The organism is Phreatobacter sp., from assembly GCF_030691135.1.
GTDB lineage: Bacteria > Pseudomonadota > Alphaproteobacteria > Rhizobiales > Phreatobacteraceae > Phreatobacter.
The window spans coordinates 1-42,992 of the sequence record NZ_JAUYFA010000111.1 but is presented as its reverse complement, the minus strand read 5'-3'; the positions used below and the strand labels follow the sequence as shown (position 1 = coordinate 42,992).

Genomic DNA, 42,992 nt, shown 5'->3' with positions numbered 1-42,992 from the left:
AACGAGACGCTGCATTACCGCGCATTAAGGTTAACGAACCGTGCGCAGGGACGCGAAGATGACCCAGGGGCAGGCGAGGCCGCCGCCGGGCGGCCTCAGAGTGCCTGCGCCGCCGCCAGCACCTCGGCCGCGTGGTCCTTGACCTTCACCTTCGGCCAGATGCGGGCGATCTTGCCCTCCGCATCGATCAGGAAGGTGGCGCGCTCGATGCCCATGTAGGATTTGCCATACATGCTCTTCTCGACCCAGACGCCATAGGCTTCTACCACCCGGCCGTCCTCGTCGGAACCGAGCGCGACGCCGAGGCCGTGCTTGGCCTGGAACTTGTCGAGGGCCTTGGCGGGGTCGCGGGACATCCCGATGACGGTCGTGCCAGCAGCCTCGAACGCCGCCTTCAGGTCGGTGAAATCCTTCGCCTCCTGCGTGCAACCGGGCGTATCGGCCTTCGGATAGAAATACACCACCACCTTGCGGCCCTTCAGGGCGGCGAGATCGACGACGGCGCCGCGGTCCCCCGCCACCGAGAAATCCGGCGCCTTGTCCCCCACATTCAGCCCCATCACGCCATCCTTTCGTCGGTTTTGCCCAATAGGAACGTTCGATCATACGCTTGCTAAAGATCAATGGATTTTCGCTCGCCCCCGCCTTGAAAATGCGTGAATGGGGCGTGGATGGCAGCGCCGCCCCCATGGAACCGTGCCTAACATTCGGTTAAGCCGGATCGGACCACAGTGCCGGAACGCGCCGTGTCGCGTGCAGGTCCCGGGCCAACGAGGCCTGGAAGAGAGATGGAGAGGGAATGGATTGGCGCCCCGACCAGGGCCGGGCTCCGTGCGACACGACCTTGACCGCCACCCGCGCGCGCGGGTGGGGGCGGGGCTCGGCGCGGGCCTTTGCCGGCTGGTGGGCTAACCGCCGCGTGCCGGCCTTCCTGAGCCGCATTTTTGGTGGTGCGCCGTCCTGCTGGTCGACCCGCCGCCGGGTCTGCACGGGGGCGATCGCCGGCCTCTTCCTGCTGATCGTCTGTCCCTTGCTCTTCCTCGCCTGGCAGATCCAGCGCGGCGGAATGGGTCTCGACATGGTGACCCCGTGGATCGCGCGTTCACTCTCCGACCAGCTCGGCGACGGCCGCACCGTGACCATCGGCGCCGCGGTGATCGTGCGTGACGGCAGCGGCAACGTCGAGATCGAGGCCCGTGATGTGGTCGTCCACGACGGCGACGGCCGGCGCGTCGCCTCCATGCCGCGTGTCGCGCTCGGGCTCGATTCGCTGCCGCTTCTCGGCCGCCCCTCGATTCGCCGGATCGATCTCGTCGGCGCCTCGGTGGCCCTGAAGGTCGGCGAGGACGGCCAGATCGCCCTCGCCGCCGGGCGGTTCCGCACCCAGATTCCCGAAGAAGGCCGCGTCACCGAACCGTCCGCCGCCGGAGCGTCCCCGCCCGCCGAGCTCACCTCGACCCTGCCCGAGCCGGAAATGTCGCCGTTCCGACGCCTCGGCATCTGGCTCGACCTGATCGAGAAGTCCGGGCTCGACGGCCATCGCCTCGCCGGCTTCGGCCTGCGCAACGGCACGGTGATCGTCGACGATGTGCGCTCCGGCAGGCGCTTCGTCTTCGCCGGCATCGATCTCGATCTCACCGTGCCGGCCACTGGCGGATTGTCCGTCGAGCTGGACGCGTCTGGCTCCGGCGCCCGCTGGACCTCGACCGCCATCGTCACACCGCGCGATGCCACGGGTCGCCGGGTCATCGACCTGTCGATGCGTGACATGGCTCCGCGCGACCTTTCGCTAGCCCTCCAGGGGCCACAGGTCGTCTTCGCCGATACGCCGATATCCGGCACCCTCAGGGCCACGGTCGGCGAGGACGGCGACCCCGTCGCCTTCAACGGCCGCGTCACCATGGGCGCTGGCAAGGTCGGGGACGTCAACGACGAAGCCATGCGCATCGCCATCGACAGCGTTGCCGCCGACGTCCATTGGGACACCCGGGCGCCCGGGCTCGTCGTCGACCGGGTCGAGGTTGTGGCCGGCGACAACAGGGCCTCGCTCAACGGCGTGGTGACTCCCCCGGCGCGCAGCGGCGAGCCCTTCGTGGTCGAGTTGCGGGCCCTGCAGGCCGTGACCTCGGTGCTCAATCCGCACGAGCCGCCGGTGCCGATCAACGTCAGCGGCGCCCGGTTCGTCTTCGACCCCGCGACCCGCACGCTGGCCCTCGACGGCCTGACCGTCGACCAGGGCGCCGAGCCGCTGGCGAAGATTGCCGGCAAACTGACCTTTTCCGACGGGTCGCCCGCCATCGATCTCGACATCTCTGCCGGGCGGATGCCGCTGGCGACCGCTCTGTCGCTCTGGCCGCGCGCCTCCAACCCCCATGCGCGCGACTGGGTCGCCGACAACATGCACGGCGGGACCACCGAGGACACGAACATTCGCATGGCGATCCCGGCCGGCCTGCTCGCCACCAAGCAATGGGTGCTGGAGAAGGACGCGCTGTCAGTGCGCTCGAAACTCCGCGGCACGTCCCTGCGGGTCATGCCGGGCATGTCGCCGCTGAAGGAGGCCGATCTCGATCTCGACGTCGACGGCCAGATGGCCAGCCTCACCGTTCAGCGCGGCAGCATCGAGCCGGCGACGGGCCAGAAGCTGACACTCACCCAGGGCACGTTCGAAATCCTTGACCACCGGATCCAGCCGCCGCAATCCGTGACGAAGTTCCGCCTTCAGGGCGCGGCGTCCGCCGCCTTCGCGCTTCTCGGCGAGCAGGCCTTCAAGGGGGCCGCAACGGGTCCGACGCTCCCCACCGGCAAGGTCGAGGGCGCCGTGACGGCTCAGGTCACTGTCAACGTGCCGCTGACCGAGACCTTCCAGGCCAATCTGATCGACTATGTCGTCGATGCCGATTTCACCGGCTTTTCCGCCGACAATGCTTTCGGCGAGATGCGCGTCGAGCGCGCCGTCTTCAAGGTGCTGACGACGCCGCGCAGCCTCACCATGCGTGGGCAGGGCGTGCTGGGCGGTGCCCAGGCCAATTTTGAGTACCGCAAGCCCCGCCCCGACGCGAAGCCCGAGATCCGGCTGACGGCGACGCTGGACGATCGCGGACGCTCCCGGCTCGGCCTCAATATCGGCTCGCGCATCGTCGGCCCCACCCCCGTCAGGGTGGTGACGGTGGGCGAGGAGTCCGGCCGCTACAATGTCGAGGTCGATCTCGGGCCGGCGACCCTCTCCGATCTTCTTCCCGGATGGAGCAAACCGCGGGGACAGGCGGCCAAGGCCCGCTTCGTCGCCGTAGAGGGCGACGACGGCTGGAAGCTCGAGGACCTCGTCGTGGAAAGCCGCGGCGTTCTTGTTCGCGGCTCGGCCACCTTCGACGACAAGGGCGGCCTCGTCGGCGGGGTGTTCCCGGCCTATAACCTCTCCGACGGCGACCGGATGAACATTCGCGTCGAGCGCACCGGGGCCGGCCACCGCGTCACGGGTCGTGGCGAGATGATCGATGCCCGTCACCTGATCAAGTCCCTGTCCGAGCCGGTGCGTCCGGGAGCATTGGCCTCGAGCGGCACGCCGGCCACCGAACTCGACATCGACTTCAAGGCCAATGCCGTGGTCGGCGGCAACGGCGAGGTGATCCGGCAGTTTGAAATGCGCATGGTCCGCCAGGGCCAGACGATCCGCTCGCTGACCGCGTCGGGTCGTGTCGGCCGCGATGCGCCCTTCGCCATCGAGCAGCGCGGCCAGGGCAATGCGCAGCGGCTGGCGGTCAGTTCCGGCGATGCCGGCTCCCTCCTGCGCTTCCTCGACATCTACCGCGCGCTCCAGGGCGGCACGCTGGCCTTGATCATGACCCCGCCGCAGCCGAACGGGAACATCCGCGAGGGCAGCGTCGAGATCACCGATTTCCGCATCCGCGGCGATCAGGCGATTTCCGGCATGGTCGCGGCCGCCGGCACTGCGCCCAACGCCTCGCGCCAGCAACAGCAGCCGAACGACGCCTTCGCCTTCTCCAGGCTGCGCGCCAATTTCGCCCGCGCCGCCGGCAAGGTGTCGGTCTCCGACGGCCTGCTCTGGGGTGTGGCGATCGGCGCGACGGTGGAGGGCGAGTTCGATCCGGGTCGGGATCGTCTGCTGCTTCGCGGCACCTATGTGCCGGCCTATGCGCTGAACAACATCTTCGCGCGCATCCCGGTCCTCGGCTTCTTCCTCGGCGGTGCGCCCGACGAAGGTGTCTTCGGTATCACTTACCAGATCGCCGGAGCGGTCAGCGCACCGCGCCTGACCATCAATCCCCTGTCGGCGGTGACGCCGGGCTTCCTGCGCAAGATGTTCGAGTTCCGTGGCGCCGCCTCGGGCACACCGCCTCCGATGCAGGGCGACGCCGCCCAGCGCTGACCGGCCGGGCGTCCACGAGACAGGGCGCCCGATCAGCTGCGCGCGATGTCCTGCCCGTCCATCACCCAGCCCTTGATGCCGCCTTCCAGATGCGCGTCGTAGGGCTTGCCGGAACTCTGCGCGATCTCCGACGCCTGCAGCGACCGCATGCCGGCGGCGCACATGAACACGACGCGCTTGCCATCCGGCTCAGGTATGGCGCGCGGATCGAAGCTGGAGAGCGGCAGGTTCAGCGACCCCGGAATATGCGCCATCTGAAATTCATGCGGCTCGCGCACGTCAATCAGCAGGATCGAGCCGTCGGAGAGCCCGCGGGCGACGTCGTCGGTGGAGAGGTCATGGACAGGCATAGGAGGTCTCGGCTCGGTTGAGTCGGGGGTGCTGACAGTATGGCCTAGGCGAGGACGATCCCGCCAGTGACCGGCGCCTTCACTCCCGTCGTTGAGGGATAGGTCAGCGGCAGGCCCTTCAGGCTCCGGACCGCCAGATAGGCGAAGGCCTGGGCCTCGAGGAAATCCGACGACCAGCCGATATCCTCGCCGGTGCGCACTTCGGCGCCGGTGACATGGGCGAGGAGGCGCAGCAGTTCCGGGTTCCTGGCCCCGCCCCCGCAGACGATCCACAGCACCGGCGGCTTGCGCATGAAATCGGCGGCGCGGGCGATGGAGCGGGCGGTAAAGGCCGTCAGCGTCGCGGCCCCGTCCTCCGTCGCGACATTGCCGACGATGGAGAAGGCGAAGGCGTTGCGGTCGAGCGACTTCGGCGGCGGCTTGGCGAAGAAGGGATGGACCATGAGCCAGGCGACAAGGGCCTCGTCCGGCCGGCCGCGCGCCGCGGCGGTGCCGCCGGCATCCATGCGCGCGCCGGTGCGCTCGCCCATCCAGTCGTCGACCAGCGCATTGCCCGGCCCGGTGTCGAAGGCGAGCAGCGCCTCGTCCTCGCCGATCAAAGTGACATTGGCGACGCCGCCGATGTTGACGACGGCGAGCGGGCGGGGGAGGGCGGCCTGCGCCGCCAGCGCCCGGTGGAAGACCGGCACGAGTGGCGCGCCCTGGCCGCCGGCCGCGACATCGGCCTGGCGAAGATCATAGACGACGGGAATGCCCAGCCGCTGGCGCAGCGCCTCGCCGTCGCCGATCTGCACGGTCAGTCCGATCGCCGGGCGGTGCAGCACCGTCTGTCCGTGGAAGCCGACGACGCCGATATCGCCGCGGGCGAGGCCGTTCCGTTCGAGGAACAGCTCGACCGCCTCGGCATGGGCGCGGGTGACGAGGGCCTCGGCGCGGGCGAGGAGGGGCGTGCGCTGCGTCCGGTCGGTGAGCTGCGCCCCCTCCTTCAGCGCGGCGCGCAGCAGCGCCCGCTCGTCTTCGCTATAGGCGCGATAGCCGGTCGGGCCGAAGCCGCCGATGGTCTCGCCGTCGGTCTCGACCAGCGCCACATCGACGCCGTCCATGGAGGTTCCCGACATCAGGCCGATGGCGCGCATGAGTCCCGCCGATTCGAAGGGTGAAATGGGTGCCCGCTTCTGCTACACCGCGCCTCCTCCGGGGTTAAGTCCCGGCCTCAGCTCTCGTTGGAAAGATCATGACCGCCCCCAGCTCCGACTTCCTGCGCATTCTCACCGAGCGCGGGTTCATCCACCAGTGTTCCGACATGCAGGGTCTCGACGCCCTGGCGGCCAAGGGGGATGTCGTCGCCTACGTGGGCTATGACTGCACGGCGCCCTCGCTCCATGTCGGGCATCTCCTGTCGATCATGATGCTGCACTGGATGCAGGCCACCGGTGCCGGCAAGCCGATCACGCTCATGGGCGGCGGCACGACCCGCGTCGGCGACCCCTCGGGCCGCGACGAGACGCGCAAGATCCTCTCCATCGAGGACATCAACGCCAACAAGGACGCGCTGAAGGGCGTCTTCGCCAAGCTGCTCACCTTCGGCGACGGCAAGACCGATGCGATCATGCCCGACAACGCCGAGTGGCTGACCAGGCTCAACTACATCGAGATGCTGCGCGACATCGGCCGGCACTTCTCGATCAACCGCATGATGACCATGGATTCGGTACGGATGCGGCTGGAGCGTGAGCAGGAGCTCTCGTTCATCGAGTTCAACTACATGATCCTCCAGTCCTATGATTTCGTCGAACTGGCACGCCGCTACGGCACCAACCTGCAGATGGGCGGCTCCGACCAGTGGGGCAACATCGTCACCGGCGTCGATCTCGGCCGCCGCATGGGGACCCATCAGCTCTATGCCCTGACCTGCCCGCTGCTGACCACGACGTCCGGCGCCAAGATGGGCAAGACGGCGGCGGGCGCCGTCTGGCTCAACGCCGACATGCTGTCCAACTACGATTACTGGCAGTTCTGGCGGAACACCGAGGACAGCGACGTCGCCCGTTTCCTCAAGCTGTTCACGCTGCTGCCAATGGCGGAGATCGACCGCCTCGCCGCGCTTCAGGGCGCGGAGATCAACGAGGCGAAGAAGGTGCTGGCGACGGAAGCGACCGCCCTGGTGCGCGGCCGCGAGGTGGCCGAGGCCGCCGCCGAGACGGCGATGAAGACCTTTGAGCAGGGCGCGCTTGGCGACGACCTGCCGGTGGTGACCGTGCCTGTCACGGAGCTCGCCGCGGGCATCGGCATCCTCAGCCTGTTCGTTCGCGCCGGCCTCGTCGCCTCCAATGGCGAGGCCCGTCGTCAGGTCCAGGGCGGCGGACTCAAGCTCAACGACGAGACGGTGACCGACGCCCAGGCGATGGTGACCGGGGCAGCCCTGAAGGACGGTGTCGCCAAGCTGTCCTTCGGCCGCAAGAAACATGTGCTGGTGAAGGCAGGGTGAGACCATGACGATGAAGTTCTTCTACGGCCCGAAGACCTGCGCGCTGGCCTCGCGCATCGCGCTTGAGGAGGCGAACGCCCCCTATGAGCCCGTCCGTGTCGACTTCGCCTCGGGCGAGCAGACCAGGCCGGCCTTTCTCGCCGTCAATCCCAAGGGTCGCGTCCCGGCCCTGGTTACAGACCGCGGCGTGCTGACGGAGAATGTCGCGATTCTCGCCTTCGTCGCCCAGAGCCATCCTGACAGGAACATCGCGCCGCTCGGCGATCCCTTCGCCTTCGCGCAGATGCAGGCCTTCAACGCCTATCTCGCCTCCACCGTCCACGTGAACCACGCCCACAAGCACCGGGGCGCGCGCTGGGCGACGGAGGAGAGCTCCTTCCTCGACATGCGCCGCAAGGTGCCGGAGACCATGGCGGCGAGCTTTACCCTGATCGAGAACGAGTTCCTTCGCGGCCCCTGGGTCATGGGCGAGGCCTATTCGGTGGCCGACGCCTATCTCTTCACGGTGACGCGCTGGCTCGAGGGCGACGGCGTCGACGTGGCGCAGTTCCCGCGCGTCGCCGACCACCTGAAGCGCATGGGCGAGCGCCCGGCCGTCAAGGCGGCGCTGGCGGGGGAGTGACCGCTCAGTGGTGGTAGCGGCACTGGGCGATCTCGAGCACCTCGCCGCGCACGCGGTAGACGAGGCGGTGTTCCTGGTCGATCCGCCGCGACCACCAGCCCTGCAACTCGTTCTTCAGCGGCTCCGGCTTGCCGATGCCGCTGAAGGGCGTCCGGGTGCACTCGTCGATGAGGCTGTTGAGCTTCTTCAGGAACTTCCGATCCGTCTCCTGCCAGTAGCGGTAGTGAGCCCAACCGCGCGGGGAGAAAGCGATGATCATTCCTCCAGTTTCCTGACGACCCCGAGGCCCGCATCCAGTTCGGCGATCGAAGCCAGCAGGTCCTCGCGGTTGCGCGGACTCCTCAGGAGATAGGTCGTCTCCTCCATCGATGTGTAATCCTCCAGCGAGATCAGCACCGCGGGAGGCTTTCCGCCCTCACGGGTGATCAGCACCGGCGCATGGTCCGCCGTCACCTGGTCAAGCGTGGCGGCGAGTGTCTTGCGGAGTTCGGTCGAGGTCTTGACGCGCATGGCATGAGTGTACGCTAAAACGTACGCAATCTCAAACGCGCCGCGGCACAGCCCAGGGCCTTGCGCCGCCATCGCGTGCCGTGAAGGCGGCGATGGCATCGCCTTCGGCGAGCGTCAGGTCGATGTCGTCCCAGCCGTTGAGGAGCTGGGTGCGCCAGACCGGATCGATGGTGAAGGGCACCACGACATTGCCGCAGGCGATGGTCAGCGCCGCGAGGTCGACGGTGACCGGCAGGTTGGCCGTATCGAGCAGCCTCTCCGCGTCCTCCTCGCTCACCGTCGCCGGCACGACGCCGTTCTTGACGCAGTTGGACGCGAAGATGTCACCGAAGGTCGGGGCGATGACGGCGCGGAAGCCGAAATCCGCCAGCGCATAGACCGCGGCCTCGCGCGACGAACCGCAGCCGAAATTGCGCCGCGCGACGAGGACGGTCTGGCCGGCGCGAGGGGCGGGGGCCGTGCCCTTGGCGGCGAGGTCGTGCAGGAGGAAGCGGCCATAGCCCTCCGGCTGGCGCGGCTCCTTCATGAAGCGCGCGGGAATCAGTTGGTCGGTGTCGATATTGGCCACCGGCAGCTTCAGCATCGCGGCGGTATCGCTTGTGAAGGGCCTCATGCGAACCGCCTGACGTCGGTGAGCGTACCGGTGACCGCGGCTGCTGCTGCCATGGCCGGCGACATCAGGTGGGTGCGCGCGCCCGGCCCCTGGCGGCCCTTGAAATTGCGGTTGGTGGTCGAGGCGCAGCGCTCCCCCGGCTGGACGATGTCGCCATTCATGCCGACACACATGGAACAGCCCGAATCCACCCATTCCAGCCCGGCCTCCGTGAAGATGCGGGCGAGGCCCTCGTCCTCGGCCTGCCGCTTGACCAGCGAGGAGCCCGGCGAGACGAGCCCCGGCACCACCGCCTTGCGGCCCGCGAGGACCTGCGCCGCGGCGCGCAGATCCTCGATGCGCGCATTGGTGCAGGAGCCGATGAAGACCCGGTCGATGGCGATCGATTGCAGCGCCTGTCCAGGCGTCAGGGCCATGTAGTCGATGGCGTCGCGCGCCGCTGCCGCCTTGATCGGGTCGGCGATGCGGTCGGGATCTGGCACGTGGGCGTCGATCGGCAGGGCCTGTTCCGGGCTGATGCCCCAGGTGACGGTCGGTGCGATCTGTGCCGCGGCGAGGCTCACCTCGCGGTCGAAGTCGGCGTCGGCGTCGCTGACGAGCCCGGCCCAGTCCGCCACCGCCATGTCCCACAGCGCCCCTTCGGGTGCGAAGGGCCGGCCCTTGAGATAGGCGATGGTGGTGGCGTCGGGCGCCACCATCCCGCAGCGCCCGCCGGCCTCGATGGACATGTTGCAGAGGGTCATCCTGCCCTCCATCGACAGCGCACGGATGGCCGAGCCGGCATATTCGATGGCATGGCCGGCTGCCCCGTCGGCGCCGATGGCGGCAATGACGGTGAGCATGATGTCCTTGGCGGTGATGCCGGGCGCGGTCTCGCCCTCGACGCTGATCCGCATCCGCTTCGGCTTCTTCTGCCACAGCGTCTGTGTCGCCAGCACATGGGCGACCTCGGAGGCGCCGATCCCGAAGGCATAGGCGCCGAAGGCCCCGTGGGTGGAGGTGTGGCTGTCGCCGCAGACGACGGTCAGGCCCGGCAGGGTCAGGCCCTGCTCGGTTCCCGTCACATGGACGATGCCCTGCCGCCTGTCGTCGAGCCCGAACAGCGTGATGTGATGGGCGGCGGTATTGGCGCCGAGTTGCGCGACCATCCGCGCGATGGAGGCGTCCGGCACGGGGCCGCCGCGGCCGCGCGTCGGGACATAGTGATCGGCCACACCGAAGGTGAGGTCCGGCCGCGCCACCGGCGCACCCCGTGCCGCGATCTGTCCGAAGGCGTGATGCGAGCCTTCATGGACGAAATGGCGGTCGATCCACAACAGCGACAGGCCGTCGGCCCGGCGTGCCACCACGTGACGATCCCAGAGCCTGTCGAACAGGGTGGCGGGCAATTGCACTCTTCGCTCCACGACGACGCTTGACGTGACAACATTGTATCATAGGATAGACAAATCTTGAAAACTCTCTATCTCTATCCATCGAACAGGCCGGCAGACAAATGCAAACCGTCGCACTGCCGAAAAAGGGGTCTGCGCCAATGCGCCCCGGTGTGACAACCGGCCTGCGAGGGAGCGAGCTCATGGCTGAAGCCATCGAAACATCCAAGACGCGGCGGGTCTACCTGACATTGCGTGACCGAATATCGTCAGGGGAACTGACGCCGGGCACCCGCCTGCCGTCCGAACCGGACCTCGCGGATCTCCACGACGTCTCGCGCGTGACAATTCGCCGGGCGCTGGCGGAGCTCGAGCGTGAAGGGCTGATATCGCGCCGGCCGGGCGCCGGAACCTTCATCACGGCGCGGATGATCAAGCGGCCGATCGTCGCAGACCTCTCGAACGCGCTGGCCCATCTGGTCGAAATGGGCCGGTCCACCGATGTACGGCTTCTGCAGTTCGGCTATGTCGAAGCCACACCGGAAGTCGCCGAGGCGCTGAAGCTCGACAATGGCGAGCGGGTACAACGCTCGGTCCGCGTGCGCATCATCGACGGCGAGCCCTTCTCCTATCTCGTCACCTACGTGCCGCTGCGGATCGGCACGACCTTCACCGAGGCGGAGCTCGGCGTGCAGCCGCTGCTGACCCTCATCGAGCGCTCCGGCGTCAAGGTCGATCGCGCCACTCAGACGATTTCCGCCGCTCTCGCCGGTCCGGACATCGCCGAGGCGCTCGGCGTCGACATCGGCGCGCCGCTGCTTTCGTTGCACCGCGTCGTCTTCGACGTGAAGCGTCGCGGCATCGAGCATCTGACGGCCTTCTACCGGCCCGACCGCTACTCCTTCCAGATGGATCTGGTCCGCATCGATTCCGGCGGCGACAGGCTGTGGTCCCCGGTGGAACGGCTGCGCATGGGCGTCGGCATCAACGGCGCCGGCGCCAACGACTGACAGGATCCCGCCAGCCTCACGGCTGGCGGCTTCGGCAGAACGACAAGAACCGGCCCAAGCCGGTCGTCTTTCAGAGTGTAACAGACGGAGAACAGCGACCATGACCGCCTGGAATGAAACGACGCGACGCAGCCTCCTGAAGTCCGGCGCCGCTGGCGCCGCAATCCTCTCGGCACCGGGCCTCGTGCGGGCGCAGGCCGCCCCCGTGAAGCTCGGCATCCTCCAGCCGGTGACCGGTGCGCTCGCCCAGGACGGCGAGTATGGCCGCCTCGGCGCCCAGCTCGCCATCGACGACATCAACAAGTCCGGCGGCATCAAGTCGCTCGGCGGCGCCATGATCGAGATGGTCTTCGGCGATGCCCGCTCCAGCCCTGAGGCGGGCTCGCAGGAGGTCGAGAAGATGCATGCCGAGGGCGTTTCCGCCATCGTCGGCGGCTTCGCCTCGCCGATCTGCCTCGCCGCCTCGCAGGCCGCATCCCGTTATGACATCGCCTATGCGGTCGATGTCGGCGTCTCCGACCAGATCGTCTCGCGCGGCCTGAAGAACACCTTCCGCTTCGGCCCCGGCTTCGGCGCCGTGACCCGCGCCGCCATCGACAACCTGGTGAAGCTCAACGATGCCGCCGGCAAGCCGGCACGGACGGTGGTGCTGGTCCACGAGGACGGCCTGTTCGGCTCGGGCCTCGCCAAGCTGATGAACGACCGCCTCTCGGCGCTCGGCTTCCAGATCCTCGAGACCATCCCGCATCCGACGCCGGCCCGCGACATGTCCAATGTCGCGCTGCGCATCCGGGCGCTCAACCCGGATATCGTCATCCCGTCGAGCTACTACAGCGAATTCGTGCTGCTCGCCCGGACGATGCAGCAGCAGCGCATCCGCCCCAAGGGCATCTATGCGGTGCTCAACGGTGCGGCCTCGAACTTCCGCTTCGTCCGGGAGTTCCCCGACGCTGCCAACAACGTCATGGATTGCAACCACTGGGCCGATCCGCGCAAGCCGAAGACGGCCGAACTGCGCCGGCAGGTCGAGGCGACGGGCCGCTTCTGGCTCTACAACGTGCCGCTGAACTATTCATCGGTGCGTCTGGTCGCCGATGCCATCGAGCGTTCGGGTTCGCGCGATCGCATCAAGATCATCGAAGCCATGGCCACCTCCACCTTCGCGGACCACATCATGCCCTACGGTCCGACGAAGTTCGAGAACGGCCAGAACACCGCCGCCGCCCCGGTCAACACCCAGGTCCAGAACGGCGACATCAAGGTGATCTTCCCAGACACCTTTGCCGACGCCAAGGCCGTCTTCCCCGTCACGGGCTGACCGTCGCAGCCTGCACCCCTTCCGCTCCGCGGCCGTATCGCCGGCCGCGGAGTCCGTCATGCCGGTGAGGTTTCGTCTCCCGTGTTCAGATCTTATCCGCCGCAGATCGTGCTTGAGGCCGTGCTCAACGGTCTCCTCACCGGCGCCGTCTACGCCCTCGTCGCGTTCGGCCTGACGCTCGTCTACGGCGTGCTCCACATCATCAATTTCGCGCATGGCGCCATGCTGACGCTGGCGATGTTTGCCGTCCTGGTGGCCCATATCGGCTTCGGGATCGATCCCTACCTCGCCATCCTGCCGCTGACGCCGCTGTTCTTCGCCTTCGGCTACGGCCTGCAGCGCTTCGTCATCTCGCCGGCGAGCCGCAACGACGACGGTGCCATCCTCCTGGTGACGCTCGGCCTGTCGATCGTGCTGGAGAACCTGCTCCTCGCCATCTTCCGCTCCGACACGCGGACGCTGACCCTCGACTATTCCTTCTCGGTGGTGGATACCGGCTTCGCGCTCCTGTCGCTGCCGCGCGTCATCGGCTTCGGCGTCGCGCTGATCGTCGCGGCCGCGCTCTGGGCGATCCTCGCGCTCACCGACACCGGCAAGGCGATCCGCGCGGTGGCGAAGGAAAAGCTCGGCGCCTCCCTCGTCGGCATCGACGTCAACCACATCTATGCCGTCACCTTCGGCCTCGGTGCGGCGACGCTGGCGGTGGCCGCCTGCCTGCTCATGCCGTCCTTCTACGTCAATCCGCGCGTCGGCAACGCCTTTGTCCTCGTTGCCTTCACCGTCGTCGTGCTCGGCGGCATGGGATCGATCGCCGGGGCGCTGGTCGGCGGCCTCGTCATCGGCGTCGTCGAGAGCCTGTCAGGTCTCTATCTCGGCGAAAGCCTCGGCCAGATCGGCATCTTCCTCATCTTCATCCTGGTCCTGCTGTTCCGCCCGACCGGCCTGTTCGGGGCGAAGGCATGAGTTCCGGGACCTTCGCAGCCTATCGCCCGATCCTCATCGCCATAGCCGCCCTTGCGGCGCTGCCGCTCGCCGTGCCGCTCCTCGTCGGGGCGGGCCTCTTCGCCGGACCCAATACCTTCTACAACCTGATGATCTTCATCCTGATCATCACCCTGGCGGCACAGGGCTGGAACATCGCCGGCGGCTATGGCGGCCAGTTCTCCTTCGGGCACGCCGCCTTCTTCGGCACCGGCGCCTATGCCCAGGCCGTCCTGCAGACCCGCTACGGCGTCAATGCCTGGGTGGCCTTGCCGCTCGCCATGGCGCTCGGCGGTCTGGTCGGGGCGTTGATCGGCCTGCTCGCCTTCCGCGCCCGCCTGCGCGGTTCCTATTTCGCCCTGGTCACGCTCGCCTTCGCCGAGGTCTTCCGCATCCTCGCCAATGCCACCCCGATCACCGGCGGCGCCGCCGGCACGCTCGTTCCGCTTCGCATCGGCTTCGGCCAGATGCAGTTCGACGCTCCCGCCGCATTCTTCTACCTCGCACTGGCCTTCGTTGCTGTCGTGCTCATTCTCAACCGCTTGCTAGAGCGCTCGCGCTTCGGCGCCTGGCTCGTGGCTGTCAGGGAAAACGAGGACGCCGCCCGCGCTCTCGGCGTCGACACGCTGACCGTCAAGCTGAAGGCCATCACGCTCTCGGCCGCCGTCACGGCCGTGGCCGGTGCGCTCTATACCCAGAAGTTCCTCTATGTGGACGCCAACATCGCCTATGGCGCCTGGATCTCGGTGGAGGCGCTGCTGGCGCCCATCGTCGGCGGCATCGGCACGGTTTTCGGCCCGCTCATCGGCGCCGTTGCGCTGATCGGACTCGGCGAGGCGGCGAAGACCGTCATCCATGCGGCCTTCGGCTCCGCCGTTCCGGGCGTCGACCTCGTTGTCTACGGGCTGCTGCTGGTCGTCGTCATCGCCTTCGCGCCGCGCGGCCTGATCGGCCTCCTGCGGACCAGGGGAGGGCGCTGATGCTGGAAGTTCAGGGCCTCACCAAGCGGTTCGGCGGGCTCGTCGCCGTCAGCGACGTCAGCCTCACCGTGCCCGAGGGCTCGATCACCGGGCTCATCGGCCCGAACGGCGCCGGCAAGACCACGCTCTTCACGCTGATCTCCGGATTCCAGACACCGAGCGCCGGACGCGTGCTCTTCGCCGGCGCAGACATCACCGGCCGCACGCCGGAAAGCCTCGCGGTCCTCGGCATCGCCCGCACCTTCCAGATCGTCCAGCCTTTTGCCGGCCTGTCGGTGCTGGAGAACATCGCGGTCGGCGCCTATCTGCGCTGTCCCCACCGGGCCGAGGCCATGGCCCATGCCGAGGCGGTGGCGGACAGGGTCGGCCTCACCGATCTCGGGCGCCCGGCCTCCTCGCTGACGGTCGCCGGCCGCAAGCGGCTCGAACTCGCCCGGGCGCTGGCGACCGGGCCTCGCCTCCTTCTGCTCGACGAGGTGCTGGCCGGGCTCAACCCTTCCGAAATCCGCGACATCGTCCCGGTGATCCGGTCGATCCGTGAATCCGGGGTGACGATCCTGATGATCGAGCATGTCATGCAGGCGGTGATGAGCCTGTGCGAACATGTCCATGTCCTCGCCAACGGCCGCCTCATCGGCGCCGGCACGCCGGCCGAGGTGGTCGGCAATCCCGCCGTCGTCGAGGCCTATCTCGGCCACGGCGCGGCCGGCCGCCTGCAGAAGGGGGCGTCCCATGGCTGAGCCGATCCTGGCGGTCGAGGATATCGTCGCCGGCTATGGCGCGACGGAAATCCTGCGCGGCCTGTCGATGAGCGTCGCACCCGGCGAGATCGTCGCCGTCTTGGGCTCGAACGGCGTCGGCAAGACGACGCTGAACATGGTCCTCTCGGGGATCCTGCGCGCCACGTCCGGCACAGTCCGCTTCCTCGGCGAGGACATCACCCGGGCGACCCCGGGCGAGATCGTCGCGCGCGGTCTGATCCACGTTCCTGAAGGCCGTAAGATCTTCCCCAACATGACCGTGCGCGAGAACCTCGTGCTCGGCTCCTACCGGCGCGGCAAGGCGGCGCGCGCCGGTAATCTCGACCGGGTCTTCTCCACCTTCCCCCGCCTTCGCGAGCGCATCGGCCAGCTGGCCGGGACGCTGTCCGGCGGCGAGCAGCAGATGCTCGCCATCGGCCGCGGCATGATGGCCGAGCCGAAGCTCCTCATCCTCGACGAGCCCTCGCTCGGCCTCTCGCCGCTGCTGGTGGAGGAGATGTTCACCCTGGTGCGGCAGATCCATGCCGAGGGGCTCGCTGTCCTGCTTGTCGAGCAGAACGTCGTCCAGTCGCTGGAGGTTGCCTCCCGCGCCTTCATTCTGGAAAACGGCATCTTCGCACTGTCCGGAACGGCGACTGACCTCGCCGCCAGCGACGACCTGCGCCGCGCCTATCTGGGCCTGTAACGATGGTCCGGAACTTTCCTTCCATGTCTTTCATGACCAAGCGCCTTGCCGGAGACTGCCGATGACCAGCCCTGCCCAGATCCTGCGCGCCCGGCTCGACCGGCGCCCCGTGCTGGTCGCGCCCGGTGTCGTCGATCCGCTCACCGCCCAGATCGCCGTCGATGCCGGCTTCGAGGCGCTCTACCTGACCGGAGCCGGCATCGCCTACACGCAGCTCGGCATGCCGGATATCGGCCTCACCACCATGACCGAGGTGAGCAACGTCATTGCCCGCATCGCCGACAAGGTGAACGTGCCGCTGATCGTCGACGGCGACACCGGCTTCGGCAATGCCATCTCGGTCCAGCGCACCGTCCGCGTCTTCGAACGGGCCGGGGCATCGGCCATCCAGATCGAGGACCAGACCTTCCCCAAGCGCTGCGGCCATCTTCGCGGCAAGGACGTGATGCCGACGGAAGACATGGTTGGCAAGATCAAGGCGGCGGTGGACGCCCGTGCCAATGGCATGCTCGTCATCGGCCGCACCGATGCCGGCGCCATTGAGGGCTTCGAGCGGGCCTTCGAACGGGCCGAGCGCTATGCCGAGGCCGGAGCCGACATCATTTTCGTCGAGGCGCCGCGCACCCGCGAGGAGCTCTCTGCTGTCCCGACGCGGCTCGGTCATATCCGGCCCCTGATGGCCAATATGGTCGAGGGCGGCCGCACGCCGATGACGCCGGTGAGCGACCTCGAGGCCATGGGCTACAGCCTGGTGGTCTTTTCGGCCGGCGTGGTCCGGGCCATGGCGAAGACTGCCCGCCGGTTCTATGACACGCTCAGGGCCGACGGCACCTCCGATGCGGTGCGCGACGAGATGTATTCCTTCGACGAACTCGCCGACATGGTCGGCACCACCGCGCTGCTGGAGGCGGGCAAGCGCTATGACCCGGCCGGGGGCGGGGCATGACGCTCGATCCCGTCACGCTCGCGGTCCTCAAGGGGCGGCTGGAGCAGATCGCCGACGAGATGGACGCGACGCTCTACCGCTCCGCCTTCAACCCGATCATCGCCGAGGCGCGCGACGCCTGCCATGGCCTCTACCACCGCGAGACCGGCGACACGCTGGTCCAGGGCACCAAGGGCCTGCCGATCTTCGTCGGCGCCATGGCCTTTGCGGTGAAGGCGGTGATCGACAAGGTGAAGGCGCAGGGCGGGCTTTCCCCGGGCGACACCTTCATCTTCAACGACCCCTATGCCGGCGGCACCCATCTCAACGATTTCCGGCTTGTACGTCCGGTCTTCCGTGACGGGGCGCTGTTCTGTTGGCTCGCCTCGGCCGGTCACTGGCTGGACATCGGCGGCAACGTGCCCGGCGGCTACAATCCGGTGGCGACCGAGAGTTTCCAGGAAGGCGTGCTGATTCCTGTGGTGAAGCTCGTTTCGGCTGGCGAAACCCGGCAGGACATACTCGACATCCTCGCCGCCAATTCCCGCCTGCCGAATTCGAACTGGGGCGACCTCAACGGTCAGCTCAACGCGCTGGACCTCGGCGAGATCAGGCTCAACGCCCTCCTCGACCAGTATGGCGCCGCCACCATCGACCAGGCCTTCGTCGCCTTTTCCGCCCGCGCCGAGGCGCTGATGCGCGAGGCGATCGCCGCGCTGCCGGACGGCACCTATGCCTTTGAGGACTATCTCGACAATGACGGCATCGTCGACGCGCGGCTGACGGTAGCGCTTGACCTCACCATCGCCGGCGAGACCATGGTGCTCGACTTCTCGCGCTCCTCGCCGCCCTGCGCCGGCCCGATCAACATCTCCGTGCCGACGACGATCGCGGCCTGCTATGTCGCCCTCAAGCACGTCTTCACGGATGTGCCGGCCAATGCGGGCTGCCTCAAGCCCATCACCTTCGTGGTGCCGGGCACGACCCTGCTGGGCGCCGGGGCGCCCAAGCCGATGGCCGGCTATACGGAGACGATCCTCCGCCTCATCGGCGTCGTCTTCGGCGCCCTCGCGAAGGCCGTGCCCGATCGCGCCACCGCCGGCCCCTTCGGCACGATCAACGCCCTGTCCATGGCTGGCCACCGCGCCGACGGCAGCCGCTGGGTGATGTTCAACTTCTTCGGCGGCGGTCTCGGCGGCAATCCCGAAAGCGACGGGCTCAACCACGCCAACAACCCGATCTCGACCGCCACCATGCCGCCGGTGGAGATCCTCGAGGCCGCCTATCCCATCCTGTTCACGCAATGGGCGCTGCGGCCCGATTCTGCTGGCTTGGGCGCCCATCGCGGCGGCCTCGGTGCCATCTACGAGATCGAGGTGCTGGACCCGCGCGGGGCCGACGTCTTCCTGCTCGGCGAACGCGGCCGCTTTGCGCCCTTCGGCGTCAATGGCGGCGGGGAGGGGGCTCTCAACCGGTTCACGTGGACCGATGGCGGCGTCACCGGGACCCCGCCGATGGCCTCCAAGGTCACCGGGGTGAAGCTCGGCCAGGGCGGCCGTGTCAGGCTGGAGACGCCGGGCGGCGGCGGCTTCGGCGATCCCGCCGGGCGCGATCCGGCGGCGACCGCGCGCGATCATCGGCTCGGCTATGTGACCGGAGCGAAGGCATGACCACCCTCGTCGGCGTCGATGTCGGTGGCACCTTCACCGATCTGTTCTTCCTGGACGAGGCGACCGGCACGTTCCGCACCGCCAAGGTCCCGTCCAACCGCGGCGACGAGGCGGTCGGGTTTCTGGAGGGGCTGAAGACCTTCGGCGCATTGTCCGACCTCGGATCCATCGTCCATGGCACGACGGTGGGCACCAACGCCCTGCTGGAGCGCAAGGGCGCGCGCATCGGCGTTATCACCACGGCCGGCTTCCGCGACGTTCTCGAAATGCGCCGCCGCGACCGCCGCAACACCTGGGGCCTGTGGGGCGATTTCACCCCCATCGCCGACCGGGACCTGCGCGTCGAGGTGGCCGAGCGGACCCTGGCCGACGGCACCGTGCGCCAGGCGGTGGACCCGGCGGAGGTCGCCGCCGCGGCGCGGGCCCTGGTCGCCGCGGGCGCGACGGCGCTCGCCGTCGTCTTCGTCAACGCCTATGCCAATCCCGCCAACGAGAGGGCCGCGGCCGCGGCCGCCCGCGCCGTCTGGGCGAACGAACATGTCTCGGTCTCTTCCGAGATCCTGCCGGAGATCCGCGAGTTCGAGCGCGCCTCGACCACCGCCCTCAACGCCTATCTGCAGCCCGTGGTCGGCTCTTATCTCGCCAAGCTGGAAGCGGCGCTGGCGGGCGAGGCCTTTGCCGGCGCCTTCCACATCGTCCAGTCCAACGGTGGCGTCATGTCGACGGCGACCGCCCGACGCCTGCCGGTGCGCACCGCTCTCTCCGGCCCTGCTGCCGGCGTCATCGCCGCGGCGGCCATCGCCACCGCTGCCGGCTATCCCGACATCATCACCGGCGATCTCGGCGGCACATCGTTCGACGTGTCGTTGATCGCCGGCGGCGAGGCCGCGCTGGCCGCCCAGACCACCATCGATTTCGGCCTCGTCATCCGCTCGCCGATGATCGAGATCACCACGATCGGCGCCGGGGGCGGCTCCATCGCCCGCGTCGACCGCGGCGGCTTTCTCGAGGTCGGGCCCGAAAGCGCGGGCTCGCGCCCGGGTCCCGTCGCCTATGGCCAGGGCAACGACCGCCCGACGCTCACCGACGCGAACATCGTCCTTGGCCGCATCAATGCCGATCGTCCCATCGGCGGCAAGCTCCAGCGGCTCGACGTCGAGGCGGCGCGGCGGGCGCTCGCCCGCCATGTCGGCGAACCGCTCGGCCTCACGCCGGAAGCGGCGGCCGAGGCGGTCGTGCGCATCGCCGATGCGCGTATGGCCGGCGCCATCCGCCTTGTCTCGGTGGAGCGCGGCCACGATCCCGGGACTTTCGCCTTCGTGCCCTTCGGCGGCGGCGGCGCGCTGCATGCCGGCGCGCTGATCGCCGATATCGGCCTAAAAGCGGCGCTGGTGCCGCGATTTCCCGGTGTCACCTCGGCCATGGGCTGCGTCATGGCCGATATCCGCCACGACCAGGTGCAGACACTGAACCTCGTCCTTGGCAGCCTCGACGCGGGAGCCCTCGACCGCCGCATGGCGGAGGAGGGGGCCGCCGCCCATGCCGTTGTCGCCGGCGCCGGCCTCACCGTCGAGCGGATCGACGTCACCTATGAGCTCGACATGCACTATCTCGGTCAGACCCATACTGTCGCCGTGCCGCTGCCGGTGACACTGACCGAGGGCCGCACCGGCATCACCGCGGCCATCGTCGGCAAGGCCTTCGAGGCAGCCTATTCGCGGGCCTTTTCCCGCCTGCTGCCGGGCCTCGGAATCCGCATCGTCAACCTCAGGACCACCGCCATCGGCCGCCGTCCGGCCATCGACCTCGCAGCGCTGGCGCCGGAGGCCTCCGCCTCTTGGGCCAAGGCGCGCACCGGCAGCCGGTCCGTCTGGTTCGGCGGCTGGCGCGAGACGGCGGTCTTCTCCCGCCTCGACCTGCCGGTCGAGGCCGTGGTGGAGGGCCCGGCCGTACTCGAACAGCCCGACGCCACGATTCTCGTGCCGCCCGGCCAGCGGGCGCGCGTCGACCGCTTCGGCAACCTCGTGCTGGAATGCGCCTGATGGATCTCGCCCGTACCGCGCTGCTCGTCTGCGACCTGCAGAACGACTTCCTCCACCCCGACGGCGCCTATGGCCGGGCGCGGCAGTCCGCACCCGAGATCGCCGCGCTCCCCGAGCGCCTGAAGCCGCTGGCGGATCTGATCCGGGCCAGGGGCGGCTGGATCGTCTCGACCCATTTTACCCTGGTGCCTGGCAAGGGCGGCGAGCCCTTCATCTCCGACCACCTGAAGCAGCTCCGTCCCTTCCTCGCGAAGGGCGACTTCGTGCCCGGCTCCTGGGGCCACGACACGGTGGATGCGCTGCAGCCCGTCGACATCAAGGTGGAGAAGGTCGCCTATTCCGCCTTCTACATGTCGCGGCTCGAATGGGTGCTGAAGAAGGCTGGCATCGAGACGCTTCTCGCCTGCGGCATCGTCACCAATGGCGGCGTCGCCTCGACGGTGCGCGACGCCCATGTCCGCGACTTCCACGTGACCGTCATCGCCGATGGCTGCGCCGCTTTCTCGCCGAAGGTCCATGACGAGGCGATCGCCGGGTTGAAGCCGGTGGCGCGGATCGCCACCGTGGCCGAGCTGATTGCGGAGATTGGCGGGTGAGGACCCCATGTCCCGCATCCTGACCGACGATCTCCCCTTCGCCCTGACCGTGCCGGTCGCCATCGTCGGCGGCGGGGCGGCCGGGCTCTGCGCGGCGCTGGCGGCGAAGGAGGCCGGCGTCGACGCGGTGGTCTTCGAGCGCGACGCGCTCCCGCAAGGCTCCACCGCCCTTTCGGCGGGCCTCATCCCCGCCGCCGGCACCGCGGCGCAGCGGGCGGCCGGCATCGCCGACAGCGCGGCGTCTTTCGCTCGCGACATCCAGGCCAAGGCCCATGGCGCGGCCGACCCGGAGGTGCTCGCCACCGTGACGCAGGGCGCCGGCCCGGCCATCGACTGGCTGACCGAACGCCACGGCCTCGCCTTCACGGTGATCGCCGACTTCTCCTATCCCGGCCATTCCGCCCGGCGCATGCACGGTCTCGCTTCGCGGTCGGGAGCCGAACTCGTCGACCGCCTGCGCGCCGCGGCGGAAGCCGCCGGCATCGACATCGTCGGCGCCGCCCATGTCACGGCCCTCGTCGCCGCGCCGGACGGGCGTGTCAGGGGCCTGGTGGTGGCGCGCCCCGACGGGTCGGAGGAACGCATCGGCTGCGACGCCCTCGTCCTCGCCTGCAACGGTTACGGCGGCAACAAGACCCTCGTTGCCGAGCACATCCCGGCGCTGAAGGACGCGCTCTATTTCGGCCATCCCGGCAACCAGGGCGACGCGGTGATCTGGGGGCAGGAGTTGGGCGCCGCGCTGCGCCACATGAGCGGTCATCAGGGCCATGGGTCCGTCGCCCACCCCCACGGCATCCTCGTCTCCTGGGCGGTGATCATGGAGGGCGGGTGCCAGGTCAACGCGTTAGGCGAGCGGTTCTGGAACGAAGCCTCCGGCTATTCGGAGGCGGCGCTCGCCGTGCTCGGCCAGCCCGGTGGCATCGCCTGGGACCTTTTCGACGCGCGCATCGCCGGCATCGCCCGGCAGTTCGAGGACTTCCGCAGGGCCGAGGCGGCGGGTGCCGTTCTTCAAGTGGAATCGATGGATGAACTGGCAACGCGGATCAGCATTCCGCGCCAAGTGATTCGCGCGACTCTCGAATCCATCGCCGATCTCAAGCGGCGTCGAGCGACCGACGGCTTCGGCCGCGACTGGTCGGGCCTGCCCGATCTCGCGCCGCCCTACCTGGCGGTTAAGGTCACCGGCGCGCTTTTCCACACCCAGGGCGGCCTCGCCGTGGATGGCGCCGCGCGGGTGCTGCGGTCCGACGGGCGCCCGCTCCCCAATCTTTTCGCGGCAGGAGGCGCAGCGGTGGGGGTGTCGGGACCGGACGCCGCCGGCTATCTTTCCGGCAACGGGCTACTGACCGCCGTGGTGCTGGGACGCATCGCCGGTGCCGACGCGGCCCGCCTCGTCAGCGCCGAACCCTGAGAGCCCCATGCCCGTCGACCTCGAGGCCCTGAAGCCCCTCCTCGCCCGCGTCCGCGCCACCCCGCCGGGCAAGAATACCGACGGCTGGATGGCGGCCGCCTGTCCCGATGCGACCGCCGCAGACAGGCAGGTGATCGCCGCCGCACTCGCTGCTGTGCCGGTGCCCGCCTTCACCCGCGATGCCGCCCGCATCCCGGCGCTGCAGAAGATCCTGAAGAAGGAAAAGCTCGCGGCCTTCCTCGTGCCGCGTGCCGACGAGCATCAGGGCGAATATCTCGTGGCCCGCGCCGAGCGGCTGCAATGGCTCACCGGCTTTTCCGGATCGGCCGGATTCGCCATTATCCTGCAGAAGGAGGCCGCACTCTTCGTCGACGGCCGCTACACGCTCCAGGCACCGGCCGAGACGGATGCCTCTGTCATTGAATGCCGCCACTTCAAGAAGCCGCCCGCCATCGACTGGCTGGCCGGCAAGGTCAAGGCGGGTGACCGCGTCGGTTTCGATCCGCGCATCACGCCGGTGAAGGAGGCCGAGCGCTGGCGCGAGGCGCTCGGCAAGGCGGGTGCCGCGCTCGTGGCGCTCGACAGCAATCCGATCGACGCGATCTGGACCGGTCAGCCCGGTGACCCATTCTCCGCCATCCTTGCCCAGCCGTTGAAATTTGCCGGCGAGGCGAGTGGCGACAAGCGTTCCCGCATCGGTCAGGAGATTGCCGCGCGCGGCGCCAGAGCGGCCGTGCTGAACCAGCTCGACTCCATCGCCTGGCTGCTCAACGTGCGCGGCGGCGACACCCCGGCGACGCCACTGGTCCAGAGCTTCCTCATCCTAGCCGCTGACGGCCACGCCACCTGGTTCGTCGACCAGGCCAAGTTCACGCCCGGCCTTACCGCCCATCTCGGCAACGGCGTGACCGTGCGCCCCCTGGAGGCTTTCGCCGAGGGACTGCAGGAATGGTCCGGAAAGGCCGTGACCATCGAACCGGAGACCGCGACCGCCTGGATCGCCGACCGGCTGACGGCGGCGGGCGCCACCCTGATCCATGGCGAGGATCCATCGGTCCTGCCCAAGGCGCGCAAGAACCGGGTGGAACTCGCGGGTACCCGCAAGGCGCATGCCCGCGACGGCGCCGCCATGGCACGCTTCCTCCACTGGGTCGACCGTGAGGCGGTCGGCCAGGGCGAACTCGCCGTCATGGCGAAGCTGGAGGAGATCCGCGGCGCCGATGCACTCCATCGCGGTGCCAGCTTCACCACTATCGCCGGTGCCGGCTCGAACGGCGCCATCGTCCATTACCGGTCCTCGCCGGCAACCGAACGGAAGGTCGAAAAGGGCACGTTCCTCCTCGTCGATTCCGGCGCTCAATATCTGGACGGCACCACCGACATCACCCGCACTATCGCCGTGGGCGGTGTGCCGAAGCGTCTCAGGGAGCACTACACCCTGGTCCTCAAGGGTCATATCGCGGTCGCCACCGCCCGCTTTCCCAAGGGCACGGGCGGCATCGCCATCGACGGTTTCGCCCGCCGCGCGCTCTGGCAGGCTGGCCTCGACTTCGACCATGGCACCGGCCACGGGGTTGGCGTCTATCTCGGCGTGCATGAGGGGCCGGCGCGCATCTCGCCCCTGTCGCAGGTCCCACTCGAGCCCGGCATGATCCTGTCCAACGAGCCCGGCTTCTACGAGACCGGCTCCCATGGCATCCGTCTGGAAAATCTGATCGTGGTCACCGAGAGCGCCAAGCCCGGCTTCCTGGAATTCGAGACGATCACCTTCTGCCCCTTCGACCGCCGCGCCATCGTGACGAACCTGCTCACCACGGCGGAGCGGCAATGGCTGGACGCTTATCACAAGCGGACCTGGAACCTGCTGGAGGGGCGCGTCACTGGCGCCGACCGTCCCTGGCTGAAGCGGATGACGGCGCCGCTTTGAACCGGTTGCTGCCGATGGCGACACCCCGTCGCATCCGGAAGCTATGCTTTTGTCGAAAAAATGGTCGCATCGTACCGTTTTGTTAACGGCAATACCCGATGACTTGAGTGAAATTCATCCTTTCGGGGCCAGTTTATGCGCTTTGTTTCTCGCCTTCCCCTTGCCGCGCGGGTAGCCGCCCTCGCAGCTGTGGTCATCTCGGTTGTCGCCCTCGGGTCCGGCTTCTATGCGGTCTCGCAGATTGACGCCCGCATGGCGGAGATCGTCGAAGGCCAGGTCACCGACCGCAGCCTCCAGATGAGCCGCGCCGCCGAACTCGGGCTGCCTGACGGCAAGATGGAGCGTGCCACCGCGACCGGTCCGGCCGTGCGCATTCGCGCCAGCGCCCTTCCGGCCGAAGGCGATCACCGGATCGTCGATCACGCCGCCGACGGCTCGTCCATGTTCCGCCGCGACCCGGCGACGGGCGACCTCATCCGCTACTCCTCGTCGGTGCGGGACCAGCAGGGCAACCGCGTCATGGGCTCGCGCATCCCGGCGTCGTCGCCGATCGCGCAGGCCATCGGCCGCGGCGAGGTGCTGACCGACCACATCATCGTGGGCAACATCCCGCGCATCGCCCGCTACGTTCCGATCGTCACGCCCGACAACCGCATCCTCGGTGCGCTCGGCGCCGGCATCAGCAAGGCCAATGCCGACGCCTCTGCCGCCAGCATGCGGGAGGGTGTGATCATCGCCATGGCCCTGCTGGCCATCGTCGCCGCCGTCGGCGTGTTCTTCCTGCTGACCCACTTCCTCAAGCCGGTGCGCGAGGCCGCGGCCGCGATCAACGGTCTCGCGGAGGATCGTACCGTCGACATGTCGCGCCATGCCGCCCGTCAGGACGAGATCGGCCTCATTGCCCGCGCCGTGGGTGGTCTCGCCCAGAGCCTCGCCGAGCGTGCGCAGATGCGGAGCGCCGAAGACCAGCGCAGTGCCGCCGAGCTCGCACGTCGCGATTCGATGGAAAAGGCCGTCAGCCACTTCGACCAGGCCATCGGCTCGGTCATGGACCGTGTCGCTTCGCGTGCCGTCTCCGTCACCGGCGCCACCGGCACGGTCTTTGCGGCGGGCGAAGCCGCCGACGCCGGTGTCCGCGAGACGGTGCAGGCGACCGAGGAGACCCTTCACCGTGTCACCGGCATCGCCGGTGCGACGGAGGAACTGAACGCCGCCATCGTCGAGATCCGCCGTCAGACAGAAGAGGCCATGAACGTCTCCTCCGAGGCGTCGAAGGCGGTCGAATCGGCCTCCAGCGACGTCTCCGGTCTCGCCGCCATGGGTGAGAAGATCGGCGCCGTCGTCGAGCTGATCCGCGCCATCGCCGAACAGACCAACCTGCTCGCCCTCAACGCCACGATCGAGGCCGCCCGCGCCGGCGAGGCAGGCCGCGGCTTCGCCGTGGTCGCCTCGGAGGTCAAGCAACTCGCCTCCCAGACCGCCCGTGCCACCGAGGACATCGCCGCCCAGGTCGCCTCCATCCAGCAGGCCACCGGCCGCAGCGTCGCCTCCATGGGGGGCATCACCGAGACGGTCGTTCGGATGCGCCGGGCGAGCGAGGCGATCTCCACCGCCATCGACCAGCAGGCTCAGGCGACCCAGGAGATCGGCGCCAGCGTCGAGGGCACCGCCTCCGTCGCGCAGGCCGCGGGCCGCTCCATCGCCGGGGTTTCCGAGCGCCTGAAGGCGACCGGCTCGGCAGTCGGTTCGCTCAACGATGTCGCCAAGGGTCTGGAGGGCGACATTGCCGGCCTCCGCCAGGCGGTCGGCACCTTCCTCAAGGAGGTCAAGGCGGCCTGATTCTCGGCCCGTCTCCCGAACGTTGTCGCGATGGCCGGGCAATGCCCGGCCATCGTCGTTTCAGGGACCATCAGCCGGCGAAGGCCTTCTCCACCGCAGCGGCCATGCGAAGCAGCCTGCGGTCCTGCCCGGCCAGCGCCGTCAGCATGAAGCCGACGGGAAGGCCCTTCACCTGAGGGCAGGGGATCGAGATTCCGGTGAACGTGAAGACATTGCCGACGGTGGTGTTGCGCAGCACGAGCCCGTTGGCGGTCCAGAACTGATCGTCCGAGGCGGTGAGGTCCGAGATCTTCGGCGCCCGGATCGGCGTCGTCGGCAGGATGAGGGCGTCGATGTCGGCGAGGCGGTCGCGCATCCGGGCGACCAGTTCGGCCCGCTTGTTGACGAGACGGATATAGTCCGGGGCGGCGGCCTTGGCACCGATGCGTACCCGCGCCAGCACGCGCGGGTCGAAGTCCCGCGCTCTTTCCTCCATCCATTCCGCATGCACGGCCGCCGCCTCCATGGCGACGAAGGGGGCTTTCGCCATGGCGTCGGCGAGCTCCTGCAGCAGGTCCTCGATCGAGATGTCGGAGATGCGGGCGCCGGCCTTGGTGAGGCGGGCGGCGGAGGCCTCGAAGGCCTGTCCGACCTCCGGCTCCATCTGGCCGAACAGTCGACCGCGCGGAATGGCGAGCCTGAGCCCGGCCAGCGGGGCGGGCGTCAGGGTCCAGGGCTGCTCGCCGGCGAGGACCGCGTCGGTGGCGGCGCAATCCGCCACGGACTTTGCCAGCGGTCCGATCGTGTCGAGTGCATAGGAGAGGGGAAAAGCGCCGTCCAGGGGGATCCGGCCATAGGTCGGTTTGAACCCGACGCAGCCGTTGAGCGCCGCGGGAATGCGGATCGACCCGCCGGTATCCGAGCCGAGGCCCATGCGGACCGTGCCCTCGGCGGCCGAGACGCCGGCACCGGACGACGAACCGCCGGGCACCCGGCTCTTGTCGGCGGCATTGCCCGGGGTGCCGAAATGCGGGTTGATGCCGATGCCGGAAAAGGCGAACTCGCTCATGTTGGTCTTGCCGACGATGACAACGCCGGCCTGGCGCAGGCGCGCGACCGTCGGCGCATCGGCGGTCGCCGCCGGCTGCGACCGCAGGATAGTGGAACCGGCGGTCGTCACCTCGCCGGCGACGTCGAACAGGTCTTTGATCGAGATGACCCAGCCGTCGAGGGGCGACAGCCTCACGCCTGCCCTTGCGCGCGCATCGGCGGCGTCTGCCTCGGCCCGCGCCCGCTCCGCATAGACCTTGGTGAAGGTGACGCGGCCGTCGGAGGAGGGATCGTCGATACGGGCGAGCGAGGCTTCGAGTGCGTCGCGGACGGAGGTGGGCATGTACGGCACTCCAGGCAGGGCAGGGGCAGAGACTGTCGGCAATGGCGGTGGCTCAGGTCAAGGCGGCTTCACCGCATGGACGGGCGGAGTGGCATGCCGGGATGGCGGCGGACCGGGGCAGGCGTCGAGTTCCCGGCTTCGACCCACCCGATGAAGCCTTACACCGGCTCGGTGCCGCACCATTCGGCGACGAACAGCGCCATCGATTTCGTCGCCTTGCGCAGGGATTCGATGGAGAAGCGCTCGTCGAAGCCGTGGACGCGCTCGGCCGAGGGGCCGTAGTTGAGCGTCGGGATCTTGTCGAAGAGCGCATAGACGCGCCCGTCGAGATAGGCGGGCGTGACGCTCTCCTTGAGCGGCTCACCCCAGGCGCGCTGGTGCGCGCGTGCCAGCACAGCCTCGGCCTCGGAACCGGGTGCGAGGATATAGCCCTCGGTGGTGAAGCCGTTCCAGGCAATTTTCGGCGGGTTGTTGGCGAGAAAGCGGTCCGCGCGCGCCGCTTTGGCGATCGTGTCCTCGATGGCGCGCATCATCTCCTGAGGCGTCTCGCCGGGAAAGATCGAGATGCGGCAGTCGACCGTGCACCAGGCCGGTACGGAGGAGGCCCAGTCGCCGCCCTTGATCTTGCCGATATTGAGATTGATCGGGTGCGGCTCGTCCTTGAACAGCGGGTGGTTCGGCGTCTTGGTGTTCCAGAAGGCCTCGAGTTCGCGCAACTTGCCGATGATGCCGAAGGCCGCCTCGATGGCGTTCTGGCCGGCGCCCGCCTCGCGCACATGGACCGGATGGCCCTGCACGGTGAACTGGAACCAGACGACGCCGACATTGCCGCGGGTGATCTTGCCCTGGCTCGGCTCGGGGATCAGCGCCGCTTCCGCCTTGTAGCCGCGCAGGTGGCACTGCAGTGCGCCGTTACCGGTGGATTCCTCCTCCACGACCGACTGCACATAGACGGTGGCCGCCGGTTGCAGGCCTGTGCGCTTCAGGGCGTCGAAGACGGCGACCATGGCGCCATGGCCGGCCTTCATGTCGCCGGCGCCGCGGCCATAGAACCAGTCGCCGTCGATGCGCGGCTCATAGGGCGGCGATGTCCACATCTCCAGCGGCCCCGGCGGCACGATGTCGATATGGCCCTGCATGATCAGGCTGCGGCCGGTCTCCGCCTTCGGGCGGTGGATGCCGACGACGATCGGCGCGGTCGAATGGGTGTCGGAAAAGGGCGAACCACCAGGATGGCGCTTGATCGCCTCCTCGTCCATGGCGAAGCGCTCCATGGCGAAGCCGCGCTTGCGCAGTTCCTGGAACACGAAGTCCTGCACCGCATGTTCGTCGCCGCGCTGGGAGGGGTAGCGGACCAGCGTCTTCAGATAGTCGAGCTGGGCATCGAACCCGTCGTCGACGGCCTTGACGATGCGGTCGGCGAGGGCAGGATCGAGGGCCATGGGCAATGCTCCGGGCAGAGGTCGGTGAAGGTGAGGGTCAGGACGGGATCGGCTCGGTGCCGCACCATTCGGCGACGAAGAGCGCCATGGTGCGGGTGACGCGGCGCATGCTGCCGATGGAGAAGCGCTCGTCGAAGCCGTGGATGTTCTCCGAGATCGGGCCGTAGCAGAGCGCCGGAATCTTGTCGTAGAGCGCATAGACGCGGGTATCGAGATAGCCGGGCGTGACGAGGTCCTGCAGCGGCGCGCCGGTCGCCGTCTCGTGGGCGCGGGTGAGAACGGCTTCAGCCTCCGACCCCGGCTCCAGCGCATAGCCCTCGGTGGTGAAGCCGGTGAAGGTGACGCGCGGCGGATTGTTGGCGAGGAACCGGTCGGCCCGCGCCGCGCCGATGACCGCCTCCTCGACGGCGCACATCATCGTCTCGGCGCGCTCGCCCGGATAGATGGCGATCCGGCAGTCGATGGCGCACCAGGCCGGCACTGACGAGGCCCAGTCGCCACCCTCGATCATGCCGATGTTCAGGTTGATCGGGTGGTCAACGTCCTCGAAATGGCGGAATTCGGCCTTCTTCGCGTTCCAGCGGGCCTCGAGGTCGCGCAGCGCCCGGATGACGCCCTGTGTCGCCTCGATGGCGTTCTGCCCGGTCCCTGCCTGGCTGACATGGACGGGAAGGCCGGCCACCGCGACCCGGAACCAGACGACGCCGGTATTGGCGCGGATGATCTTCTCGTCCTCCGGTTCGGGAATCAGCACGGCATCGGCCTTGTAGCCGCGCAGGTGGCACTGCAGGGCGCCGTTCCCCGTCGATTCCTCCTCCACAACGGACTGGACCGTGACGGTCGATGCCGGCTGAAGCCCGATGCTGGCGAGCGCGTCGAAGACGGCGAACATGGCGGCATGCCCCGCCTTCATGTCGGCGCCGCCGCGACCATAGAACCAGTCGCCCTCGCTGTGCGGCTCGAAGGGGTCGCGCGACCACAGGTCCCGCGGTCCCGGCGGCACGACGTCGACATGGCTCTGCAGGATCAGTGTGCGGCCGGTCTCGACCTGCGGGCGGTGGATGCCGACAACGATCGGCGCGTCGGAATGGTCGGCCGTCACCGGCGATCCGCCGGGATGGCGGGCGAGCGCCGCCGGTTCCATGGCGAAGCGCTCGGTGGCCCAGCCGCGCGCCTTCATCTCGGCGAGCACGAAGTCCTGGCAGGCGTGCTCGCGGCCGCGCGTCGAGGCAAAGCGGACGAGATCGGCCGTCAGCGCCATCTGTCGGTCGAATCCTGCATCGACGGCGGCGACGATCTTCTCGGCGAGGGCGGGATCGAGAGGCATGGTGGCTCCGGCGGGGAGGGCGAGCCTAGCCGCGCGCGGCAACCGAGCAACCATCGCCTGCGCAGCGGTGATGCGCGCCGGATGGCGTATCGCGAGGCGGGGCGGATCGGCGATTCGAGAAAAATGCCCCACCCGCACCCTCCCCGCTGCGCTGGGAGGGGGACTTCGGCGTCATGTCATGCCCCTGGCGGTCGAGCCTGGCGCGACCCTCACCGTCACGGGCTGTCGGCTATAGTCCCCCTCCCCGCGCAACGGGGAGGGTGCGGGTGGGGCCTGCGTCGGGACAAGTGCCAGTCCACCGCGCAAGCCACCCCGCCACGCGCCGCCCTTGCCTCGGCCCGTCATCCGGGGAACATGGCACAAACCTCTCCAGCCCGGTCGAATCCCGTCATGAAAGCCGTCTTCACCGACCTCCACAAAGGCCATGACCCCAAGCGCTTCATCCTGCGCGGCAAGTTTGCCCAAGGAGAGGAACGCCCGGAGCGCGCCGAACGGCTGATGGCGGGCCTGACGGCGGGAAATCACGAACTCTTGCCGAGCGAGACCTTCGGCCAGGGGCCGCGGCTCGGCGTCCATTCCGTCGACTATCTGCGCTTCATGGAGGAGGCCGCCGCCGAGTGGAAGACGCTGGCCGACGCCTCCGACGAGGTGCTGGGCAATGTCCACCCCGTCCGCCGCGGCGGTACCATGCCCCAGTCCATCACCGGTCGCGCAGGCTGGTACATGCAGGACATGGCCTGTGGCATCGGCCCCGATACCTGGCTCGCCGCGTCCTCGGCGACCGACGTCGCGGTGACCGCCGCCGAACTCGTCATCGAGGGCGAGCGCGCCGCCTATGCGCTCTGCCGCCCGCCCGGCCATCACGCCTACCGCGACGCCGCCGGCGGCCACTGCTTCCTCAACAACACCGCCATCGCCGCGCAGTATCTGCGCGCGGTCCACGACCGCGTGGCGATCCTCGACATCGACATCCACCATGGCAACGGCACGCAGGACATCTTCTACGACCGCGGCGACGTGCTGACCGTCTCGGTTCATGCCGACCCGTCGCGCTTCTACCCCTTCTTCTGGGGCTATGGGCATGAGCGCGGCACCGGAGCCGGCGAGGGGGCCAATCTCAACCTGCCGATCCCGGTCGGTTCGGGGGACGATGCCTATGTCGCGGCGGTCGAGGCTTCGGCGAAGACGATCGCCGCCTTCACGCCGGGCATGCTGGTGATCGCCCTCGGCCTCGACGCCTCCGCCGACGATCCTTTCGGCGGCGCCAAGGTGACGGCGGAAGGGTTCTGCCGCGCCGGCGAGGCCATCGCGCGGATGGGCATGCCGACGCTCTTCGTGCAGGAAGGCGGCTACCTCTCCGACCAGCTCGGCCCGAACCTCACGGCCGTGCTTGGCGGCTTCGAGGCCGTCGCCTGATCAGCCCTGGCGGGTCGATACGGGGCAGGTGTTCATGCCGAGCAGCGTATAGGCCGGGCACCAGCCGAGTGCCGCGGTGGTGAGCGGCACGATGCCGATCCAGCCGAGCCAGTTATAGCCGGTTGCCGGAATCCCGGTGACGGCAAAGAGCACGAGGGCGAGGCCGGCAACGATGCGCAGGACGCGGTCGATACCGCCGATATTGGTGCTGAACATGGGGGTGTCCTCCAGGGCCACCGGCGGAAGGGCCGGTGCCGATGAGGGCATAGGACGCTCTTCGTCCGCCCTTGTCGGTGACCTGGTCACACGGAGCGCGCGAGCCTTGCGAGTTTTTCCGGCGCGGTGATGCGGATCACGCCCCGACCGAGCGTCACCATGCCGTCCTGCTCCAGCGCCTTCAGCGCCCGGCTGACCACCTCGCGCGCCGATCCGAGCTCGACGGCGAGGTCATGATGCGTCGCCGTGACGGCACCCGCCACAGCGCGCTCGACCAGCGTTTCGGCGAGCCGGCGGTCGAGACGGCGGAAGGCGAGCTCCTCGAAAGTCATGATGAGGTCGGCCACCCGCGTCGCATAGCTTTCGAGCACCGCATTGCGGAAGGCCGGCGAGGTGCCGAGGAGGTCGTGGAACAGCGGCGCCGGGATCGCGACGGCGGTGACGGCGCTTTCGCACAGCGCCTCGGCCGAATAGGGCTCGTGCTTGAGGAGGCAGGACGTGGTGAGGACGCAGCTCTCGCCGGCCGAGACCCGGTAGAGCACGATCTCGCGGCCGGATTCGGCGACGATCTGCACGCGCACACAGCCCTCGAGCACGATGAGATAGGCCTCGCAGGGCGCCCCCGGCGCGAAGGGGTGCCCGTCCTTCGGCATGTGGAGGATCCGCGCCCGCCGGGCGATCTGCTGGCGCGCATCGGCGTCGAGGCCGGCAAATGTGCCGATCCGGTCGAGCCAGGCCGCGGCCGGGCCGGCAGGGTTGGCGCGTTGTTCCATGGCCGCGAGCCTGAGGCATCGGCCGCTCAGGTTCAAGTCGGCCTGGTGCTTGACACCCGGGGCGCGGCCCGCTCCCCTTGACGACACAAGGTCGCGGCCGAACGCGGCGGGAAGGAAGCGCTGCCGTGAGACCCGAGGGCAGGGGTCCGCTGGACTCCCTCTACTTCACCTATCCGCATTTTGCCGCCGGGCCGGTGCCGGAGAGCGCCGGTGATCGGCCGGTCCATCCCGTCGTCATCGTCGGGGCCGGGCCCATCGGCATGACCGCGGCCCTGACGCTGGCGCGCTACGGCGTGCACTCGCTGGTTCTCGACGCCAAGCCGACGTTCAACGACGGCAGCCGCGCCACCTGCATCGCCAGGCAGAGCTTCCACATCTTCGAGCGGGTCGGCGCCGTCGACGCCTTCCTCGCCAAGGCCCTGGGCTGGACGACGGGCCGCAGTTCCTATCGCGGGCGGGAGATCTACCGCCTGTCCATGCCGGATTCCGACGACGAGAAATTCCGGCCGATGTACAATCTGCAGCAGCAGTACACCGAGCAATTCCTCTACGACGCCTGCATCGCGAGTGGCTGCGTCGCCTTCCGCTGGCAGAGCGAGGTGACCGCCACCGACAACCGCGCCGATGGCGTGACCCTGACCGTCACGAGCCCGCACGGATCCTATCCGCTCGCCGCCACCTGGGTGCTCGCCGCCGACGGCGCCCGCAGCGCGATGCGCGGGCAGCTCGGCCTGCGCCTCAAGGGCGACAATTACGAGGGGCGCTACGTCATCGCCGACGTGAAGATGGCCTTCGATCACCCGACCGAACGCCGCGCCTTCTTCGATCCGGCCTCGAATCCCGGCGGCACCGTTCTCATGCACAGGCAACCGGACGAGATCTGGCGTATCGACTACCAGCTGCGCGACGGCGAGAGCCCCGACGAGGCGGTGCGAGAGGCGACGATCCGCGCCCGTGTCGGTGCCATCATCGCCGATATCGGCCATGACGGACCCTGGGAGCTCGAATGGTGGTCGATCTACACCGCCAACACGCTCGCCCTCGACGATTACCGGCACGGCCGCGTCGTCTTCATCGGCGACAGCGCCCACATCGTGCCGATCTTCGGCGTGCGCGGCCTCAACAACGGCCTCGCCGACGCCCACAACATCGGCTGGAAGCTCGCCTATGTGCTGAGCGGGCACGCTGATGTGCGGCTCCTCGACAGCTATTCACCGGAAAGGCGCGGCGCCACCCTCGACGTCTTCGCCAATGCCACCAAGAGCACGCGCTTCATGACGCCGCCGACCTCAGGTCACCGGCTGGTGCGCGAGGCGGTTCTGTCGCTCGCCCTCAGCGAGGATTTTGCCAAGGCCTTCGCCAATCCGCGCCAGATGCAGCCCTATACCTATGGCGAGAGCCCGCTGACGCCCTTTGCGGGTCGCGACGCTGACTTCGCCTGCGGTCCGGTCTCGGGCGCTGCCCTGAGCAACATCCGCCTCGGCGACCGCTTCCTCTCCGATCTTGTCGGCGCCGGTTTCACGGCGCTGATCTTCGCCGACGGCGCCGTGCCGCCCGAGACTGCCGCGCTGGTCGCGGCCATGGCCTCGCGCGAGCCGCGCTTCCGCACACTGATCGTCGGCGGCACGCTCGACCACGCTTCCGCGCGCAGTCTCGCCGATCCCGGCGGTCGCCTCACCAGCGCCTATGACGCGCTGCCGGGCACCCTGTACCTGATCAGGCCGGACCTCCACGTCGCGGGGCGCTGGCGACGGGCGGTCCCCGCCGAGATCCTCGCAACCCTCGACGCCGGTCAGGGGAGATCGTCATGACCGCCACGCCGCCTGCCTCGCCGCTGCCCTTCGAGGCGCTGGAGCGGGTCTACGACCAGCTCGCCGCCGCCATCGACCAGGCCGGGGATGCGCATGAAGCGCTGTTCCTGACGAAACTCGTCATGGTCATGGCCCATCGGGCGGGCGCCGGGCTCGACATGGAGGCGGCGATCGCGACGGCGCTGGAAAACCTCGGCGTCCCCGCTCAGACCCTGTCGCCGTCCGGGACGCCGTCGTCCTGAGCTTCGCCGGGCGGTTCGGCGCCGCGGCCGCGGAACCCCATGGCGAGGACGTAGAGCTCCTTGGAATCGGCCCGGCTCGCCTGCGGCTTGATGTGCTTCACCGTGACAAAGTCGCGCTTCAGGTCGCCGAGCAGGTCACCTTCGGTGCCGCCCTGCAGCACCTTGCAGAGGAAATGGCCGCCGGGCGCCAGCACCTCGCGGGCGAAGTGGATGGCGAGTTCGGCGAGATAGATGATCTTGATCTGGTCGGTCTTGCGGTGCCCCGTCGCATTGGCCGCCATGTCGGACAGGACGACGTCGGCCTCGCCGCCGAGCATCTCCTTCAGCCGCAGCGGCGCCTCGTCGGTGGTGAAGTCGCCCTTCAGGAAGGCGACGCCCGGCACCGGGTCGACGTCGAGGAGGTCGATGCCGACGATCTTGCCGCGGCCCTGCTCGAGGCCGATGCGCTTGGCGGCGACCTGCAGCCAGCCGCCTGGCGCCGCGCCGAGGTCGACGATGCGCTGGCCGGGTCTAAGGAGCTTCGCCCGGTCGTCGATCTCGATCAGCTTGAAGGCGGCGCGCGAGCGCCAGCCCTCGCGCTTGGCGCGGGCGACATAGGGGTCGTTGAGCTGGCGCTCCAACCATTTCTGCTGGCTGGTGGTGCGCTTCTTGGCGGTCTTGAGCCGCACCGCGAGCTCGCGGCCGCCGCCGGTCTTCGTCGTCATCTGGTGCCTCCCGACCCGGCGGGCCTGGTGTCCTGCTCGCGGTGGTGGGAGGGCCGCCTCCACACGCCGTCCTGACGCATCAGGCTGACGAGGATGCCCTCGCGCAGGCCCCTGTCGGCGACGCGCAGCCGCTGGCAGGGGAAGTGCCGGCGCATGCCTTCCAGAATGGCGCAGCCGGCGAGAACGAGGTCGGCCCGCTCGGCCCCGATACAGGGATGGGCGATGCGGTCGTCGTAGGACATGTCGAGCAACTGGTCGAGGATGACGTCGACCTCGCCGGCCCCGAGCCAGGCGCCGTCGACGCGGCGCCGGTCATATTTCGGCAGGCCGAGATGGACCCCGGCGAGCGTCGTCACCGTGCCCGACGTGCCGAGCATGTGCAGGTGTTCGATCTGCGCCTGGATCGCCTTGCGGTGGGCGAAGGGCTCCACCATGGCGGCGACCTCGTCGACCATGCGCTCGAAGCTCTCGCGGGTGACGTGCTTGCCGTCGTGCCGTTCGGCGAGCGTTACGACACCGACCGGCAGCGAGGTCCAGCCGAGGATCTCGGCCGTCGGCGGGCCGCCCTGCCGGCCGGGGCCGCGCGGCAGCAGCCAGACGATTTCCGAGGAGCCGCCGCCGATGTCGAAGAGGATGACGCCGCGCGAGCGCGGGTCGGCTAGCGGCACGCAGCCCTGCGCCGCCAGTTGCGCCTCGGTGCCACGGTCGACCACCTCCAGTGCCAGCCCGGTCTCCGCCTTGACGCGCGCGATGAAGTCTGCCCCGTTCGCCGCCTGGCGGCAGGCCTCGGTGGCGATGAGCCGGGCGCGGGCCACCTGGCGGTCGCGCAGCTTCATGCGGCAGACCTTCAGCGCCTCGACGGCGCGATCCATGGCGGCCTCGCTCAGCCGGCCGGTCTGCGCTAGGCCTTCGCCGAGGCGAACGATTCGGGAAAAGGCATCGACGACGCGAAAACTCGCGCCCTCGGGCTTGGCCACCAGGAGGCGGCAATTGTTGGTTCCGAGATCCAGCGCGGCATAGAGCCTGCGCGGCCGGTGCGGCTGATGGCTGCGGGTCTCGCCCGCATGTCCCTCTGCCGCCGGACGCACGCCCGAATCTCCCGGCGAACCGCGTGGCGGCTCGTGGGTCATGGCGACCTTTCCCGCCGATGGCCGGAACGCAGGAGCGCTCGACGGACGACCGGCTGTTCTGTTCAGTTGGCGCCGAGTGTATCAGGGCGGGGGCCTGCTGCAAGCCGTCTGCCACGGACAGGCGAAAGGCAGTCGGCCGGGGCTTGAACAGCCCGGCGCAATCGATTATGACCGCGCCTCGCGTCGGCGTCGCGCCCCCTTGGGAGCGCTGCTGGGGGATAGTTCAACGGTAGAACATCGGACTCTGACTCCGAGAATCTTGGTTCGAATCCAGGTCCCCCAGCCAACCACCCTATCAATCCGTCTCGGGTTTCGAGGCTTCCCTGCAACTGGCGAGAATGTCGGGCCTATTTCCGGTCAATCCTGATCCGCGCGCCGTTTCGCACGGCGTTTGTGGCGCCTGTCCGGCGGGGTTCGGCGCGGGCACTGTCAGAGGAAAGTCGGCTTGCCAGCGCGGCTTGGCACCGCTAGGTGGCGCCAAGCCCAGTCCCCGCATCTTCCGCTACTTCAAGACGTCTCCAGAGATCATCCGCCTGGCGGTGATGATGTAGTTCCGCTACCCGCTGTCGCTGCGCAATGTCGAGGACCTGCTACACGAACGCGGGATCGACATCACCCATGAGACAGTGCGGTTCTGGTGGAACCGTTTCGGAGTGATCTTCGACGCGGAGATCCGCCGTAGCCGGGTTCAGGCCATGCGATCTTTCCGACATCGGCGATGGCACCTCGACGAGGTGCTCGTGAAGATCAATGGCGTGAAACACTATCTCTGGCGCGCCGTCGATCACGATGGCGAGGTCCTTGAAAGCTTCGTCACCAAGAGGCGTGACAAGAAGGCAGCATTGAAATTTCTCAAGAAGTCGCTGCGACGCCATGGTTCGGCAGAGGTCATCGTGACGGACCGATTGGCCTCATATGGTGCAGCCCTAAAGGTGCTCGGCGCCGCCGGCAAACGGGAGGTTGGCCGTCATGCGAACAACCGTGCCGAGAACAGTCATCTGCCGTTTCGACGACGGGAGCGGGCGATGCTTTGGTTCCGACGGATGCGAAGTTTGCAGAAGTTCGCCGCGGTCCACGGCTCCGTCCACAACCATTTCAACGAGGAACGCAACCTCACATGCAGGACTACATTCAAGGGACGTCGTGCCGCTGCTCTTGCCGAGTGGCGCCAGCTTTACGCTGCCTGACGCAGCAATAGGGTAGGGGCATTTGAGACTATTTTGGTTTGTCTGACAGCACAGGCCATCAGGCAAGCCATCATTGATCTTGTCATGCGACCACCGCCCACACGTTGCCCTCACTGCAATAAACCCATTGCCGAGCCAGCTTCTCGAAAACTGCCAAAGTAGTACTAGAATATGAAATACGAGGCATACACCTGGGCTGGGGTGAGGTTGTCCAGGATGGCGATGTTGGCCCAGTCGCCGTGATGGGCGGTGAGGCTGGTGTCGATCTGCACCGCGGTGCCGGAGGCCGAGCCGACGGCCCTGACGAGGCAGGATGCCAAGGGGTCGGTACCGGCAAGGCCGACGGAGGCGAGCAGGTTGTGGATGTCCAGCCGGTCGCCCTCGCCGACGTTAAAATCGGTGATCTCCACGCCTGGCCCTTGCACCAGAGCGTTGAACTGAAAGGTGTCGGCGCCGCTGCCGCCGGTCAATACATCGCCGGTTGCATTCAAAAGCCAGGTATTGGCCGTGGCACCGCTGCCCTGCGTGGTCCAAATGAGGTCTGCTGCAGCCCCGGTGGCGGCGGTGCCTGGGCCGAGCAGCGTCCAGTTTGAACCCATCGACCCGGCAAGCAGATGCGTTCCGGTGACGGTTGCGCCATTCATCGTCCAGATGTCGACCTTGCCTCCCGAGGTCCAGACGAGATCGGCATGGCCGTCGCCATTGGTATCGGTAATGGTCGCTAGCCGCCAGTCGCTGCCGGAATGGCCCGCGATCACTGCGAGCCCAGCGACATGTGCGCCGTTCATCGACCAGATTGACAGGCCGCCGTCGGCCCTCTGCCAGACCAGATCGTCGAAGCGGTCGCCATTGAGATCGCCGATGCCGGCCAGGCCCCATTCCGTGCCCATATGGCCGTCGCTGACCTTGAGACCGGTGATATCGCCGCCGCCCATGTCCCAGATCGCGACATTGTTCTGCCGGTCGACCCAGACCACCTGGTCGGTGCCAGGGCCCTCGAGATGGCCGATGCCGCCGACATGCCATTCCACGCCCATATGGCCGGCGCTGACCCGGAAGCCGGCCACCTGCCCGCCGTTCATGGTCCAGATCGAAGCATTGCCTTTGTCGTCGGTCCAGAACAGGTCGTCGCGGCCATCGCCGTTGAACTCGCCTATGCCGGCCAGGCCCCATTCCGTGCCCATGCTACCGGCGGCGTCACGGAATGTAGCTGTGGTCAGATCCCAGATTGAGACCCGGCCCGCCGAGGTCCAGACAAGGTCATCATGGCCTGCACCGGAGAGGTTGCCGACCCCCACCGCCTGCCATTCGGCGCCGAGACGTCCCTGGGACGAGATCGCACTGGCCAGATCGGCGCGGCTGCCGCCGCCGCCCACCAGAAGGTCGTCGCCACCACCGCCGTCGAGGTGGTCGACGCCGCCAAGGCCGCGCAGAGTGTCGGCGAAGGCGGAGCCGACATAGCTGTCGTCCATGCTGGTGCCGCTCAGGTTGATGCCGGTGGTGCGCGGGTCGTAGATCGTGGCCTGCAGTGTTGCGGTATTGGAGTAAGTGGCATTGTCGACATAGGTGATGGCCAGCCGGCCATCGGCCAGGGTGGTGACATCGGCCGAGCCGACGGCGGTGTCGCTGCCGATCCGCTGCTGGTCACCCATGGGTTGGCCATTGGCATCGAACAGCCGGAAATACGGCCTGTCGGTCAGGTTCTGATCCATTCCGGCGAAGGTGACGACGAAGCCGCCACCCTGCACCCCGGTGATATGCGGATCGGCGCCGGTGGCGGAGGGGAGAACGCCGACCTGGACCTCCGCGCCAACAGGTGAACCATCGGCGTTGAAGACGCGCACGAAGGTCGTGTAGCCGCTGTTGGCGCCGGTCTGACTGGTCCAGACTGCGGCAAAGCTGCCATTGCCAAGGCTCTGCAGGCTCGGATGCTTCTGGTCGCCGACCGCGCCCTGGTTGAGCTGGACTTCGCTGGTCACCGCGTTGCCGCTGCGATCGAACACTCGGGCGAACAGGCCGCTGCCCGCGCCATCGCGGCCGGCTTCATCGACCCAGGTAACGACATAGTTGCCGTTGTCGAGCGCCATGACGTCGGGCTCACTCTGCCGCCCGGACTGAAAGCCGGGGCTGTTAACGATGAAGGGGCCGCACAGGGCATTGCCCGCAGCATCGAAGGCACGGCCAACAATGTTGGAGAGGGAATTGCCATAGCCGTCATGCTCGCCGTCGAAGCTCGCGCTGCTGTCCTGCCAGGTCGCAAGATAGCCGCCGGCGCCTACCCAGCTTGCCGTGATGTGGGCATCGGTCTGGTCGAACGAGCTATCGGTTGACAGGGCGAGAGAGCCTGACCGCCTGCTGCCGTTGGCGCTGAGCAGGCCGCCCCAGATGTCGATGGCATCGCTGGTGTTGACCCAGCCGAAAGGGTAGTTCGTCAGTTGCAGCCGTTCGGTGACGCCAGTCTGCACGAAGCCGACGCCGCCGGGGCCGGCAATGAAGTCGACGCTGGGCAGAGGACCGCGGGCCAGGGTTGAGATGACCTGATCTTGGGCCGTGACGCTAGTGTAAGACGTCCCGGGAAAGCCGTCGGAAATAGTCAAGCCAACGCTGTAGTACGGGTGTGTTATGGCGCGACCACCGCCAATGACATAGCCCGTTAAGAAGCCACCGGTTTGAAGACCGGAGACGTGATATTCGGCCCAGAATTCGCTGTTGCCAAAGATGCCCGGACTGAAAACGAGATTAGGTCCTACCTGGACCGTCAAGGTCGGCTGCAATGGCATTGCTAGTTCCCCCTCGGGTCGCATTGCTACCAAGGCATACTCTCCATACACGGAACGTAAGGCGCCGTGCATTGATCTACCGCAGCCGCCTCTGGAAGGGCTCTGTCAGAGGAAATTGGGGTTGCCCAATGGCGTGAGGGCGGCTTGCTCTCCCTCATGCCTAGTCCCCGCATCTTCCGCTACTTCAAGACGTCTCCAGAGATCATCCGCCTGGCGGTGATGATGTACGTCCGCTACCCGCTGTCGCTGCGCAATGTCGAGGACCTGCTACACGAGCGTGGTATCGACATCACCCATGAGACGGTGCGGTTCTGGTGGAACCGTTTCGGAGTGATCTTCGCCGCGGAGATCCGCCGTAGCCGGGTTCAGGCCATGCGATCTTTCCGACATCGGCGATGGCACCTCGACGAGGTGCTCGTGAAGATCAATGGCGTGAAACACTATCTCTGGCGCGCCGTCGATCACGAGGGCGAGGTCCTTGAAAGCGTCGTCACCAGGAAACGTGATAAGGCCGCAGCGTTGAAATTTCTGCGCAAATCCCTGAAGCGCCATGGGCCGGTGGAGACGATCGTCACCGACCGGCTGGCTTCATACGGCGCAGCGCTCAAGGCGATCGGCGCCCATGACAAGCGTCAGGTTGACTGCGGGCTGAACAACCAGGTCGAGAATTCCCACCTGCCATTCCGACAACGCGAGCGAGCAATGCTGCGGTTTCGACGCATGCAGAGCCTTCAGAAACTCGCCGCTTTGCACGGCTCCGTTCACAACCACTTCAATCAGGACCGACACCAATTGTCCCGCGAGAACTTCAAGGCCCGCCATGCCGCCGGGCTGGCCGAGTGGCGTCAGCTCTGCGCGGCCTGACGATGCGCGAGGACAGGGCACTCGGAGACCAGCTTGGTTTGTCTGACAGCACACGTCCTCGAGCCGCTTCGCCTCGGAGACATCCATCCCGCCATAGGGGGCCTTCCAGTTGTACAGCGTTGCTTCCGAGATCCCGTGCTTGGGCGCCAAGTCTGCGGTCTTCACACCCGCCCCATGCTCCCGGAGCACCGCAATGATCTGCTCCTCGGTGAACCATGCGCGCTTGATCTGTCCGTCCTCGTCAGGGCCGGACGCTAGCTCCGGATAAAGGAAAAACCATTGGCAGGGCAGCAACCCTGCTTGGGTTAAGCCGATACTTTAAACCAGTGGGATTCCCTCAGAGGCCCCCTTGTGCCAAGCTTAGCATAGGCCTGATCGGGAATGCCCAGACATGCGTCGGAGCAATGCCGCCAAAGATCAGTCCGCAGGCTTCGATCGTGTTCCCGGCGGTGCGACACAGCAATGCCCCGGATTGGCCAGGGGCGGCAGCGCCGCTCGTCATCTGTAACTGCCAGAATTTTGTGTATCTGACCTGCGTGCCGTCGACATCAGCTAGGGCTTCGACTTCCACGAATTCGGGAAATGAGCATTCGTGGAGGAGGCCATTCACTGAGTACCAGTAGTTCAGGCCCGGTGTCTGGCTGATGGGGCCAAAGCGGGCGATGCGCATTTTGAAGTCGAGAATGTGCATCTCGTCCGCGGTTAAATCGTCCGGAATTGCAATGGCCGCGACATCGGCCGCTGCAACCTGGCCCGGCTTCAGAGGAGAGACGTAGCTGGGCAGTCCAGCATCCGTGAAAGCCTGATTAACGCGATCGAAAAGGCGGACCCGGCCGAAGTTTGCATTCCAAGCCACATTAGCGACCACGTGGGCGTTGGTAAGGAAATAATTCTTATTATTGTGGTTGAAGACCAGCCCACATACTCCAATATCGCCGTCGAAGCCTTGAATGATGTGGCCGGTCCGGACGCCGAAGGCGCGCGGTGCCGATGCTAGTTCCACGACGTCGGTCTTAAGCGTCAGGCTCTTGGCCCCCTCGTCGTTTGGGATCGTCATCGACCTTGGCACCTGTCGCGAGCCGGTAGTGTCGCCCTTGTTCAACACATAGGCAATGATGGCAGGCTCACCGGTCCGGTTGCCCGCAACACGCTTCTCTCCTATCGAGGCATACAGGACATTGGCGATTCCATAGATCTCCCTCACGGCATGCCGGGATTGTCTCCGCAAGGGCCCACG

General features: G+C 67.9%; 37 protein-coding genes, 1 tRNA gene and 1 pseudogene. 22 read left to right on the top strand and 17 right to left on the bottom strand.

Annotated elements, in window-relative coordinates; translation table 11 throughout:
• Positions 1-95: 95 nt before the first annotated feature.
• Entirely contained in the window at positions 96-560 is a 465-nt protein-coding gene (bcp, locus tag Q8O26_RS20335) for a thioredoxin-dependent thiol peroxidase (RefSeq protein WP_305578985.1), read from the bottom strand.
• 284 nt (positions 561-844) lie between these two features.
• Between bcp and Q8O26_RS20330 the strand changes: the two genes are divergently transcribed.
• The gene (locus tag Q8O26_RS20330; RefSeq protein WP_305578983.1) at positions 845-4,390 is read left to right on the top strand and encodes a DUF3971 domain-containing protein; all 3,546 of its coding nucleotides are present in this window, start codon (positions 845-847) and stop codon (positions 4,388-4,390) included.
• Positions 4,391-4,422: 32 nt separating this feature from the next.
• Here Q8O26_RS20330 and Q8O26_RS20325 read toward each other — a convergent pair whose 3' ends face one another.
• Together Q8O26_RS20325 and Q8O26_RS20320 are read right to left on the bottom strand one after the other, a co-directional pair.
• The gene (locus Q8O26_RS20325; RefSeq protein ID WP_305578981.1) at positions 4,423-4,740 is read right to left on the bottom strand and encodes a rhodanese-like domain-containing protein; all 318 of its coding nucleotides are present in this window, start codon (positions 4,738-4,740) and stop codon (positions 4,423-4,425) included.
• Between the two features lie 44 nt (positions 4,741-4,784).
• Positions 4,785-5,876 carry an anhydro-N-acetylmuramic acid kinase gene (locus Q8O26_RS20320; protein WP_305578979.1) on the bottom strand — a complete coding sequence of 364 codons (1,092 nt, stop codon included), beginning with the start codon at positions 5,874-5,876 and terminating at the stop codon, positions 4,785-4,787.
• A gap of 98 nt (positions 5,877-5,974) precedes the next feature.
• On the opposite strand from Q8O26_RS20320, the gene tyrS reads away from it, so the two are divergent.
• Entirely contained in the window at positions 5,975-7,228 is a 1,254-nt protein-coding gene (gene tyrS / locus Q8O26_RS20315; RefSeq protein WP_305578977.1) for a tyrosine--tRNA ligase, read from the top strand.
• A gap of 4 nt (positions 7,229-7,232) precedes the next feature.
• Complete coding sequence (locus Q8O26_RS20310) at positions 7,233-7,850, top strand: glutathione S-transferase family protein (protein ID WP_371134612.1); 618 nt, start codon at positions 7,233-7,235, stop codon at positions 7,848-7,850.
• Between the two features lie 4 nt (positions 7,851-7,854).
• On the opposite strand, the gene Q8O26_RS20305 is transcribed toward Q8O26_RS20310, so the two are convergent.
• Genes Q8O26_RS20305 through leuC form a run of 4 tightly spaced genes read right to left on the bottom strand, consistent with a single transcriptional unit; the run spans position 7,855 to position 10,367 of the window.
• The gene (locus tag Q8O26_RS20305; RefSeq protein ID WP_305578975.1) at positions 7,855-8,109 is read right to left on the bottom strand and encodes a Txe/YoeB family addiction module toxin; all 255 of its coding nucleotides are present in this window, start codon (positions 8,107-8,109) and stop codon (positions 7,855-7,857) included.
• On the bottom strand, positions 8,106-8,360 hold the full coding sequence (locus tag Q8O26_RS20300; RefSeq protein ID WP_305578973.1) for a type II toxin-antitoxin system Phd/YefM family antitoxin: 255 nt from the start codon (positions 8,358-8,360) through the stop codon (positions 8,106-8,108). Before Q8O26_RS20300 ends, Q8O26_RS20305 begins: the two co-directional genes overlap by 4 nt.
• 31 nt (positions 8,361-8,391) lie before the next feature.
• Positions 8,392-8,973 carry a 3-isopropylmalate dehydratase small subunit gene (gene leuD / locus Q8O26_RS20295; RefSeq protein WP_305578971.1) on the bottom strand — a complete coding sequence of 194 codons (582 nt, stop codon included), beginning with the start codon at positions 8,971-8,973 and terminating at the stop codon, positions 8,392-8,394.
• Positions 8,970-10,367, bottom strand: coding sequence for a 3-isopropylmalate dehydratase large subunit (leuC, locus tag Q8O26_RS20290; protein WP_305578969.1), 1,398 nt, complete (start codon positions 10,365-10,367; stop codon positions 8,970-8,972). Before leuC ends, leuD begins: the two co-directional genes overlap by 4 nt.
• Positions 10,368-10,549: 182 nt before the next feature.
• Between leuC and Q8O26_RS20285 the strand changes: the two genes are divergently transcribed.
• From Q8O26_RS20285 to Q8O26_RS20225, 13 genes are all read left to right on the top strand, one after another.
• On the top strand, positions 10,550-11,356 hold the full coding sequence (locus Q8O26_RS20285) for a GntR family transcriptional regulator (protein WP_305578967.1): 807 nt from the start codon (positions 10,550-10,552) through the stop codon (positions 11,354-11,356).
• A 100-nt stretch (positions 11,357-11,456) separates the two neighbouring features.
• Positions 11,457-12,674: an ABC transporter substrate-binding protein gene (locus Q8O26_RS20280; RefSeq protein WP_305578965.1), complete on the top strand. Its 1,218-nt coding sequence runs from the start codon at positions 11,457-11,459 to the stop codon at positions 12,672-12,674.
• An 81-nt stretch (positions 12,675-12,755) separates the two neighbouring features.
• Positions 12,756-13,637 (top strand): branched-chain amino acid ABC transporter permease, encoded by an 882-nt coding sequence (locus tag Q8O26_RS20275; protein WP_305578963.1) that lies wholly within the window; start codon positions 12,756-12,758, stop codon positions 13,635-13,637.
• Positions 13,634-14,635: a branched-chain amino acid ABC transporter permease gene (locus tag Q8O26_RS20270; RefSeq protein WP_305578961.1), complete on the top strand. Its 1,002-nt coding sequence runs from the start codon at positions 13,634-13,636 to the stop codon at positions 14,633-14,635. Before Q8O26_RS20275 ends, Q8O26_RS20270 begins: the two co-directional genes overlap by 4 nt.
• Positions 14,635-15,375, top strand: a complete 741-nt coding sequence (locus tag Q8O26_RS20265; protein ID WP_305578959.1) for an ABC transporter ATP-binding protein — start codon at positions 14,635-14,637, stop codon at positions 15,373-15,375. The genes Q8O26_RS20270 and Q8O26_RS20265 overlap by 1 nt, the downstream gene beginning before the upstream one ends.
• A 4-nt stretch (positions 15,376-15,379) precedes the next feature.
• Positions 15,380-16,081: an ABC transporter ATP-binding protein gene (locus Q8O26_RS20260; RefSeq protein WP_305578986.1), complete on the top strand. Its 702-nt coding sequence runs from the start codon at positions 15,380-15,382 to the stop codon at positions 16,079-16,081.
• A 61-nt stretch (positions 16,082-16,142) separates the two neighbouring features.
• Positions 16,143-17,027 carry an oxaloacetate decarboxylase gene (locus Q8O26_RS20255; protein WP_305578957.1) on the top strand — a complete coding sequence of 295 codons (885 nt, stop codon included), beginning with the start codon at positions 16,143-16,145 and terminating at the stop codon, positions 17,025-17,027.
• Positions 17,024-18,676 (top strand): hydantoinase B/oxoprolinase family protein, encoded by a 1,653-nt coding sequence (locus tag Q8O26_RS20250; protein ID WP_305578955.1) that lies wholly within the window; start codon positions 17,024-17,026, stop codon positions 18,674-18,676. The genes Q8O26_RS20255 and Q8O26_RS20250 overlap by 4 nt, the downstream gene beginning before the upstream one ends.
• Positions 18,673-20,718, top strand: coding sequence for a hydantoinase/oxoprolinase family protein (locus Q8O26_RS20245; protein ID WP_305578953.1), 2,046 nt, complete (start codon positions 18,673-18,675; stop codon positions 20,716-20,718). Before Q8O26_RS20250 ends, Q8O26_RS20245 begins: the two co-directional genes overlap by 4 nt.
• Complete coding sequence (locus Q8O26_RS20240; protein WP_305578951.1) at positions 20,718-21,314, top strand: cysteine hydrolase family protein; 597 nt, start codon at positions 20,718-20,720, stop codon at positions 21,312-21,314. Before Q8O26_RS20245 ends, Q8O26_RS20240 begins: the two co-directional genes overlap by 1 nt.
• A gap of 7 nt (positions 21,315-21,321) precedes the next feature.
• Positions 21,322-22,725, top strand: coding sequence for an FAD-dependent oxidoreductase (locus tag Q8O26_RS20235; protein ID WP_305578949.1), 1,404 nt, complete (start codon positions 21,322-21,324; stop codon positions 22,723-22,725).
• Positions 22,726-22,732: 7 nt separating this feature from the next.
• A complete protein-coding gene (locus tag Q8O26_RS20230; protein WP_305578947.1) occupies positions 22,733-24,652 on the top strand; it encodes an aminopeptidase P family protein in 1,920 nt (639 codons plus the stop codon).
• Positions 24,653-24,787: 135 nt separating this feature from the next.
• Positions 24,788-26,491 (top strand): methyl-accepting chemotaxis protein, encoded by a 1,704-nt coding sequence (locus Q8O26_RS20225; RefSeq protein WP_305578945.1) that lies wholly within the window; start codon positions 24,788-24,790, stop codon positions 26,489-26,491.
• A gap of 70 nt (positions 26,492-26,561) precedes the next feature.
• Here Q8O26_RS20225 and Q8O26_RS20220 read toward each other — a convergent pair whose 3' ends face one another.
• From Q8O26_RS20220 to Q8O26_RS20210, 3 genes are all read right to left on the bottom strand, one after another.
• Positions 26,562-27,863, bottom strand: coding sequence for an amidase (locus Q8O26_RS20220; protein WP_305578943.1), 1,302 nt, complete (start codon positions 27,861-27,863; stop codon positions 26,562-26,564).
• Positions 27,864-28,021: 158 nt separating this feature from the next.
• Entirely contained in the window at positions 28,022-29,305 is a 1,284-nt protein-coding gene (locus Q8O26_RS20215; protein WP_305578941.1) for an ArgE/DapE family deacylase, read from the bottom strand.
• A 37-nt stretch (positions 29,306-29,342) separates the two neighbouring features.
• A complete protein-coding gene (locus Q8O26_RS20210; protein ID WP_305578939.1) occupies positions 29,343-30,632 on the bottom strand; it encodes an ArgE/DapE family deacylase in 1,290 nt (429 codons plus the stop codon).
• Positions 30,633-31,022: 390 nt separating this feature from the next.
• Between Q8O26_RS20210 and Q8O26_RS20205 the strand changes: the two genes are divergently transcribed.
• Positions 31,023-32,048, top strand: a complete 1,026-nt coding sequence (locus Q8O26_RS20205) for a histone deacetylase family protein (protein WP_305578937.1) — start codon at positions 31,023-31,025, stop codon at positions 32,046-32,048.
• On the opposite strand, the gene Q8O26_RS20200 is transcribed toward Q8O26_RS20205, so the two are convergent.
• On the bottom strand, positions 32,049-32,264 hold the full coding sequence (locus tag Q8O26_RS20200) for a DUF2892 domain-containing protein (protein WP_305578935.1): 216 nt from the start codon (positions 32,262-32,264) through the stop codon (positions 32,049-32,051).
• Positions 32,265-32,350: 86 nt separating this feature from the next.
• Positions 32,351-33,037, bottom strand: coding sequence for a Crp/Fnr family transcriptional regulator (locus Q8O26_RS20195; protein ID WP_305578933.1), 687 nt, complete (start codon positions 33,035-33,037; stop codon positions 32,351-32,353).
• A 125-nt stretch (positions 33,038-33,162) separates the two neighbouring features.
• Between Q8O26_RS20195 and Q8O26_RS20190 the strand changes: the two genes are divergently transcribed.
• On the top strand, positions 33,163-34,848 hold the full coding sequence (locus tag Q8O26_RS20190) for an FAD-dependent monooxygenase (protein ID WP_305578931.1): 1,686 nt from the start codon (positions 33,163-33,165) through the stop codon (positions 34,846-34,848).
• Positions 34,845-35,090, top strand: coding sequence for a hypothetical protein (locus Q8O26_RS20185; RefSeq protein WP_305578929.1), 246 nt, complete (start codon positions 34,845-34,847; stop codon positions 35,088-35,090). The genes Q8O26_RS20190 and Q8O26_RS20185 overlap by 4 nt, the downstream gene beginning before the upstream one ends.
• Here Q8O26_RS20185 and Q8O26_RS20180 read toward each other — a convergent pair.
• Positions 35,054-35,794, bottom strand: coding sequence for an RlmE family RNA methyltransferase (locus tag Q8O26_RS20180; protein ID WP_305578927.1), 741 nt, complete (start codon positions 35,792-35,794; stop codon positions 35,054-35,056). The two genes, Q8O26_RS20185 and Q8O26_RS20180, sit on opposite strands and share 37 nt — an antisense overlap.
• Positions 35,791-36,924: a Ppx/GppA phosphatase family protein gene (locus tag Q8O26_RS20175; protein ID WP_305578925.1), complete on the bottom strand. Its 1,134-nt coding sequence runs from the start codon at positions 36,922-36,924 to the stop codon at positions 35,791-35,793. Before Q8O26_RS20175 ends, Q8O26_RS20180 begins: the two co-directional genes overlap by 4 nt.
• Positions 36,925-37,136: 212 nt before the next feature.
• Between Q8O26_RS20175 and Q8O26_RS20170 the strand changes: the two genes are divergently transcribed.
• Both Q8O26_RS20170 and Q8O26_RS20165 read left to right on the top strand, forming a co-directional pair.
• Positions 37,137-37,210 (top strand) — tRNA-Gln (locus Q8O26_RS20170).
• A gap of 277 nt (positions 37,211-37,487) precedes the next feature.
• Positions 37,488-38,111, top strand: coding sequence for an IS6 family transposase (locus Q8O26_RS20165; RefSeq protein WP_371134613.1), 624 nt, complete (start codon positions 37,488-37,490; stop codon positions 38,109-38,111).
• A gap of 164 nt (positions 38,112-38,275) precedes the next feature.
• Here Q8O26_RS20165 and Q8O26_RS20160 read toward each other — a convergent pair whose 3' ends face one another.
• Positions 38,276-40,891, bottom strand: a complete 2,616-nt coding sequence (locus Q8O26_RS20160) for an FG-GAP-like repeat-containing protein (RefSeq protein WP_305578923.1) — start codon at positions 40,889-40,891, stop codon at positions 38,276-38,278.
• Positions 40,892-41,035: 144 nt separating this feature from the next.
• On the opposite strand from Q8O26_RS20160, the gene Q8O26_RS20155 reads away from it, so the two are divergent.
• Positions 41,036-41,755 carry an IS6 family transposase gene (locus Q8O26_RS20155; protein ID WP_305578921.1) on the top strand — a complete coding sequence of 240 codons (720 nt, stop codon included), beginning with the start codon at positions 41,036-41,038 and terminating at the stop codon, positions 41,753-41,755.
• 57 nt (positions 41,756-41,812) lie between these two features.
• On the opposite strand, the pseudogene Q8O26_RS20150 reads toward Q8O26_RS20155, so the two are convergent.
• Positions 41,813-41,983, bottom strand: a pseudogene (locus Q8O26_RS20150) (transposase); the annotation flags it as partial.
• Between the two features lie 109 nt (positions 41,984-42,092).
• Positions 42,093-42,992: hypothetical protein (locus Q8O26_RS20145; protein WP_305578919.1), on the bottom strand; the 900-nt coding region annotated here is incomplete at its 5' end.

Excerpts from the sequence above, each read along its gene's own strand:
- Q8O26_RS20265 (WP_305578959.1), top strand. The coding sequence starts at position 14,635 with ATGCTGGAAGTTCAGGGCCTCACCAAGCGGTTCGGCGGGCTCGTCGCC.
- Q8O26_RS20305 (WP_305578975.1), bottom strand. The coding sequence starts at position 8,109 with ATGATCATCGCTTTCTCCCCGCGCGGTTGGGCTCACTACCGCTACTGG.
- Q8O26_RS20240 (WP_305578951.1), top strand. The coding sequence starts at position 20,718 with ATGGATCTCGCCCGTACCGCGCTGCTCGTCTGCGACCTGCAGAACGAC.
- Q8O26_RS20310 (WP_371134612.1), top strand. The coding sequence starts at position 7,233 with ATGACGATGAAGTTCTTCTACGGCCCGAAGACCTGCGCGCTGGCCTCG.
- Q8O26_RS20205 (WP_305578937.1), top strand. The coding sequence starts at position 31,023 with ATGAAAGCCGTCTTCACCGACCTCCACAAAGGCCATGACCCCAAGCGC.
- Q8O26_RS20195 (WP_305578933.1), bottom strand. The coding sequence starts at position 33,037 with ATGGAACAACGCGCCAACCCTGCCGGCCCGGCCGCGGCCTGGCTCGAC.
- Q8O26_RS20280 (WP_305578965.1), top strand. The coding sequence starts at position 11,457 with ATGACCGCCTGGAATGAAACGACGCGACGCAGCCTCCTGAAGTCCGGC.
- Q8O26_RS20245 (WP_305578953.1), top strand. The coding sequence starts at position 18,673 with ATGACCACCCTCGTCGGCGTCGATGTCGGTGGCACCTTCACCGATCTG.
- Q8O26_RS20225 (WP_305578945.1), top strand. The coding sequence starts at position 24,788 with ATGCGCTTTGTTTCTCGCCTTCCCCTTGCCGCGCGGGTAGCCGCCCTC.
- Q8O26_RS20300 (WP_305578973.1), bottom strand. The coding sequence starts at position 8,360 with ATGCGCGTCAAGACCTCGACCGAACTCCGCAAGACACTCGCCGCCACG.
- Q8O26_RS20215 (WP_305578941.1), bottom strand. The coding sequence starts at position 29,305 with ATGGCCCTCGATCCTGCCCTCGCCGACCGCATCGTCAAGGCCGTCGAC.
- Q8O26_RS20230 (WP_305578947.1), top strand. The coding sequence starts at position 22,733 with ATGCCCGTCGACCTCGAGGCCCTGAAGCCCCTCCTCGCCCGCGTCCGC.
- Q8O26_RS20210 (WP_305578939.1), bottom strand. The coding sequence starts at position 30,632 with ATGCCTCTCGATCCCGCCCTCGCCGAGAAGATCGTCGCCGCCGTCGAT.
- Q8O26_RS20255 (WP_305578957.1), top strand. The coding sequence starts at position 16,143 with ATGACCAGCCCTGCCCAGATCCTGCGCGCCCGGCTCGACCGGCGCCCC.
- Q8O26_RS20200 (WP_305578935.1), bottom strand. The coding sequence starts at position 32,264 with ATGTTCAGCACCAATATCGGCGGTATCGACCGCGTCCTGCGCATCGTT.
- Q8O26_RS20180 (WP_305578927.1), bottom strand. The coding sequence starts at position 35,794 with ATGACGACGAAGACCGGCGGCGGCCGCGAGCTCGCGGTGCGGCTCAAG.
- Q8O26_RS20235 (WP_305578949.1), top strand. The coding sequence starts at position 21,322 with ATGTCCCGCATCCTGACCGACGATCTCCCCTTCGCCCTGACCGTGCCG.
- tyrS (WP_305578977.1), top strand. The coding sequence starts at position 5,975 with ATGACCGCCCCCAGCTCCGACTTCCTGCGCATTCTCACCGAGCGCGGG.
- Q8O26_RS20160 (WP_305578923.1), bottom strand. The coding sequence starts at position 40,891 with ATGCCATTGCAGCCGACCTTGACGGTCCAGGTAGGACCTAATCTCGTT.
- Q8O26_RS20185 (WP_305578929.1), top strand. The coding sequence starts at position 34,845 with ATGACCGCCACGCCGCCTGCCTCGCCGCTGCCCTTCGAGGCGCTGGAG.
- Q8O26_RS20285 (WP_305578967.1), top strand. The coding sequence starts at position 10,550 with ATGGCTGAAGCCATCGAAACATCCAAGACGCGGCGGGTCTACCTGACA.
- leuD (WP_305578971.1), bottom strand. The coding sequence starts at position 8,973 with ATGAGGCCCTTCACAAGCGATACCGCCGCGATGCTGAAGCTGCCGGTG.
- Q8O26_RS20175 (WP_305578925.1), bottom strand. The coding sequence starts at position 36,924 with ATGACCCACGAGCCGCCACGCGGTTCGCCGGGAGATTCGGGCGTGCGT.
- Q8O26_RS20325 (WP_305578981.1), bottom strand. The coding sequence starts at position 4,740 with ATGCCTGTCCATGACCTCTCCACCGACGACGTCGCCCGCGGGCTCTCC.
- Q8O26_RS20220 (WP_305578943.1), bottom strand. The coding sequence starts at position 27,863 with ATGCCCACCTCCGTCCGCGACGCACTCGAAGCCTCGCTCGCCCGTATC.
- Q8O26_RS20270 (WP_305578961.1), top strand. The coding sequence starts at position 13,634 with ATGAGTTCCGGGACCTTCGCAGCCTATCGCCCGATCCTCATCGCCATA.
- Q8O26_RS20250 (WP_305578955.1), top strand. The coding sequence starts at position 17,024 with ATGACGCTCGATCCCGTCACGCTCGCGGTCCTCAAGGGGCGGCTGGAG.
- bcp (WP_305578985.1), bottom strand. The coding sequence starts at position 560 with ATGGGGCTGAATGTGGGGGACAAGGCGCCGGATTTCTCGGTGGCGGGG.
- Q8O26_RS20320 (WP_305578979.1), bottom strand. The coding sequence starts at position 5,876 with ATGCGCGCCATCGGCCTGATGTCGGGAACCTCCATGGACGGCGTCGAT.